The sequence below is a fragment of the Quisquiliibacterium sp. genome (assembly GCF_982640115.1).
Genome location: NZ_CEXFHW010000005.1, coordinates 1 through 52,980 on the forward strand (window position 1 = coordinate 1; position 52,980 = coordinate 52,980).

Consider the following 52,980-nt stretch of genomic DNA (forward strand, 5'->3'; position numbering starts at 1 on the left):
GCCGCGCAGGCGGCCGAACTGGTGTCCTTCACCCGCTACCCGCCGCGCGGCCGACGCGGCGCGGCCTTCGGCATGGCCCATGACGGCTACCGCGCCGGCAGCCCCTTGGAGAAGATGGCCGCCGCCGAGGCCCGCACCCTGGTGGTGGCCATGATCGAGACCGTGGAGGGTCTGGCCGAGGTCGACGCGATCGCCGCGGTGCCGGGGGTGGATGTGCTCTTCCTCGGGCACTTCGATCTCACCAACTTCATGGGCATTCCGGCGGCATTCACCGACCCCCGCTTCGAGCAGGCCCTGGCCGACATCGGCGCCGCGGCACGGCGCCACGGCAAGATCGCCGGCACCATGGCCGGTGACGCCGCCTGGGCGGCCCGGTTGCACGCCCACGGCTTCCGGCTCTTCGCCTGCGGCATCGATGTCCACCTTTACCAGCAGGCGCTGGCCGGCAGCATCCGGGCGGTGCGGGCGCTGGGCTGAAGACCGGGATGGCCTCACCCGCCGGGCCGCGCCAGCCCGCGCCCCTGCCCCGCTCGCGGGCGCCGGCGCTGCTGCTCGCCGGCGGGCTGATCCTGGCCGGGGTGCTGGCGGCACTGGCCGTGGGCCGCTATCCGGTGGCGCCCGCCGACCTGGTGCGGGCGATGTGGGCCGCGCTGGGCGGCGCTCCCGCCGGCCTGGACGACACCACCCGCACGGTGGTGCTCGGCATCCGCGGCCCAAGGATCCTGGCCGCGCTGCTGGTGGGCGCAGCCCTGTCGGCCGCGGGCTGCGCCTTCCAGGCGCTGTTCCGCAACCCGCTGGTCTCGCCCGACATCCTCGGCGCCTCGTCCGGGGCGGCGCTCGGCGCGATGCTGGCCATTCTGCTGGGCATCACCGACGCCGGCCTGCAGCTTGCCGCCTTCGCGGGCGCGCTGGCCGCGGTCACGCTGGTCTACCGGCTTGCCGGCGCCGCCAGGCAGGCCGATCCGCTGCTCGGACTGCTGCTGGTCGGCCTGGTGGTGGGCGCCCTTCTGGGCGCGGCCATCGGCCTGCTCAAGATCCTGGCCGATCCACGCGATCAGCTCCCGGCCATGACCTTCTGGCTGCTGGGCAGTCTGGCCGGCATCGGCTCCGCCGACCTGCCGGCACTGCTGCTCACCCTGCTGCCCGCCGGGGCGCTGCTGATCGCGCTGCGCTGGCGGCTGGATGCCCTCTCCCTGCCTGCCGATGAAGCTGCGGCGCTGGGCGTCCCGGTGGCGCGGCTGCGGCTGATGGTGGTGGCGGCCGCCACCCTGGCCACCGCCGCCAGCGTGGCGGTGGCCGGCATCGTCGGCTGGATCGGACTGGTGGTGCCGCACCTCGCGCGGGGGCTGGCCGGGCCCTCCTTCGCGCGCAGCCTGCCGCTGTCAATGTTCCTCGGCGGCGGCCTGCTGCTGCTGGTCGATACCCTGGCCCGCGGCCTCGGGCCGACCGAGCTGCCGCTGGGCGTGCTCACCGCGCTGATCGGCACCCCCTGCTTCCTGTGGCTGATCCGGCGCGCCGGGCGCTCGGCGCCCTGAGGCCCGGGATCGGACGGACATGCTCAGCGCCAGCCATCTGGTGATCGGCCATGCCGGCGCCGCACTGGGCGCGCCCTGCTCGGTGCGGCTCTCGGCCGGACGGGTCTGCGCCCTGCTCGGCCCCAATGGTGCCGGCAAGACCACCCTGATGCGCACCCTCCTCGGCCTGATCGCCCCGGTGGCCGGCGAGATCCTCATCGAGGGCCGGCCCCTGGCCGGGCTGGACGAGCGTGAACGCGCACGCCGGATGGCCTGGGTGCCGCAGCAGCAGGCCGGTGGCTTCGACTGGCCGGTGCGCGAACTGGTGCTGATGGGGCGCAGCGCCCACGGCGGTCTGCTCGCGGCCCCCAGCGCCCACGATCGCGCCGTGGTGGCGGCCGCGCTCGAGCGCCTGGGCATCGCGGCGCTCGCCGACCGACCGCTCTCGCGCCTGAGCGGCGGCGAGCGCCAGCTCTCGCTGATCGCGCGGGCGCTGGCCCAGCAGGCCCGACTGGTGATGCTCGACGAGCCCACCGCCAGCCTGGACTTCGGCAATCAGGGCCGGGTGATGCGCGAGGTGCGGCGGCTTGCCGATGCCGGCATGGCCGTGCTGTTCAGCACGCATGACCCGAACCTCGCGCTGCGCCACGCTGACGAAGCCTGGCTGCTGCAGGCCGGCCGGGTGTGCGAGCAGGGCGAGGCGGCCACGGTGCTCGATGCGCACCGGCTCTCGGGCCTGTACGGCGTGCCGGTGCGCGAACTGCCGCTGATGGGACCACCGGGGCGCCTCTTCCTCACCGACTGAACCACGCACGAAACGGCTCCGCGCGGATTTCGGCCTGATCCGCCTCGGCAAGTGCGGCACAGGGGCGCATCATGTCGGCCCGAGTCCGACGACACCCGGAGATCCGATGCGCACCCTGGAATTCGGCTGGTTCCTGCCCACCTCGGGCGACACCATCAGCTATGGCCGCAAGGACGGCCACCTGCCGCCCTCGATGGAGGCCTTCGAGCGCATCGCCCGGGCCGCCGAGGATGCCGGCTTCGAATACCTGCTGGTGCCGGTGTCCTCCACCTGCTGGGACGCCTACATCAGTTCGGCGATGGTGCTGGCGCGCACCGAGCGCATCCGCATGCTGGTGGCGGCGCGCCCGGGCTATGTGAACCCGGTGCTGCTCGCCCGCATGGTGGGCGCGATGGAGCAGCTCTCCGGCGGTGGTCGGGTGGCGGTCAACCTGATCGCCGGCCAGAGCGACACCGAGGCCCTGCAGGACGGCATCACCCTCGCCAAGGAGGACCGCTACGCGCACATGGACGAGGATGTGGTCATCATGAAGCGGCTCTGGAGCGATGGCTCGCCCTTCCACTTCGAGGGCCGGTTCACGCAACTGCAGGGCGCGCGCATCGCACCGCGGCCCACCCGCCCGCCGCGCTTCTATCTGGGTGGCGGCTCGCTCGAGGCCTGGGAGGTGTCGGCGAGGCACTCCGATGTGCACCTCTTCTGGGGCGACACCGTCGAGACCATCGCCGCCAACATGGTCACCATCCGCGAGATGGCGGCGCGCCACGGCCGCGCCCACGAGATCGGCTTCGGCATGCGGCTGCAGATCTGCTGCCGCGAGACCGAGGACGAGGCCTGGGCCGCGGCACATGCCCTGCTCGAGGGCGTCACCGAGTCGCAGACCGACTTCATCCGCCGCTACTACGGCAGTTCGGCCGCCAACCGGCGGGTGCAGCAGCTCGCCCAGGAGCACGGCGAGCTGATCGCACCCCACCTCTGGACCGGCATCACCCGGGTGCGCCCGGGCGCGGGCATCGTGGTGGTGGGCAATCCGCAGCAGTGCGCCGACACCCTGCAGCAGTTCATAGACATCGGCTGCCACTCCTTCTGCCTGTCGGGCTATCTGCACGACGAGGAGGCGGCGCGCTTCGCGCGCTGGGTGCGGCCCCTGCTCGCGCAGCGCAATCCCGGCCGCATGCCGCAGCTGGCCGCGGCCTGAGCGCCCGGGAAACCGCCACGCCGCGGCCCGCGCTCAGCCGGCGCGGGCCAGCGCCGCGCGCCGCGGCCGGCCCCAGGTGTAGACCGAGGTGACCGCGTAGTTCCACACCGCGCCCACCAGAATGCCGGCCACCGCGGCCAGCAGCCAACCCTGCTGGCGATCGAACAGGAAGGAGGCCAGCCCCAGGTTGGCCACCGCGCCCACCGAGCAGGCCAGCCCGAAGGAGGCCAGCCCGCCCAGCCAGCGCAGACCGGCCAGACGCCGGTCGCGATAGGTCACCAGGTTGTTGATGCTGAAGTTGAACACCATCGCAACCACCGTGGCCGCGAGCTGCGCCGACAGGAAGTCCACCCCCGCGCCGCGGTGCAGCGCCCCCAGCACCGTCAGATGCACGCCCACGCCCAGCCCGCCGATCAGGCAGAAGGCGATGAAGCGCACCGGCACCAGGTGGCCGATCAGCTTGTCGAGCAGCAGCATGCCGTAGTCCCAGGCCACCTGACCGTCGAGCTTGCTCTGCCCCGCGAGGCGGTCGCGAAAGGTGTAGGGCACCTCGGCAAAGCGCAGCGGCCGCGGGCTCGAGGCGAACAGGTCGACCAGGATCTTGAAGCCCATGCCCGAGAGGCCGCGCACGCAGCCCATGAATGCCTCGCGGGTGATCATGAAGAAGCCGCTCATCGGGTCCTTCAGCGTGGCCGGCACCACCAGCTGGCTCAGCCGGGTGGCGATCCGACTGATCAGCACACGGTGCGGCGCGAAGTCACCGAGCCCGCCGCCGGGCACATGCCGGCTGCCCACCACCACATCCAGCCCGCCCTGGCGCAGGGTGAGCAGCATGCGCGGCAGGATGCGCTCGTCGTGCTGCAGGTCGGCATCCATCACTGCCAGCACCGGCGCACTGCTGGCCAGCATGCCTTCGATGCAGGCCGAGGCCAGGCCGCGGCGGCCGATGCGCTGGATGCAGCGCACCCGCGGATCGGCCCGCCCGATCTGCCGGGCGAGTTCGGCGGTGCCATCGGGCGAGTCGTCATCGACGAACACCAGTTCCCAGGCCACCCCCGGCAGGCAGGCGGCCACCCGGCTGACGAGCTCGGCGATATTGTCGCGCTCGTTGAAGGTGGGGACGATGATCGACAGGTCGGGGCCGCCGCGCTCGGCGGCCGACAGCAGGAGCGAGGGAACAGGCTGCGGGGCATTCATCGGCGGCATCCGCGGGAGTGGCTGACCGCTCGGGTCGGTGAGCCACTGTCCCGCGGCCGCGATGGCCGCCGATTGAGCCGGCGCGCAGCCGGCGCGCCGCGAACGGGCGCGCAGCGCCGCGCATTGAGCCTGCTCCAGCCCGCGGGCGGCGCAGGCCCCGGACGCGCAGGCTCGCGCCTGCGGCGCGCGCGGCCTCAGCGGCCCTTGAAGACCGGCGCCCGCTTCTCGAGGAAGCTGGCCACGCCTTCCTTGTGGTCCTCGGTGCGGGCCAGCCGCCGGATGGTATCGATGGCCCAGCCGCCGATCTCGCGCGGATCACCGAAGGTGGTCTTCTGCAGGCCGCGCTTGAGCGCCTGCACCGCCAGCGGCGGGCTGGCAGCGATGCGCGTGGCCAGGGCACCGGCCGCGGCCATCAGCTCGGCATGCGGCACCACGCTGCCCACCAGGCCGATGCGCTGGGCCTCGGCCGCATCGATGATGTCGCCGGTGAACAGCAGCTCGGCCGCCTTCTCGGGGCCGACCAGCGCCGGCAGCCGGTAGAAGCCCCCCACATCGCAGGACAGGCCGCGACGCACGAACATCTCGGAGAACTTCGCCTGCACCGACGCGATGCGGAAGTCGGCGAACAGCGCGAGCTCGGTGCCCCAGCCGATCGCCGCGCCATTGACCGCGGCGATCACCGGCTTGCCGCACTCCAGCGCGGCGATCGCCGCCGGAGTGGGCGGGTTGTGGACGATGCCCGCGCCGCGATCGGCGATGCCGCCCGAGGGTGCGGCCATGATCTCGGCCACATCGTCACCCGAGCAGAAGGCCGGGTCGGCGCCGGTGACGATCACCACCCGCACCTGCGGGTCGGCATGCGCGTGTCGGAAGGACGACTCCAGCTCGTCGTAGGCCCGCCAGTTGAGCGCGTTGCGCCGCTGGGGCCGGTTCAGGGTGACGGTGAGGATGTGGCCGTCGAGGGTGTAGCCGGTGTGGATGAACTCGGCGGGGGCGATCAGGGTCTTGGGCGACAAGGCGGGCTCCAGGGTCCGGGGATGCGGGTTCATGCGATTGTCGGTGCGCGCGCCCGCGGCGGCGTGGGTGGCACGATCGGTTCGGAACGCGCCGCGCGATGGGCCGTGGCATGCTTGCCCGCCACCTTCTCGCCCCGGAGGCCGCCATGAGCGCCGAGCCCGCCGCCGCACCGCCACGCCTGCAGGTGCTGGCCTACACCGACTACAAGAGCCCTTACGCCTTCGTGGCCAGCGCGCCCACCAGGGCGCTGGCACTGAGCCATCCGGTCGACATCGTCTGGCGGCCCTACACGCTGCGCATCGCCGAGTACCTCGGCTCGGTGGAAGACCGCTCGGCCCACAACTGGCGACGGGTGCGCTACGCCTACATGGACGCCCGCCGGCTCGCCAATCGCCAGGGTCTCATCCTCAAGGGCCCGCGGCGCATCTACCACGGCGAGCTCGCCAGCCTGGGCATGCTCTTCGCGCAGCGCGAGGGCTTCTTCCCGGCCTATCACGACAGCACCTTCGAACGCTTCTGGCGCCACGACCTCGATATCGATGACATGGGCGCCATGCGCGAGCACCTGCGCGCGCTCGGCGGCGACCCCGACGCCTTCGAGCGCTACGCCACCGGCGAAGGCGCGCGCGAGCATCAGGCGCTGATCGCCGACGCCGAAGCCCGCGGCGTGTTCGGGGTGCCCACGCTGATCTTCCAGGACGAGATGTTCTGGGGCGGCGACCGCATCGATCTGCTGCGCCAGGCGATCGAGCAGGCCCTGCTCGCCCGCGCGCCCCGCGGCCCGCGCGGCGGCTGAGAGGCTCGCGGGCGACGCCCACCGGAGCGCCGAGCCCCGAGCCGGGTGTCAGGCTCAGAGCGCGGCGCCGCGCCGGCGGCGCTCAGAGCCAGAGGATGCGCTTGCGGTGCTCGAGATCGGTGAGCAGCGGTTCGGCCGGCCCCTGGTGGAAGACCGCGCCCCGCTCCAGCGCGAACACCCGGTCGGCCAGCGCCAGAACCAGATCGAGGTTGTGCTCGACGATGATGATCGAGACCTCGCTGCGCAACCGGTCGAAGACCGTGAACAGGTCCTGCACCACCGCCGGGGCCAGGCCCTCGAAGGGTTCGTCGAGCAGCAGCAGCTTCACATTGCCCGACAGTGCCCGGGCCACCGCCACCATCTGCTGCTCGCCGCCCGAAAGATAGTCGGCCGGCGTGTCCAGCCGTTCGCGCAACCGCGGAAAATACTCGAGGATCTTCGGCTCGTCCCAGACCACGCCGCCCACCTGCGCATCGCGCCGACGCAGCCGGCCCAGGGCAAGGTTGTCGCGCACCGACATGCCGGCAAAAAGCCCTCGGCCCTGCGGCACATACCCGATGCCCAGCCGCGCGATCTCGGGGGCCGACAGACCCGCGATCTCGGCGCCGTCCAGACGGACGCTGCCGCTGGCCGGCTTGACCAGGCCGATCAGGGTCTTCAGCAGGGTGGACTTGCCGGCGCCGTTGCGCCCGAGCAGGGCGACGATCTCGCCACGACGCACATCGAGCGTGGCGCGGTTCAGGATGTGGCTCTTGCCGTAGAAGGCATCCACCCCTTCGAAGCTGAGCAGCATCTCGCCTTCGGTGGAGGCATTGGCCACCCGGCCCGTGACCGGCGGCGTGCCGGTGCCGGTGTACACCTCCTGCACCCGGCGGTCAGCGCGCGCCTGCTCCGGGGTGCCGGCCATCAGCACCTCGCCCTGGTTCATGACCGTGACCTGCTGCGAGAAGCCGAGCACCCGGTCGATGTCGTGCTCGACGATCAGGACCGGCACGCCCTGGGCCACGGTGGTGATCAGCCGCGACACCCGTTCGCGCTCGGCGGCGGCCAGACCGGCGAGCGGCTCGTCCATGAGCAACACGCGGGGATGGCTGCCCAGCGCGATGCCCAGATCGACCAGCCGCTGCCCGCCGTAGGAGAGCGAGCCGGCCTCGGCCTTCTCGATGCCCAGCAGCCCCAGGAACTCGAGCAGCTGGCGGGTCTGCTCGTTGACCTCGGTGAAGGAGTCGACATCGCGCCAGCCGTTGAAGCGGCCCGGGTGCTGCGCCTGCACCGACAGGCGCAGGTTCTCCTCGATGCTCAGGCCCTTGAAGAGGTTGGTGATCTGGAAGGAGCGCGCCAGACCCATGCGGCAGATGGCATCCGGAGAGCGCCCCTGGATGGCCTGGCCATGCAGGCTGATGCTGCCCTTGTCGGGCGCGAACAGGCCCGAGACCAGGTTGAAGGCCGTGGTCTTGCCGGCGCCATTGGGGCCGATCAGGGCGTGGATCTCGCCGGCGCGCAGGGTGAGGCTGGCTTCGACCACCGCACGGATGCCACCGAACTGCCGGGCCACGCCCGCCACTTCGAGCACCGGCGTGCCGGCCGCGACCTGCTCGCGGCGCAGGAAGGCCGGCAGCGGCAGACCCTCGATGATGCGCCGGCCGCTCATCGCGGCATCTTCGATGGCCTCGGGACGCCAGCGACGGCGCAGCTGCGCCCAGGCGCCGATCAGACCCGAGGGCGAGAACAGGATGAAACCGACGAACAGCAGCCCGAAGTAGAGCAGCCAGTTGGACGTGAAGATCGAGAGGTACTCGCGGAACAGCACATAGAAGAGCGCCCCGATCGCCGGCCCGAGCAGGCTGCGCATGCCGCCGATCACCACCATGGCGAGCAGTTCGCCCGAGAACACCACCGAGGTGACCTCCGCCGAGGTGAAGCGGTGGTGGAAGGCGAGCAGCGCGCCGGCCATGCCGGTGAGCGTGGCCGAGACCACGAAGGCGAGCAGCTTGTAGCGGTTGGTGTCGTAGCCCTGGAAGGTGGCCCGCTGCTCGTTCTCTCGGATGGCCACCAGCGCGTGACCCACCGGCGAGCGCAGCAGCCGGTTGAGCAGGAACACCACCGTCAGGCCGATCGCACTGACCAGCACCAGGAACACCACCGAATCGTCGAGGTTCACCGGGCCGATGGCGGGCCGCACGATGCCCCCCAGACCCGACTCGCCGCCGGTGAGCGCGGTCCAGCGGAACGACACCGTGAAGGTGAGCGCCGACAGCGCGAGCGTGAGCAGCGAGAAGTAGACCCCGCGCCGGCGCAGGATGAGAAAGCCGAAGGCCGTGGCCAGCAGCGCGACGAAACCCACCGCGAACAGCAGCGGCACCACGAAGCTGCCCTTGAACCAGTTCAGCTGGGCCAGCGCGGCCGCATAGGCGCCGATGCCGAACCACGCGCCGTGACCGAAGGAGGTGAGCCCGGTGAAGCCGACCAGCAGGTTCAGGCCCATGGCGGCCATCGCGTAGATGACCAGGTCGGTGGACGAGGTGAGGGTCAGGCCGATGGCCTGCAGCAGGAAGGGCGCGATCAGCAGCGCCGCCGCCGCCTGCAGCAGCGGCCGATGGGAGGATGATGCGTTCATCGCGGTCTCAATCGAAGCGCTCGATGCGCTCGCCCAGCAGCCCGCGCGGGCGGAAGAGCAGCACGAGGATCATCAGCACGTACATGGAGGCCTCGCCGGCCGGCGGGAAGAAGTGGATGGTGATGCCGCGCACCACCCCCACCAGCACGGCGGCGAGCACCACGCCCCAGAAGCTGCCCAGTCCGCCGATCACCACCACCACGAAGGCCGCGGTCATGATCTCGGAGCCCATCGCCGGGTGCACGCCGGCGATGGGCGAGAACAGCACCCCGGCGAGCGCGGCCAGTCCGACGCCGATCACCACGATGCCGGTCATGTAGGGCTGCAGCCGGATGCCCAGGGCCGCCACCATGTCGGGCTTCTGAACGCCGGCGCGCACCACCAGACCGAAGGCGGTGCGGTTGAGCAGCAGCCAGATGGCGGCGAGCACGGCCACCACCACGCCCAGGATGATCAGCCGGTAGCGGGAGTAGAGGAACTCGCCCACGACGATGTTGCCGCGCAGCGCCGGCGGCATCGAGGCGGCCAGCGGCGCGGCCCCCCAGATCATGCGGATGAGCTGCTCGACCACCATCGACAGGCCGAAGGTGAGCAGCAGCCCGACAATGGGATCGGCGGTGTAGAAGCGCCGCAGCAGGTAGCGCTCGAACAGGATGCCCAGGAGGCCGACCAGCACCGGCGAGGCGATCAGCGCGCCGCCGAATCCGGCGAGCTTGGCGATCTCGACCGCGAAATACGCGCCCAGCGCATAGAAGGCGCCGTGGGCGAGATTCACGACGCCGCCCAGGCTGAAGATCATCGACAGGCCGAGCGCGATCAGCAGGTAGTACCCGCCAACCAGCAGCCCGTTGATCACCTGCTCCAGCAGAAAGATGGCAGCCATGGCTTGCACGCGAAGGCGTCCGCCGGCGCGGACGAGACGCAGCCGGCGCACGCGGCGCCGGCTGCTGCGGAATCAGGCGCCCGGACGCTCAGGCCCGGGCCGGCCCGCTCAGGCCATCTTGCAGTCGTTTTCCTCGCGGGTGGGGGCGAGGCTCTCGAGCTTGTTGCTGTCGCCCGGCAGCGGGGCGCTGAGCTGCATGAAGTCCCACTTGTTGGTCGCCCGGCCCTTGGGCTTGGGCGTCATGGTGTACATCTCCTGCATGAGCTGGTGGTCCCAGGCCCGGAAGTAGCCCTTGCGGCCCTTCAGGATGTCGAACTGGGGCTCCTTCTCGAGGTGGGCAATCAGCTTCTCGGCGTCGGTGGACTTGATCTCGTTCATCGACTGCACCAGCAGCTTGAGCGTGAAGTACTCGGCCGCGGCCTGGTCCTCGGGGGGCTTGCCGTGACGGGCAGTGAACGCCTGCACGAAGGCCCGCGCCGAGGGGCTGTTGACATCGGGATGCCAGCGCACCGGCCAGGTGCCGGCGAAGCTGTCGACACCGGCGGCCCAGGCCATGGCCGGCGCCATGTCGAAGCCCACCAGCGGGTACTGCAGACCGAACTCGGCGTACTGCTTGATGAAGTTGGCCACCTGCAGGCCGGCGAGGTTGGACACCACGACATCGGGCCGCGCCTGACGGATCTTGAGCAGGAAGGGGCTGAAGTCGGTGGCATCGGTGGCCACCAGCACATTCTCGACGAGATCGCCCTTGTTGGCGGTGAGGAAGCGCTTGCCCACGCGCAGCAGGTCATGACCGAAGGCGTAGTCGGCGGTGAGGCTGAACCAGCGCTTGCCCGAGACCATGTTGTTGCGCATGAGCGCGGTGGCCACCGCGTTCACGTACATGGTGTTGGCCGCCTCGACATGGAACATGTAGCGGTTGCAGCTCTTGCCGCGGATCTCGTCGGAGTTGCCGCCGGTGTTGACGAAGATCTTGCGGTTGCGGGCCGCCACCTGCGAGATGGCCATGCACGAGGCCGAGGAGATCTCGCCGAAGAGCAGGATGGCGCCGTCGCGCTCGAGCTGGCGCTGCGCCTTGCTGGAGGCGGTGGCCGGATTGACCGAGTCTTCGGAGAGCAGCTCGATCTCGCGTCCGAGCAGGCCGCCCGCCTTGTTGAGTTCCTCGACCGCCATCTTCACGCCGAGCACGGCGTACTCGCCCACCGTGCCCAGGAAGCCGGTCTGGGGCGTGAGGTGGCCGATGCGGATCTTGTCCGACTGGGCGTGGATGATCGCCGGGAAGCCGCCGATGGCGGCGGCGGCGCCGGCGGCCGCACCGGTGGTGATGATCTGGCGGCGGGTGGACGAGGCCTGCCCGGAACTGGCGGGTTGCTGGGGTTTCATTCGGGGTCTCCTGGGGTGGGCGGTGTGCGGGACACGCTCGGTGACGGCGTGTTCTTTTGATCTTTGATCAAGAATGGCATCATGGGAAAAACGCGTCAAGCCAAGCGCACCATCATCGCCGGCCGCTTTCGACGCATCGCGCACACCGCTTCGTTCCGACATGACCAGCCTGTCAGACCCGGCCCGCCCGCTCGCCCATGAATCGATGTCCCAGGGCGTGTACCGGCATCTGCGCGAGCGCCTGATCGCCGGGCAGTTCAGTCCCGGCGAGCGGCTCACGCTCGATGCGGTCGCCCGGGCGCTGGGCACCAGCCACATGCCGGTGCGCGAAGCCATCCGCCGGCTGGCGGCCGAGCGGGCGCTCGAGATCCTGCCCAACCGCGCGGTGCGTGTGCCGCAGATGAGCCGCAGCCGCTTCCAGGAGATGCTCGCCACCCGCACCCTGCTCGAGGGCAGCGCCGTGGCGCAGGCGGCGCGGCGCATGGACGCGGCGGCGCTCGCCGAGGCGCGGCGGCTGAGCAACGCCTTCGGCGCCGAGATCCGGCGCCGAAGGCCCGATATCCCCGAGCTCATCCGCATGAACAAGGCGCTGCACTTCACCATCTACGCGGGCTGCGGCAACCGGGTGCTGCTCGAACTCATCGAGGCGCTGTGGCTGCAGGTGGGGCCGGTGATCAACCTCGACCTGCGCAGCGGCTCGCGGCGCATCGCCGAGGCGCCCTCGGCCATCCACCATGAGCGCCTGGTATGCGCGCTCGAGCAGCGCGACGCGCGGGCCGCGCGCCGCGCCCTCGAAGACGACCTGGCCAGCGCGGCCGAGGTGATCCTCGCCGGTGACGGCCTGGCTGCCGACGCATAATGCCGGCATGATCGCCTTCATCCTTCTCCCTCTGGCCGGCCTCGGCGTGCTGGCCGGCGGCGTGCTGCTGCCCGGCAACGGCTGGGTGCTGCTCGCCTGCGTGCCCGCCCTGCTCGGCGCGGTGCTCGCCTCGGTCCACCATGCCGAGGTCATCGCCCACCGGGTGGGCGAGCCGCTGGGCACCCTGGTGCTCGCGCTGGCGGTCACGGTGATCGAAGCGGCGCTGGTGCTCTCGATCATGCTCGCCGGCGGCGCCAACAGCGCCGCCGTGCCGCGCGACACGGTCTACTCGGCGGTGATGATCATCTGCAACGGGGTCGTGGGGGTGTGCATCCTGGTAGGCGGCATCCGCCATCGCGAACAGAGCTTCCGCATCGAGGGCACCGGCTCGGGCCTGGCCGCGCTGGCGGCGCTCTCGGCGCTGGTGCTGATCATCCCCACCTTCACCACCAGCTCTCCCGGGGCCACCTACACCAATTCCCAGCTGGTCTTCGTCGCCCTGTCGTCACTGGCGCTGTGGGCGATCTTCGTGTTCATCCAGACCGTGCGCCACCGCGACTACTTCCTGCCCACCACCAGCCCCGACGACGAATCCGTGCATGCGCCGCCGCCCACCCTGGGCGCCACCTGGGCCAGTGCCGGCCTGCTGCTGCTGGCGCTGGTCGCCGTGGTGGGCCTGGCCAAGCTGCTCTCGCCCACGCTCGAGCGGATGGTGGCCCGCTGGGAGGCGCCGCAGGCGGTGGTCGGCATCCTCATCGCGATGATCGTGCTGCTGCCCGAGACCTGGGCCGCGCTGCGGGCCGCGCGGGCCGACCGCCTGCAGACCAGCCTGAACCTCGCCATCGGCTCGGCCATGGCCAGCATCGGGCTCACCGTGCCGGTGGTGGCCGCGGCCTCGGTGTGGCTGGGCCTGCCGCTCACCCTGGGCATCGAGAACAAGGACATCGCGCTGCTCACGCTCACCTTCGTGGTGGGCTCCATCACGCTGGCCACCGGCCGTACCAACATGCTGCAGGGCGCGATCCACCTGGTGATCTTCGCGGCCTTCCTGTTCCTCACGCTGGTGCCCTGAGCGCACGGCGCGCGCCATGCAGCCGCCCGACAACCTGCTCAGCCCCGAGGCGGTGACCGACCCCCACGGCTTCCTGCGCCGGCTGCGCGAGCACGACCCGGTGTTCTGGAGCCCGCGCCACAAGGTCTGGATCCTCACCGCGCACGCCGATGTCGGGCGCCTGCTGCTCGACCGCAGCCTGTCCACCGCGCAGGGCATCGGCAGCTTTCGCCAGCGCCTGGGCGCGCAGCATGCCGGTCTGCTGCATCACGCCATGAGCCTGCTCGATGGCTGGATGCTGTTTCGCGACCCACCCGAACACACCCGACTGCGCGATCCGGTGCGCCGCGCCTTCACGCCGGCCATGGTCGAACGCCTGGTGCCGCGCATCGAGCGCCATGTGGACACCCTGCTCGACGAACTGCCCGACCCCTGTGACCTGGTGGCCGACTTCGCCCAGCCGCTCACCGCGATGGTGATCTGTGACCTGCTCGGCGTCCCGCTGTCGGAGCGCGAGTTCCTTCGCCAATGGGCGCGCGATTTCGGCCGGCTGATCTACGGTGCCTCCTCGCGTGACGCGAGCTATCTCGATGCGGTGGCCAGCGCCGGCGACCGCTTCCACGCCCGCTTCAGCGCCTGCCTGGCGCGCAAGCGCGCCGAGCCCGATGACAGCGTGCTCAGCCACCTGCTTGGCGTGTCGCAGGCCGAGCAGTGGACCCAGGCCGAGATCCTGGGCGCCTGCTCCATGCTGCTGTTCGCCGGCCATGACACCACCTCGGCGCTGCTCGCCTCGGGCACGCGCGCGCTGCTGCGGCACCCTGATTCGCTGGCCGCCTTGCGCACCGATGCCGCACGCCTGCCAGCCGCGGTCGAGGAGCTCCTTCGCCACGACGGTCCGTCCAAGACCTTCATCCGGGTGCCTGCCGCGCCGATGCAGATCGGCGGCCACACGGTCGCGGCAGGCCAGCATCTCTGGCTGAGCATCCTGGGGGCCAACCAGGATCCGGCGGTGTTCGAGGCACCCGAGCGGCTGGACATCGCGCGCGACCCCAATCCGCATCTCGCGTTCGGCGCGGGCATCCACTTCTGCCTGGGCTCGGCGCTCGCCCGCGCCGAGGCCCGCGCCGCCTTCGGTGGGCTGCTGGAGCGCTTTGCGCGCCTGCGCTTCGCCGACGACCAGCCCCATCGCTGGAGCCCCACCCTGGTGGATCGCTCGCTGCTGGCGCTGCCGCTGCGGCTGCACTGAGCCACCACACCGGGCGGTCGGGGCGCCAGGACCGCGGGCGCGCCTGCTCAGTCCTCGCTCATCCCCGCGGCGCGGATGACCGCCGCCAACCGTGCGCGCTCGCCGCTCACGAACTCCGCAAAGGTCGCGCGCGTGCCACCCACCGGCTCGATGCCCAGGGGCAACAGCCGATCGGTGACCTCGCGGCTGGTCATGGCGGCGTCGATCGCGGCGGCCATCCGGTCGAGGATGGGCGCGGGCACGCCGGCCGGGGCGTGCACACCGGCCCAGTGGGCGATGCGCAGCTGCGAAAAGCCCTGCTCGATCGCGGTCGGCAGTTCGGGCGCCACCGCCATTCGCCGGGACCAGGTGGTGGCCAGGGCGCGGAACTTGCCGCCCTCCTTCAGATGCGGCAGGGCCACGATGCTTGCCTCCGAGGTGGCGGCCACATGGCCGCCGATCACCGCATTGGCGCCTTCGGCCCCGCTCTTGAAGGGCACCGGCATCAGCCGGGCACCGTGATGGGTGTTGAGCATCTCGGCGACAAAGTGCGGGGTGCTGCCGGTCCCGGCGGTGGCAAACGGCAGGCCGGGGCCCTGGCGGCTTGCCTCGACCAGTTCGGCGAGGCTGCGCCAGGGCGCGCCCCGCGCAACCACCAGCACCGAGGGCGCAAAGCCGATCATCGCCACCGGCACCAGATCGGTGTCGCGATAGGGATTGCTGCGCCGGATGAGCGGGTTGGTGATCACCCCGGCCGCGCTCACCAGGAAGGTGTAGCCATCGGGAGTGCTGCGCGCCACCGCGGCCGCGCCGACATTGCCGCCCGCGCCCGGCCGGTTCTCGATGATCACCGGCTGACGCAGCACCCGCGCCGCGCCCTCGGCGACCGCACGGGCCAGCAGGTCGTTGGCGCCCCCCGGCGCAAACGGCACCACCAGTTTCACCGCACGCTCCGGCCACGCCTGCGCACGCAGCGCGGCGGGCGCGGCCAGCGCGCCAGCGCACAGCGCCAGGAAGGCCCGACGGGGCCCACGAGTGTCGGAAGGGATCATGGTCGGCTCCGGGAACGGAGCACCGATGATCGCATCCGCCGTGCGCAACGCGGCGCGGCGCTACTTCGCGCTCACCGTCACCGGCACCGTGGCCTGCGCGCGCAGACCGGCCGAGTCAACGGCGGTCACGGTGAGCCGGTAGCTGCCGACCACCGGATTGGGCCAGTTCACCAGGATGCTGCTGCCATTGACCGAGAATCGCATGCCCAGCGGCACGCCGCCGATCGAGACATAGATCGCCGTGGCCGTGGCGTCGGTGATGGTGATCGTGCCGGTGAGCGTACGCCCTGACACACCGCTGATCGGCGCGGCGGTGATCACCGGGCCGGCCTGCACGATCTTCACCGTGTAGACGCCCTGGCCGCTCAGGTTGGTTCTGGTGTCACGGGCGGTGACGGTCACGGTGTAGGTGCCCAGCATCGGCGAGGCCCAGCTCACCACGCCCGCGGCGCTGATGCTCATGCCGCCAGGCGCCCCGCTCAGCGTGTAGGTGACCGGATTGCTGCCGGTCACGCTGGCCGCGAAGCTCAGGGGCACGCCCGGTCGGCCGTTGATGCTGGCCGGGTTCACGGTGGGCGGCACCGCCGCGGCGACAGTCACGGTGTACAGACCCTGACCGGTGAGCTGGGTGACGGTATCGCGGGCCGTGACCGTCACCGGATAGCTGCCCGCCACCGGCGTGGCCCAGGTGACCACGCCCGCCGCACTGATGCTCATGCCCGAGGGTGCGCCCGAGAGGGTGTAGCTGACCGGGTTGGCCGCCGAGACCGAGACGGTGAACGACAGGGCGGTGCCGGCGGTGCCGCTGATGCCCGCCGGGGTGACCACCGGCGCCTGTGGCGGCAAGGAGGAGCCGGCCAGAGCGCTGAGCAGCCCGGTGGCTCTGGGCGTGCCCAGGCCGGTGGGCACATCGTAGCCGGCCTTGGCGATGCAGGGTGCGCAGGTTCCGTTGCTGCCGGCAGTGATGTCGGCAAAGGCGCTGGCATACGCACCCGGCACGGCACCGATCTGCCCGTAGAGCACACTGTGCGGCGAGCCGATGGGCAGCCTGCCGGCCTGCGCCCGCACCGCATTGGCGATGGCCATCAGCCCAGCCCACTGCGGCGCCGCGATGCTGGTGCCGCCAGAGCTCATCCAGTTGACGGTGGTGCTGCCGGGCTTGATCACCGCCAGGTACTGACCGGTGGCCGGGTCGGCATTGAAGGCCACATCGGCGACCACGCGGCGCGTGGCCACATTCAGTCCCGGCACCGGCGCGCTCTGGTAGCTCGGCACCGCGGTGTACGCGCTGATGCCGCCGCCCGCGCCCGACCAGGCGGACTCGGTGCGGCTGCCCACGCCCACCGCGGTGAGCGAAGTGCCGCCCACCGCCACCACATTGGGCGACACCGAGGGCCACGCCACGGCGGCCCCGGAGTCGCCGGTGGCCGCCAGGTAGGTCATGCGCGGCGCGGTGAACACCGAATCGACCGAGGCGGTCCAGCTGCCCTCGATCGCACCGAAGCTCATCGAGACCACGCCGGGGCCCATGGCGTTGGCCAGCCGGATCGCGCCGACCAGGCTGCTCACCGAGGCGTTCGGTGCCTCGATCACCACGATGCGCGCCAGCGGCGCGGTGGCATGCGCCCACTGCACATCCAGCGCGATCTCGGTGGCCCAGCCGGCGTCGTAGGCCGGCGCCACGGTGGTCATCGCCCCGGCCGGGGTGCTGTAGACCACCGACAGATCACAGGCTCTGGCCGAGGGGCCGGGCAGGGGCAGACTGGCGTTGACCGCGATCGCGCGCGTGGTACAGGCAGGCAGCCCGAACTTCTGGTTGAAGGCAGCCAGCTCGGCGGCCACATTCGGGTTGTGGTACGCGTTGACGATGTAGATGGTCTGGCCTGCGCCCAGCTGTGCAGCCTGGGTGGCGCTCATCGTGGCCAGCGACGCAGGCAGGGCCGGCATGCCGTATGCCGCGCGGATCTGCGCCGGGGTGTAGGTGGCGATCACACCGCCGCCCGCCATCGGCGTGACATCCTTGGTGGCCACCGCGGGCCCGCTGTCGGCGCCCTTGCGCAGTTCCTCGATGTCCTGCACGGTGAGCCGGGCGGTGTCGGCAGCGCTCTTCAGTGCCGGCAGCCGATAGGTGTTGGGCGGCCTCGTGGCCGAGGCCTCGGCATTCTCGACATCGCTGTCATCCGGCGGCTCGAGCAGGGTCGGCGCGGCATGAAAGAGCGGGATGGCGGACTCCAGCGCCACGGCCTCGGGCAGGTCGGCCCCGCTGACCAGCAGCGTGGTGTCGGCGGTGGCGATCGCCGCCGGTGTCTGATCCGGATCGGGAACGACGCTGGTGCCGCCGGTGGACGGGCTGCCGCCCCCGCCGCCGCCGCAGGCGGCGAGCACCGCGGCGAACGCGAGCGCAGCCCGGCGGGCACGGTGCGGCCACGGTGAGGACAGGGGCGGGATGTTCACGGTGGGCATGGCCTGGTCGCTCCGATGAGGACCCGGGCCACGCATTCGCAGTGGGCGCTGCGGCCCGCCCGAGAGGGAGGATCGCGCGGCTCGCCACCGGCAGCCCCGCTGCCATGCCGCATCTGCGGGTCAGGCCGGTGGCTTTGCGTCCCCGCCTTTCGACGGGTTTGCCCAGGAAGTCGTCTGGTCAGGAATGTCCAGACCCACCGAGGATGCGGGCAAATCCCTCATCGCGTCGTGACTTTCCGCACAGGCTGGCTCAGCCACGCCCGTAGAGCGACACCATCTCGCGCAGCCGCCCGGCATGGCCTTCATGGACCTGAGCCCAGCTGAAGCGCCATGCCCAGCAGCCCTGCGCCTCGCCCGGGGTGTTCATGCGATGCCCGACGCCCAGGCCGAGCACATCCTGCATCGGCACGATGGCGGTGTCGGCCACGCTGGCCAGCGCCAGCCGGATCAGCTCCAGGTGCACATGGACATCGCCGGCGGCATCGTCGGCGGCTCGCCCGAGGTACCGGCGGACATGTCGGCGAACCGGCTCGGCCGCGCCAGCCCACCAGCCCAGGGTGGTGTCGTTGTCGTGGGTGCCGGTGTAGACCACGCTGTCGGGTTCGTGGTTGTGCGGCAGGTAGGCGTTGCCGGCGTCGCCGCCGAAGGCGAACTGCAGGATGCGCATGCCGGGGAGCGCGAATCGGTGACGCAGGGCTACCACGTCGTCGGTGATCACCCCCAGGTCCTCGGCGATCACCGGCAGCGGACCGAGCGCTGCACGGATCGCATCGAAGAGCGCCGCGCCCGGGCCCGGCATCCAGCGGCCGGCCACCGCGGTGGGCGCATCGGCCGGGATCTCCCAGTGCGCGGCAAAGCCGCGGAAGTGGTCGATGCGCACGATGTCGGCCTGCGCGAAGCAGCGGCGCACCCGGGCGATCCACCAGGCATGGCCCTGGGCGGCATGCGCCGGCCAGCGATAGAGCGGGTTGCCCCAGCGCTGACCGGTCTCGCTGAAGAAGTCGGGCGGCACACCGGCCACCACCCGTGGCCAGCCCCGCGCATCGAGATCGAACAGGGACTGGTGGGCCCAGACATCGGCGCTGTGCCAGGCGACGAAGATCGGCATGTCGCCCACCAGGCGCACACCGCGCTGCGCCGCGTAGGCGCGCAGCGCCGCCCACTGCCGGTCGAAGCACCATTGCGTGAAGGCCCAGAAGGCCACCCGATGGTGATGCTCGCGGGCGGCCTCGCGCAGCGCCGACGGCTCGCGCCGGACGAGCGGTGCGGGCCAGTCGGCCCAGGCGAGCATCGGCCGGGCATCGACCAGCGCCATGAACAGGGCGAAGTCATCCAGCCAGTCGGCCTGCTGCCGGCGCCAGGCTGCGAAGGCCTCGCGATCATGGGCGCTGGCCCGAGCCTCGAATCCGGCATGGGCCCGGGCGAGCTGCGCCATGCGCCAGGGCCCGACCACGGTGTGGTCGATCCGGTCATCGCGAAATCCAGACTGCGCCGCAAGTGCGTCCTCGGAGAGCCAGCCATGGCGGCGCAACTCCTCCAGGTCGATCAGCAGCGGGTTGCCGGCAAAGGCCGAGGCGCTCATGTAGGGCGAGTGCCCCGGCCCGATGCAGCCCAGCGGCAGCACCTGCCACAGCCGCTGGCCGGCGCTCACCAGCCAGTCGACGAAGTGATAGGCGGCCGGCCCCAGATCGCCGCTGCCGTGCGGTCCGGGCAGCGAGGTGGGGTGCAGCAGCACGCCGCTGGCGCGCGGCAGCCTCATGGCAGCTCCCGCAGCAGCAGCAGCGCATGACCGGGCACCGTCAGCATCGCCCGCGCCGGTGACTCATCGGCTGGCGCGCCATCGGCCTGGCTGCTGTCGAGCAGGCACTGCCAGCGGCCAGCCGGCAGGCGGAATGGCGCGAGCTCGGCATCACCGTTGACCAGCAGCAGCAGCGCGGCCTGATGGCCGTCGGGGCAGCGGCCGGGCGCGCCGATCAGCGCCGCCAGGCAGCGGCCATCGGGCAGGTGCCAGGCATCGCCGTGCAGCGGCTCGCCCTCGGCGGTGAGCCAGGCGAGATCGGCGCGGCCGCCATGGCCGGCCGTGCCGGTGTACCAGTGGTTGGCCAGCGGCAGATGCGCGCGACGCAGCGCGGCCACGCGGGCGACGAAGGCGATGAGGGTCTGGTCGGCCTGCGACCAGTCGATCCAGGTGGTGGCGTTGTCCTGGCAGTAGGGATTGTTGTTGCCGCCCTGGGTATGGCCGAGCTCGTCGCCGGCGGCCAGCATGGGTGTGCCCTGTGACAGCAGCACCGTGGCCAGCAGCGCACGGCGGGCGCGATCGCGCACCGCCGTCACCTCGGGCGGGGCCGGCTCGCCCTCGAGGCCGAAGTTGCAGCCCAGGTTGTCGACATGGCCGTCGCGGTTGTCCTCGCCATTGGCCTGATTGCGCCGGTGCTGCCAGGTGACGAGGTCGCGCAGCGTGAAGCCGTCGTGTGACACCACATAGTTGACGGAATCGGCGGGCAGCCGATGACGGCGGTGGAACAGGTCCGACGAGGCGCACAGCCGCTGCGCGAACTCACCTCGGGCCACATGACCGCGCAGCCACCAGCGGCGCATGGTGTCGCGAAAGCGGTCGTTCCACTCCAGCCAGCCATGCGGAAAGCCGCCGAGCTGGTAGCCGCCCGGGCCGACATCCCAGGGCTCGGCGATCAGGCGCACACCGGCGAGCACCGGGTCCTGAGCGATGGCGCGAAAGAACGGCGCCTGCGCATCGAAGCCGTGATCGCCACGGGCGAGCACGGTGGCGAGGTCGAAGCGGAAACCATCGACCTGCATCTCGCGCACCCAGTGGCGCAGGCAATCCATGACGAACTGCAGCACCCGCGGCTGGCGCAGGTCGAGCGTGTTGCCGCAGCCGGTGTCGTTGATGTAGCGGCCGGGCTGATCGTGCGGCACGCGGTACCAGGAGCGGTTGTCGAGCCCGCGCCAGCTCAGCGTGGGACCGGTCTCGTCGCCCTCCGCGGTGTGGTTGAAGACCACATCGAGGATCACCTCGATGCCGGCGCCGTGCAGCGCGCGCACCATCGCGCGGAACTCGTCGCGCACCGCGCGCCCGCCCTGCGCGGCGCTGGCGGCCAGGCGCGGATCAGGGCAGAAGAAGCCCAGGGTGTTGTAGCCCCAGTAGTTGACCAGGCCCAGGCGGGTGAGCCGGGCTTCGCTCAGGTGCTGCTGCACCGGCAGCAGGCTCACGGCGGTGACCCCCAGGCGCTGCAGGTGGGCGATCGCCGCCGGATGGGCCAGGCCGGCGAAGGTGCCGCGCAGCGGCTCGGGCACCTCGGGGTGCAGGCGGGTGAAGCCCTTGACATGCAGCTCGTAGAGCAGGAGATCGGCGCTGTCGTGCCAGGGCCTCAGATAGCCGCCGGGCTCGGCCTCGTCGGCCACCACGCGGGCCCGCGGTGCGCGCAGGCCATCGGGCTGCCCGACCAGCTCGCGCGCCCAGGGGTCGAGCAGCAGCTGGTCGGGATCGAAGCAGTGGCCGTCATCAGGACGCTGCGGGCCGTGGGCACGCAGGCCGTAGACCAGCCCCGGGCCCGCGTCCGGCAGATAGCCGTGAAAGACATCGCGGCTGTGCGCGGGCAACCGCTGCCGGCTGAGCTCATGCTCGCCGCTGTCGTCGAACAGGCACAGCTCGATGCGCTGGGCGTGGGCCGAGAACACCGCGACGTTCACGCCGCCGCCGTCCCAGTGCGCGCCCAGCGGCCAGGGCCGGCCCGGCAGCAGGCTCACGGCGCGTGCTCCAGGAACACCACGGCCAGCGGCGGCAGATCCATGGCCAGCGACCAGGCCCGGCCATGCGCGGGCTGCGCCTGCGCGGTGAGTACGCCCCAGGCAGCGCCGACATCGCTGCCGCCGTAGTGGCGGGAATCGGTGTTCAGCCGCTCGCGCCAGACACCGGGCGCCGGCACGCCGAGCCGGTAGCCGTGCCGCACCACCGGCGTGAAGTTGCACACCACCAGCACCGGCGGGCCCTCGCGGGCGCGGCGCAGGAAGGCGATCACCGAGGCCTGCGCGTCGGTGTGGTCGATCCACTCGAAGCCGGCCGGCTCGCAGTCGAGCTCATGCAGCGCGGGCAGCGTCCGGTGCAACCGGTTCAGGTCGCGAACCAGCTGCTGCACCCCGGCATGCGCCGGGTCGGCAAGCAGGCCCCAGTCGAGCTCGGCGTCGTGGTTCCACTCGCGCTCCTGGCCGAACTCGCAGCCCATGAACAGCAGCTTCTTGCCGGGGTGGCCGAACAGGAAGGCGAGGTAGGCGCGAAGATTGGCCAGGCGCTGCCAGCGATCACCCGGCATGCGGCCGAGCAGCGAGCCCTTGCCGTGCACCACCTCGTCATGCGAGATGGGCAGCACGAAGTTCTCGCTGAACGCGTACATCAGTCCGAAGGTGAGCTGGTGGTGGTGGTGCACGCGGTGCACGGGGTTGCGCCCGATGTAGGACAGCGTGTCGTTCATCCAGCCCATGTTCCACTTGTAGTGGAAGCCCAGTCCACCGAGATGCACCGGCCGCGAGACCCCCGGGAAGGCGGTGGACTCCTCGGCGATGGTCACCGCCTGCGGACGCTCGGCGCCGAGCACGGCATTCAGGCGCTTGAGGAAGTCGATCGCCTCGAGGTTCTCGCGGCCGCCCTGGGCATTGGGCAGCCACTCGCCCGGCGGCCGGCTGTAGTCGCGATAGAGCATCGAGGCCACCGCATCCACCCGCAGGCCGTCGGCGCCGAAGCGCTCGAGCCAGTGCAGGGCGTTGCCGATCAGGAAGTTGCGCACCTCGGTGCGGCCAAAGTTGTAGATCAGGGTGTGCCAGTCGCGGTGCACGCCCTCGCGCGGATCGGCATGCTCGTAGAGCCGGGTGCCGTCGAACTCGGCCAGGCCGTGGGCATCGGCCGGAAAGTGCCCGGGCACCCAGTCGAGCAGCACGCCCAGGCCGGCGGCATGGCTGCGGGCGATGAAGCGGCGCAGGCCGTCGGGATCGCCGAAGCGGGCGCTCGGCGCGAACAGGCCGGTGGGCTGATAGCCCCAGGAGCCGTCGAAGGGATGTTCGTTGACCGGCAGCAGCTCCAGGTGGGTGAAGCCCAGGTCGGCGGCATAGGGCACCAGCGTGTCGGCGAGCGCGTCCCAGTCCAGGAAGCCCGCGGGCTGGTCGGCCGGCCGCCGCCACGAGCCGACATGCACCTCGTAGATGCTCATCGGCGCGCCGCGGGCATTGGCCCGGCCTCGCGCCTCGTCGGGCGGCAGCCGCGGCGGCAGCACCGAGACCACGCTGGCGGTGGCCGGGCGCAGCTCGGCGCGCAGCGCGACCGGGTCGGCCTTGTGCGGCAGCACCCGGCCATCGGCGGCGCGGATCTCGTACTTGTAGCGCGCGCCCTCGCCGACATCGGGCAGGAAGATCTCCCACACGCCGCACTCGCGACGCAGCCGCATCGGGTGGCGCCGGCCGTCCCAGTGGTTGAAGTCGCCGACCACGCTCACCCGCGCGGCGTTGGGTGCCCAGACCGCGAAGCGCGTGCCCGGCCGGCCGCCGTGTTCGCAGGGCGCCGCGCCGAGCGCCTCGGCCGGCCGCAGATGCGTGCCCTCGGCAAGCAGCCAGGCATCGAGCTCGCCGAGCACCGGGCCGAAGCGGTAGGGATCGTCGATCAGCGCCGCGGGCGCGCCCGGCCAGTTCACCCGCAGCCGATAGCCGCCAGGCGGCAGCGCGGGCAGGCGGCCCTCGAAGACGCCGTCGGGATGCACGCAGAGCAGATCGGCCAGCGCCGGCGCGCCCGCCGCAGCGACGGCCCATACCGCCTGTGCGCCGGGAAGGAAGGCCCGCAGGCACCAGGCCCCCGCGCCATCCGGATGCGGCCCGAGCACGCCGAAGGGGTCGGCATGCCGGGCCTCGAGGAGGGCAGCGAGGTCTTCGGGGCTCACCGCAGCGGCTCGACCCGCCAGATGCGGCTGGCGTATTCGCGGATGCTGCGGTCCGAGGAGAACGCGCCCATGCCGGCGACATTGGCGATGGCTCGTGCGGTCCAGTCGGCAGGCCGACGGTAGAGCTGGTCGACGCGGGCCTGCGCCTGGAGGTAGTCGGCGAAATCGGCCAGCAGCAGATAGTGGTCGCCCCCCCAGAGCAGGGAATCGACCACGCCGCGGTGACGGCCCGGCTCCTCGGGTGAGAAGGCGCCGCCCGCGATCGCATCGAGCACCTGGCGCAGCGCCGGATTGCCCTCGTAGAGCCGCATCGGCTGGTAGCCCTGGGCGCGCAGCGCCTGGACCTCGGGCGTGCGCAGACCGAAGATGAAGATGTTCTCGTCGCCCACCCGTTCGCGGATCTCGATGTTGGCGCCGTCGTCGGTGCCGATGGTGAGCGCGCCGTTGAGCGCGAGCTTCATGTTGCCGGTGCCCGAGGCCTCGGTGCCCGCGGTGCTGATCTGCTGCGAGAGCTCGGCCCCGGGCATGATCACCTCGGCCAGCGACACGCCATAGTTGGGCAGGAAGGCTACCCGCAGCCGTCCGGCCACCCGCGGATCGGCATTGATCACCGAGGCCGCATCGTGGATCAGGCGGATGATGTTCTTGGCCATCGCGTACGAGGACGCAGCCTTGCCGGCGAAGATCACCGTGCGCGGCACCCAGTCGGCCGCCGGGTTGGCGAGGATGGCCTGGTAGCGGTGGACCACATGCAGCAGGTTGAGCAGCTGGCGCTTGTACTCGTGGATCCGCTTGACCTGCACATCGAAGAGGCTGTCCGGGTCGATCACCACGCCGGCCACGCGGGCCACCCGCTGCGCGAGACGCAGCTTGCAGGCGCGCTTGACCGCGGCGAAGTCCTCGCGGAAGGCGGCGTCACCCGCCAGCTCGCGCAGCTGCGCGAGGCGATCGAGGTCGAGCCGCCAGGCGGGGCTCAGGACGCGGTCGAGCAGCCCGCCCAGGCCAGGGTTGGCCTGGGCCAGCCAGCGCCGCGGCGTGACGCCGTTGGTGACATTGGTGAAGCGCTGCGGCCAGAGCGCGGCGAAGTCGGCGAAGATGGTGCGCACCAGCAGATCGGAGTGCAGGGCCGACACGCCATTGACCTGATGGCTGCCGACGATGCACAGGTGGGCCATGCGCACCCGGCGCTCGCCGGTCTCGTCGATCAGTGACAGCCGGGCCAGGAAGCCGACATCGCCCGGCCGCACGCGGGCGGCCATGTCGAGGAAGGCCTGATTGATGCGGAAGATGATCTCGAGGTGGCGCGGCAGCACATGCTGCACCAGGGATACCGGCCAGGTCTCCAGCGCCTCGGGCATCAGGGTGTGGTTGGTGTAGGAGAAGACCTCGCCGGCGATCGCCCAGGCCGCGTCCCAGTCCATGCCGTGCTCGTCGCAGAGCAGCCGCATCAGTTCGGGCACCGCCACCGCGGGATGGGTGTCGTTCAGGTGGATGGCGACATGGCGATGCAGGTTGGCGAGCGTGCCGTGCTCCTCCAGGTGGCGGGCGATGATGTCCTGCACCGAGGCGGCCACGAAGAAGTACTCCTGGCGCAGCCGCAGCTCGCGGCCGGCCGGGGTGCTGTCATTGGGGTACAGCACCCAGGAGATGTTCTCGTACTCGTTCTTGACCCCGGCGGCGCGGGCATAGTCGCCGGTATTGAAGGCATGCAGGTCGATGTGCTCGGGCGCCACGGCGCGCCACAGCCGCAGCGTGCTGACATGCTCGGTGCCGTGGCCCGGCACCACCATGTCGTAGGCCTTGGCGGCGACCTCGCCGGCCGCGCGCCACACCGGCCGGCCGCCCTGATGCTCGACCCAGCCGCCAAAGCGCACCGGGTAGCTCAGCCCGGCGCGCGGGAACTCCCAGGGCGTGCCGCTGGCCAGCCAGGGGTCGGGGTATTCCACCTGGCAGCCGTTCTGGATCTCCTGGGCGAACATGCCGTACTCGTAGCGGATGCCGTAGCCGAAGGACGGCAGGCCCAGCGTGGCCATCGAGTCGAGGAAGCACGCCGCCAGCCGGCCCAGGCCGCCATTGCCCAGCCCGGCATCGGGCTCATGGCTGGCCACCTCCTCGAGCCGCGCGGCATGCTGCACCAGACCCTCGGCCGCCGGCCCCTGCAGGTCGAGCGCGCCCAGGGCATTGGACAGGGTGCGGCCGATCAGGAACTCCATCGACAGGTAGTACACCCGCCGTGCGCGGCTGTCGCGCTCGCGGGCACGGGTGTTCACCCAGCGGCGCGAGAGCTGCTCGCGGGCCACCTGCGCGGTGGCCAGCATGAGGTCGATGGGGCCCGCCCGGCCGGGTGAAACCCCGACCGTCTTGATGAGGTGATCGTCGATGGCCTCGGCCAGGCCGGGCTGCTGCCGCTCAGTCACAGGTTTCTCCCACGGATGGTGCGTCACGCACCGCCGGCAGCGCGGCGGATCGCCACAATGCGGCAACGCCACATCGAATGCAATTTCCATGCGACCCTGCGTCCGGGGGGTGGTTTTTCTCCCTCAATCCGGCGCTGATTCGCTGAGCGCGCCACTCGGGTAATGGCGGCCGATCGGTGCTTCGCCGCCACCCTGACGCGGCAGTGCAGCATGCGCCGATGCGTCGCCTTTCGGCCTTCCTGGAGAGCGTCCCGTGACACCCAATGAACTGGCCCTGAGCCTGGAGCTGCCCAAGCGGGCCGTGGCCCTGGTGCTGGCCGGCGGCCGCGGCAGCCGGCTGATGAGCCTGACCGACCTGCGCGCCAAGCCCGCGGTGCACTTCGGCGGCAAGTTCCGCATCATCGACTTCGCGCTGTCCAACTGCCTGAACTCGGGGGTGCGGCGCATCGGGGTGCTCACCCAGTACAAGAGCCACAGCCTGATCCGCCACATCCAGCGCGGCTGGGCCTTCCTCAAGAGCGAGATGAACGAGTTCGTCGACCTCATGCCGGCGCAGCAGCGCATCGACGAGGCGAGCTGGTACCGCGGCACGGCCGACGCGGTCTACCAGAACCACGACATCCTGCGCAGTTACGGCGCCGACTACATCGTGGTGCTGGCCGGCGATCACATCTACAAGATGAATTACGCGGTGATGCTGGCCGACCATGTCGCCAAGGGCAGGCCGTGCACGGTGGCCTGCATCGAGGTGCCGCGCCAGGAGGCGCGCGGCTTCGGCGTGATGGCCGTCGACGAGAACCGACGGATCACCGACTTCATCGAGAAGCCCGCCGACCCGCCGCCGATGCCGGGCAAGCCCGACAGTGCGCTGGCGAGCATGGGCATCTACATCTTCAACGCCGACTACCTCTACCGCGAGCTCGAACGCGACATCCGCGACCCGGCCTCCAGCCACGACTTCGGCAAGGACATCATCCCGCACGCGGTGCGCCAGGGCGATGCCAATGCCCACCCCTTCGAGCTGAGCGCGGTCGGCGGCGAGCCGGGTGACAAGCCCTACTGGCGCGATGTCGGCACGGTGGATGCCTACTGGGACGCGAACATCGACCTCACCGCCACCTCGCCGATGCTCGACATGTACGACGCGCGCTGGCCGATCTGGACCTACCAGCCGCAGCTGCCGCCGGCCAAGTTCGTGCACAACCAGGATGACCGCCGCGGCACCGCGATCGAGTCCCTGGTGTCAGGCGGGTGCATCGTGTCGGGTCATGTCGAGCGCTCGGTGCTCTACTCCAATGTCCGGGTGCACTCCTACTCGCGGGTGAACTGGTCGGTGCTGCTGCCCGATGTCTCGGTCGGCCGCGGCGCACGGATCTCGCGGGCGATCATCGACAGCCGCGTCAGCATTCCCGAGGGCCTGGTGATCGGCGAGGACCCGAACCTCGACGCGGTCCGCTTCTACCGCACCCCCACCGGGGTGACGCTGGTCACGCGCGACATGCTGGCCCGCATCAAGGCCTGAGCATGCGGGTCCTCCATGTGGCGGCGGAGATCTTTCCGCTGGTCAAGACCGGCGGCCTGGCCGATGTGGTCGGCGCGCTGCCGCCGGCGCTCGCCGCGCTCGGCGCCGATGTCCGCCTGCTGCTGCCGGGCCTGCCCGCCATCACCGAGTCGGTGCTGCATCCGCGGCTGGTCTGGCAGGGCGGTCCGCTGTTCGGCGCGGCGCGCGTGGCGATCCGCCTGGGCCGCATGCCCTACAGCAAGCTGCCGGTCTACATCGTCGATGCGCCCTGGTTCTATCGCCGGCCGGGCAGCCCGTATCAGTCGCCACAGGGCGTGGAGTGGGCCGACAACCTGCAGCGATTCGCCCTGCTCGGCTGGGCGGGCGCCCATCTCGCCGGCGGCGAGCTCGACCCGGCCTGGATGCCGACGGTGGTGCACACCCACGACTGGCACGCGGCCATGACCTGCGCCTATCTCGCCGCCAACCCGGCAGCCACGGCACGCTCGGTGTTCACGGTGCACAACCTCGCCTACCAGGGCCTGTTCAGCCAGGGCGATTTCGGCCAGCTCGGCCTGCCCTCGGCCTTCCTGCACTCCCACGGCATCGAGTACCACGGCCAGCTCTCGTTCATGAAGGCCGGGCTGAAGTACGCGCGACGCATCACCACCGTGAGTCCCACCTACTCGGCCGAGATCGCCACCCATGAATTCGGCTGCGGTCTGGACGGCGTGATCCGCGGCCGCCGCAGCGATGTCTCGGGCATCCTGAACGGGGTCGACACCGCGATCTGGAATCCGGCCACCGATGCCAGCCTGGTGGCGCCCTACGATGCGCAGGCGCTCGAGGGCAAGGCGCGCTGCAAGGCCGCGCTCCAGGCCCAGATGGGGCTGGCCGCCCAGCCCGACGCGCCGCTGTTCGGCGTGGTCAGCCGGCTGACGTCGCAGAAGGGGCTCGACCTGGTCCTGGCGGCGCTGCCGGCGCTGCTCGCCGGTGGCGCCCAGCTCGCGCTGCAGGGTGCGGGCGACCCGGTGCTCGAGGCCGCCTTCCAGGCCGCGGCCGACGCCCATCCCGGCCGGGTGGCGGTGCGCATCGGCTACGACGAGACCTTTGCGCACCGGCTGATCGCCGGCGCCGATCTGATCATGGTGCCCTCGCGCTTCGAGCCCTGCGGCCTCACCCAGCTCTACGGCCTGCGCTACGGCACGCTGCCGCTGGTGCGGCGGGTGGGCGGGCTGGCCGACACCGTCACCGACGCGAGCGACGAGGCGCTGCGCCGGGGCAGCGCCACCGGCTTCCTGTTCGGCGAGGCCACACCGGCCGCGCTCGAATCGGCGATCGCGCGCGCGCTCGTGCTGTACCGCGAGCCGCCGCGCTGGCGTGCCGTCATGCAGCAGGCCATGGCCCAGGACTTCAGCTGGGCCGGCTCGGCCGCGCGCTACCTCGAGCTCTACCGGGTGATGACCGGCGAGCCGCACTGAGCGGCTCCCGGCCCGGGCAACGATCGGGCCGGGACACCTCGCAGGCCTCAGATCAGGCTGCCGCCGGCGAGCCGGTCCTGACCGAGCATGGCCGCGGTGATCAGGGTCACGCCGCGCTCGGTGACATGGAAGCGAGCGGCATCGGCCCGGGGATCGAGCCCGGCGGTGAAGCCGTCGGGGAGCACGCAGTGCTTGTCGACGATCGCCCGGCGCAGCGTCACGCCGCGACCGATGCTGACATTGGGCAGCACCACCGAGTCCTCCACCAGACTGCCCTCGGCCACCCGAACCTTCGAGAACAGGATCGAGCGGCGCACCGTGGCGCCGCTCACGATGCAGCCGCTGGAGACCAGCGAGTCCAGAGACATGCCGCGCCGGCTGGCCTCGTCGAACACGAACTTGGCCGGCGGCAGCTGGCGCTGCAGGCTCAGGATCGGCCACTGGTCATCGTACAGGTTGAGTTCGGGCACCACCTGGGTGAGGTCGAGGTTGGCCTCCCAGTAGGCATCCACGGTGCCGACATCGCGCCAGTAGGGGCGATCGCCCACCATGTTCACGCAGCTGCGCTCGAAGCGATGGGCGTGCACATGATGGCGCGGCACGATCCAGGGCAGCAGGTCGCGGCCGAAGTCGTGGCTGGAACACGGATCGGCCGCGTCGCGGGCAAGCTCGCGGTACAGGAAGGCCGCATCGAAGACATAGATGCCCATGCTGGCCAGCGCCTGACCGGGCTCGCCGGGAATCGGCTCGGGCCGCTCGGGTTTCTCGGCGAAGGCGCACACCCGGCTGTCGGCATCCACCCGCATCACACCGAAGCCGTTGGCCCGCTCGATCGGCACCCGCAGGCAGGCCACGGTGGCCTTCGCGCCGCTCGCCACATGGTCGGCGAGCAGGGTGTAGTAGTCCATCTTGTACACATGATCGCCGGCGAGCACCAGCACATGCTTCGGCTCGGCCTCGCGCACGATGTCGAGATTCTGGTAGACCGCATTGGCGGTGCCGCTGTACCACTGGTCATCGAGCCGCTGCTGGGCCGGCACCACATCGACGAACTCGCCGAGGTTGGCCTCCAGGAAGCCCCAGCCGCGCTCGACATGGCGGATCAGGCTCTGGGCCTTGTATTGCGTGAGCACGCCGATGCGGCGGATGCCGGAGTTCACGCAGTTCGACAGCGGAAAGTCGATGATCGTGAACTTGCCGGCGAAGGGCACGGCCGGCTTGGCGCGCCAGTCGGTGAGCTGATGCAGACGCGAGCCTCGACCGCCGGCCAGCACCACCGCATAGGTGCGCTGCATCAGGTGGCTGAAGGCGCCCGCCACCGGCAGACCTTCACGGGCACGGTAGCCCCCGCGGCGGCCGGCAGCCGAGGGCTCGGGCGGGTGGCGGTGATGGACCTCGGCCGGCGCGACGCAGCTGCGGGCAACGAAGGCGAGCGGATCGGGGTCGGCCAAGCGACTCTCCTGCGGCCGGCATTGACGGGGACCGTCATGCTGACCGCGCACGCCCCACGCGGCATTGAGGGCGCGCAATCGCGCCGGGCGGGCGCTCAGCCGGCGAGGAAGTCCTCGATGAGCGCAGCCAGCCGCTCGGGCTGGTCGTGGTGGATGTTGTGGCCGGCCTCGGGCACATGCGCGATGCGCAGATCGGCATAGGCACCCATGCGCTCGTCGAACTCCTGGGGCCGCGCCTGCAGGCGCGCCCACAGGCCCGACTGCTCGCCATCGATCCACAGCACCGAGGCGGTGGTCTGGCGCCAGCACTCGAGCTGCTCGGCATAGGGCACCGGCAGCGGATTGATGCGCTTGTGGGCAGGGTCGGCGCGGCGGACCACCCCGCCCTCGGGCGCCTCGCGGCCCCAGTGCTCGACCAGGAAGCGGGCGCGCGCCTCGGTAAGACGCGGGTTCTCGGAGCCCATGCGCAGGGCGAACTCCTCGAAGCTGTCGTAGGGCCGCTGCGCGGTGTCCTCGCCGAGCTGCATCAGCCACTTGGCGATGCGCCGCGGCGCGGGATCCTGGCGGCTGGCCGGGGGGCCGAAGCCGTCGACATTGACGAAGCGGGCCACGCGGTGCGGCGCCACGCCGCTGTAGAGCGCGCCGATGTTCGCACCCATGCTGTGACCCACCAGGCGCACCGGCTCCTCGGGGCTGTGGTGCTCGAGCAGGCCGTGAAGATCACCGAGGTAGTCGGGGTACCAGTAGGTGTGGGCGCCGCTCCAGCCCGACAGCCCGTAGCCGCGCCAGTCGGGGGCGATCACGCGCCAGTCGCGCTGCAGGGCATCGACCGTGAACTGCCACGAGGCGGAGACATCCTGGTTGCCATGCAGCAGGAACAGCCGCGGCGCGCCGGCCGGGCCCCACACACGGCAGTGCAGGCGCACGCCGCGGATCTCGATGAATTCGGACTGGCTGGGTTTCAAGGCGGACGGGCCCGGACACGGGCCATGGGCAGGGGGATGGGCCAGAATAGCAACTCCCGCCAGCCACCGCGGCGGCGCGGCGCATGCTTCGAACCGCGGCCGCCGCGGCCCCCTCCGGAGACCGGCATGCAGACCCTGTACCAGGCCTTCGCGCAGGCCGTCACCGACGCGCCGAACGCGCCTTTCCTCGCACAGCCACCGTCCATGGGCGGACGCGTCTGGCGCTACGCGGAGGTTGCCGCCGAGGTCGACCAGCTGAGCGCGCTCTATGCCCGCCGCGGCTGGGGCGCGGGCCACCGCATTGCGCTGGGCGTGGGCAACGTGCCCGAGCACTTCTTCCACTTTCTCGCGCTCAACCGCCTCGGCGCCTCGATCGTGCCGATGAACCCGGATCACCGCGGCGGCGAGATCCGCTATCAGCTCGGCCACTCCGGCGCCGAGCTGGTGGTGGCCAATGCCGAACGCGGTGCGGCCACCCGCGAGGCCCTGGCCGGCACGGCCGGCCCGCCCATCGTGGCCGGCGATCGGCTGGCCGATGACCTGCCCACGGCGCCGCCAGCGCGCCGCGCGGCGGGCGAGCCCTGGCGCGCCGAGACCGCCATCCTGTACACCTCGGGCACCTCGGGTCTGCCCAAGGGCTGCATCCTGACCAACGAGTATGTGCTCACCGCGAGCGCCTGGTACCGCGACAGCGGCGGGCTGCTCGCGCTGCGCGAAGGGCAGGACCGGGTCTTCAACCCGCTGCCGGTGTTCCACATGAACTGCGGCATCAACACCCTCGGGGCGATGATCCTCACCCGCAACTGCCTGATCATCCCCGACCGATTCCACGCCAGCACCTGGTGGGCCGATGTCGGCGGCTCGGGCGCCACCGGCATCCACTACCTCGGGGTCATGCCGCCGGCCCTGATCAAGCATCCGCCCTCCCCGCACGATCGCGCGCATGCGGTGCGCTGGGGCCTTGGCGCGGGCTGCGATCCCACCCTGCACGCCGAATTCGAGGCGCGCTTCGGACTGCCGCTGATCGAGGTCTGGGGCATGACCGAGACCGGCCGATTCCTCGTCAACCACGAGGAGCCGCGTCAGGTCGACACCCGCGCGTTCGGCCGGATGCGCGCGCCGATCGAGACCCGCGTGGTCGACGACCAGGACCGACCGGTGCCCGCCGGCCAGCCCGGCGAGCTGCTGGTGCGCTGCGCCGGCGACGACCCGCGCCGCGGTTTCTTCAGCGGCTATCTCGACGACCCCGAGGCCACCGAGCGCGCCTGGCGCGGCGGCTGGTTCCACACCGGCGACATCGTCAGCGTCGACGACAGCGGCATGCACTACTTCATCGACCGCCGCAAGGACATGATCCGGCGCTCGGGCGAGAACATCTCGGCGGGCGAGGTGGAGGCCGTGCTGGCCGCCCATCCCCTGGTCCACCGCGTGGCGGTGATGGCGGTGCCCGACGAGATGCGCGACGAGGAGGTGCTGGCGGTGGTGGTGCCCGCGCCTGGCGTGAACGGCGACGCGGCCTGCGCACAGACGCTCACCCGGCACTGCCTGGCGGAGCTTGCCTACTACAAGGCTCCGGCCTGGGTGGTGTTCCGCGACGAGCTGCCGGTGACCTCGACCAACAAGCTGCAGAAGCACCGCATCTTCGGCAAGGACGAAGACCCGCGCGCCTCGGCGATCGATTGCCGGGGCATCAAGAAGCGGCCCGGAGCCTGAGTCAGAGCCGCAGCAGCACCGGGGCGAGCGCATCGCCCTGCGGCAGGATGCGGCCGATCAGCGCGGCCTGCGGGGCACCGCCGGCGCGCAGCGCGCGCAGGCAGTCCTCGGCCCGCGCGGCCGGCACGCTCGCGAGCAGGCCGCCTGCGGTCTGGGGATCGAAGAGCAGCCGGTAACGGGGATGCGCGATCGCGGCCTCGGGGTTGCGTACCGCGCGGCGCAGCCGCAGGTTGGCCGGCTGCAGCGAGCTCAGGATGCCGGCCGCGGCGGTCTGCTCGGCACCGGGCAGCACCGGCAGGGCCTCGAGATCGATCTCGGCATCCACGCCCGAGGGTCGGGTCATCTCCACCAGGTGGCCGAGCAGACCGAAGCCGGTGAGATCGGTGCAGGCGGTGGCGCCGTGCTCGCGCAGGCAGCGCGCCGCCTCGCGGTTGGACACGCACATCGAGGCCAGGGCCGCGTCGATCCAGTCGCCGCGGGCCTGGAGCCGGTCGTGCGCGGCGAACAGCGTGCCGGTACCGATCGGCTTGGTCAGCACCAGGACATCGCCCGGCTGCATGCCGCCCTTGCGCAGCACCGTGGAGAGATCGGCGGCCACCAGACCGTTCACGGCGAAGCCCAGCGCCAGCTCACGCCCCTCGCCGGTATGCCCGCCCACCAGCGCGCAACCGGCCTCGTTGAGCACATCGACCGCGCCGGTCATCATCTGGCGCAGCAGATCCTCGGTCTTGCTCTCGAGGCCGGGCGGCACGGTGACGATCGCGGTGGCGCTCTGCGGCTGACCACCCATCGCCCAGATGTCGCCCAGCGCATGGTTGGCCGCCACCTTGCCGAAGAGCCAGGGGTCATCGATGAAGGCGCGGAAGAAGTCCACGGTGTGCACCATGGCCATGCCGGGTGGCACCGCCACCACCGCGGCATCGTCGGGCGCGTTCAGGCCGATGAGCACATCGGCCCGGTCGAGCGGGCGCAGATCGGCGAGCGCCCGCGACAGCACGGTGGCGCCCACCTTGGCGCCGCAGCCGCCGCAACGCATGGCGATCGCCGACAGCGCCTGCGCGGCCTCGTCCTCGCGCAGCGCCAGGCCCGCCCCCGGCGCCACGGCGGCCGCGGCCCCGCCAGGCGCGGCGCTCATCGGCGGGAACTCGCTGAAGCGGGCCATGAAGCGGCGGTCGATCCAGTCCTTCCAGCGCCACACCCAGTCGCCGCGGAAGCCGATCGCGCCGCGCGAGGCGATGGCATGGCGCTCACCGGTACCGATCAGCGCCAGCCAGCGGCGCTGCGGGCGATAGGGCCGCAGCGGCTCGCCGGCAAGCGAGCGGCGCAGATTGGCTGCCAGAGGCTTGCCCTGGCGCACCGCGAAGACCCCGGCCTTCTCGAGCGGGCGGCCCTCGATCGCCGCGATGTCGCCCGCGGCAAACACCTCGGGGTCGGTGATCGACTGCAGGGTAGGCCCGACCCGCAGGCAGCCGTCCTCGTCCAGGGCGAGGCCGGTGCCGCGCAGCCAGGGCGCGCCGCCGGCCCGGGTGACCCACATGATCTCGTCGGCGGGCAGCTCGCTGCCGTCGGCCAGGCAGAGCACGCCGGCGCGCACGGCGCGCACTTCGGCACGCTCGTGCACCACCACACCGCGCTCGCGCAGCAGGCGCGCAAAGCACTCGCGCACCCAGCGGTTGTGGGTGGGCATGAGCCCGCCGCGGCCGGTGACCAGATGGAAGGTCAACGCGCCAGGATCGCGCCCGAGCCCGCGCAGTTCGGCGCCGAGCCGGTGCTGCATGGCGAGCAGCAGCTCGACCCCGCCCGCGCCGCCGCCCACCACCGCCACGCGCCAGTGGCCTTCGCGGGTGCGAACGCGCTCGAGCAGCGCCTGCCAGCGGGCATCGAAGCGGCCGATCGGCTTGACCGGCACGGTGTGCTCGGTGGCGCCGGGCACCGGGTCGGTCTGCGGCGTGGAGCCGATGTTGACCGAGACCCGGTCGTAGGCCAGCGGCGGCCGGTCGCGGCACAGCACCCGATGGTTGGCGCGATCCAGCCCCACCACCTCGTCGCGCAGGAAGCGCGCGCCGGCGAAGCGGGCCAGTCGGGGCAGGTCGATGTGGACCTCGTCTCGCCGGTACCAGCCGGCGACATGGCCCGGCAGCATGCCGGAGTAGGGCGTGAAGCTGTCCTGGCAGACGAGGGTGAGCCGCACGCCGGGCATGGGCCGCATGGCGAACCGGCGCAGCACGCCGACATGGCTGTGACCCCCGCCCACCAGCACGATGTCGCGCAGGATGGGCTGGTCGGCAGGCTGCATGATCGGGAGGTCCTCGGGAGAAGGCGCCGGCACACGACGCGGCCGGCCTGCGGAGGATAGACCAGAACCGGTACGGCCCCGGCCGATGGCGGATCCACGCCAGGCGGGCCCTGCCTATACTCGACCGATGAACGCAACCGATCCGGGCCAACCCGCCGCGCGCCAGTTCGCGCCGGTGCTGCGCGGCATGGCCTGGATGGCCGTCGGCGGCCTCACCCTGTGCACCATGAACGGGGTGATGCGCATCCTCACCCAGCAGCTCGACCCGCTGCAGTCGCAGTTCCTGCGCTATGTGTTCGGGCTGGCGGTGATGCTGCCCATGGTCCTGCGCGACGGGATCGCCGCCTACCGGCCCAACAACCCGCGCGGCCTGTGGTGGCGCGGCGCAGTCCACACCGCAGGCCTGGGCCTGTTCTTCCTGGCCCTGCCGCATCTGCCGCTCGCCGATGTCACGGCCATGCAGTTCACCAGCCCGATCTTCGTGCTGGTCGGCGCGGCCCTGGTGCTGCGCGAGAAGGTGAGCGCCGCACGCTGGCTGGCCGCCGGCGTGGGGCTGGCCGGCGTGCTGATCGTGCTCGGCCCGCACCTCACCGGAGCCGGTTCGGGCTGGTGGAGCCTGGTGATGCTGGCGGCCTCGCCGCTCTTTGCCGCCTCGTTCCTCATCAACAAGGCGCTCACCCGGCACGACTCGCCGAGCGTGATCGTGTTCTGGCAGAACGTGGCGGTGATGCTGCTCACGCTGCCCTTCGCCCTGCCCGGCTGGCGCGATCCCACCGGCCTGCAGTGGGCGCTGTTCCTGCTGTGCGGGCTGCTGGGCACCGTGGCGCACCTGTGCATGACCCGGGCCTTCAGCCTGGGCGACATCTCGGCGCTGCAGCCGATCCGCTTCCTCGACCTGATCTGGGCGGCGTTGCTCGGCCTCGCGCTGTTCGGCGACACGCCTTCGCCCACCGCGCTGCTCGGCGGTGCGGTGATCGTGGCCGCCACCTTCTGGATCGCGCGCCGGGAATCGGCGCGCGGCTGAGCGCCGGGGCTCAGAGCAGCGAAGCCACCCGCGCCAGCCCCTCGTCGGCCACTGGCAGGGGCTGCACCAGCGCCAGCCGGATGAATTCGCGGCCGCTGTTGCTGCCATCGGGCGCGGGCTGCGTGAGGTACTCGCCGGGCAGCACCTTCAGGGCCCGCTCGGCCCACAGCCGCCGGGTGAGCGCGGCGCCGTCAGGCACCCGCAGCCACACGAAGAAGCCACAGGGCGGACGCCGGTAACCGGCGTAGCCGGCGAAATGGCGATCGGCCAGGTCAAAGCGCGCGGCCAGGCGCTCGCGCATCTGCACCACATGGGCGTCGTCGGACCAGAGCGCGGCGGCCGCGGCCTGCAGCGGCGCCGGCGTGCAGGCCGTGCCGTTGAGGCGGACCTTGTTCAGCGCGGCCACCACGCGGGCATCACCGGCGACGAAACCCGAGCGCATGCCCGCCGCGCTCGAACGCTTGGACAGGGAATGCAGCACCAGCACGTTGTCGAGCCAGCCGGCCGAGCCATCGGCCTGGGCCAGCACCTCAAGGGCCCCCACCGGCGGATGCCCGTCGTGCAGTTCGGCATAGCACTCGTCGAACACCACCAGGAAGCCGTGGCGGCGCGCCAGCGCGACCGCCTGGCGCATGCGCTCGGGCGCCAGAACCTGGCCCTCGGGGTTGGAGGGCGAGCAGAGGTAGAGGATGCCGGTGCGGGCCAGGGTGGCCTCGTCGATCGCGTCGAGGTCGATCTCGAAGCGCGGAAATCCGCTCTGCGGCAGGTAGACCGGGGTGGCGCCCGCCATGATCGCGGCCGCGCGGTAGGTCTGATAAAAGGGATTGGGCATCAGCGCCACCGGCTGCGCGCGCGCCTGACCGATCGCCACCGAGGCCGCCAGGAAGAGCGCCTCGCGGGTGCTGGCCACCGAGGACAGCTCCCGGTCGGGCCGCACGCGGCCGCGCGCGCCGGGGTAGCGGCGATCGAGGTAGCCGGCCACCGCCGCCAGGAAGGCCGGCGTGCCCAGCGAGGGCGGATAGCGGTTCCAGTCGTGGGCATTGGCGGCCACGGTCTGCGCGAGCAGCGCCGGCGGCTCGTCCTGCGGCTCGCCCACGTGCATGAGGATGGGCGCGAGCCCTGGCGCGGGCTGCAGATCGGCGATCAGCGCATCGAGGCGGCGGAACGGCGACTCGAACTGGTCGATGCGTTCATTCAGGTGCAGGGTCATGCGGGGATCCTGGGAGCGGGTCAGCACCGGTGCGCGGGCTGATCGGGACCGGATTGAGAAAACACAGGGCGGCCGGCCAGGGCCACGGCGATGATCGCACGGCCTGTTGCCTGCGAGGTGAGTCCATGATCCCGAAAGCCCCGCGGCGGGCGGCGCTGGCCGCCGCGCTGCTGCTGTTGGCCGGCGCGCCGATGGCCGCGCCGGCGCAGCCGGCCGCCGATCGCGGCGCGCTGCTCTACGACACCCACTGCATCGGCTGTCACGGCACGCAGGCGCACTGGCGGGATCGCCGGCTGGTCACCGACTGGCCGAGCCTGAACGCGCAGGTGCGCCGCTGGCAGGAGACGCAGCGGCTGGACTGGACGCCGGCCGACATCGCCGCCGTGGCCGGCTACCTGAACCAGCGCTTCTACCGCTTCAAGCCGGTGGGCGATGCCGGGCCCGCAGCCAGCGCCTGCTCCGCCACGCGATCGGCCAGCGGCTGCCAGACCGAGGGCGGCAGGTCGTGACCCATGCCCTCGATCTCCTGCAGCCGCGCCCCGGGGATGGACGAGGCCAGCGCGCGGCCGTGGGCGGGCGGCAGCAGCGGATCGGCCAGGCCACGCACCACCGTGACCGGCAGGCGCAGCCCTGAGAGCGCCGGCGTGCGGTCGCCACCGGCCATGATCGCGGCGAGCTGCCGGGCCGTGCCCTCGGGTCGCCAGGCGCGACCGGCGGCCGCCCCGATACGCTGACGCAGGCCTTCGGCATCGCGCGCGGTCTCGGCACTGCCCAGCAGGGTGAGCAGACCGGCCAGATGCGCGACCAGCGCCGGCAGATCGCGGGGGTCGGGCCGGTGCGCGCCGGCGGCATCGGCCGGCAGGCGACGCACGGCGGGCGGGCGGGCAAGCATCGCGGCACGCACCCTGCCGCTCGGCCCGGGCAGGCCGCGCGCACCCGGCGTGGACATCACCAGCGTGAGGCCGCGCACGCGCTGCGGCACACGCAGCGCGGCCACCTGGGCGATCATGCCGCCCATCGAGGCACCCACCAGGTGCGCCGCGGGCAGGCCCAGCGCATCGAGCACGCCGACCGCATCATCGGCCATGTCCTGCAGGGTGTAGGGCGAACGCACCGGCAGGCGCAGCGAGTGGCGCAGGCCCAGCCAGGCGAGGTTGGGCAGGCCATGGGCCGCGAAGTCGGCCGACAGGCCGGCATCGCGGTTGTCGATGCGGATCACCCGCAGGCCCTGGCGCACCAGCATCGCCACGAAGGGCTCGGGCCAGGCCACCAGCTGCATGCCCAGCCCCATCAGCAGCAGCACTGGCGTACCGCCGGGCGGGCCCTGGTCGTCGACCTCGATCGGGATGCCGTTGGCGATCAGGCGCATGGCGACCGTCGGCTCAGATGAAGCGCACCGGCTGCTCTGCCGGCAGGGTACGGGCGCGCAGCTGGCCGCAGCCGCCGTCCACGCTCTGGCCGGCCGACTGGCGCAGCTTGGTCAGCACGCCGCGCCGGTGCAGGGCGAGGGCCATGGCCTGGGCACGGGCGGGGTCGGGCCGCTGCCAGGGCAGGCCTTCGACCGCGTTCCAGGGAATGAGGTTCATCACCGCGTACTGGCCGGCGAGCAGCGCGGCGATCGCCTCGACCTCGTCGTCGCCGTCGTTCACGCCGGCGAGCAGCGTCCACTGGTACTGCACCGGGTAGCCGGTGAGCCGGCCGTAGGCCTGGGCGAGCGAGACCAGCTCGACCGGATCAATCACTGGCGCACGGGGCAGCAGCCGGGCACGCAGCTCGGCCCGGGTGGTGTGCAGCGAGAGCGCCAGCGCCGGCCGCACCGGCCCCTGGGGCAGGCGCTCGAAGGCCCGGCGATCGCCCACCGTGGAGAAGACCAGGTTCTTGTGGCCGATGCCGCCGTCGGTGCCGAGCAGGGCGATCGCCTCGAGCACCGCGTCGAGGTTGTGGGCCGGCTCGCCCATGCCCATGAACACCACCTTGCGCACCGGCCGCAGCGCGCGCGCCAGGGCCACCTGGGCCACGATCTCGGCGCTGCCGAGCTGGCGCAGCAGGCCTTCGCGGCCGGTCTGGCAGAACACGCAGCCCACCGCGCAGCCCACCTGGGTGGACACGCACAGGCCACCACGCGGCAGCAGCACGCTCTCGACGGTCTGGCCGTCGGCCAGCGCCACCAGCAGGCGCTCGGAACCATCCTCGGCCGGATGACGCGACACCAGCCGCGCCAGCGCGGCCAGGTCTTCGCGCAGTGCCGGCAGGGCCTCGCGCATGGCCAGCGGCAGCCACTGCGCCGGACGGCGCGGACCATGATCGGGCGGCAGGGCCTGCGACCAGCCCTGCAGCGCCCAGCGCTGGTGGGCTGCATTCGCGCCACAGGCGCGCAGGCGGTCACGGATCGACTCGATTCGCATGGCCGGGCCGATTATAGTGAGCGGCGGGCACGCCCCCTGCATGCCCTTCCCGGCCCCTCAACCCGCCCCCAGGAAAGCCTCGCCATGCGTCGCCTCTCACGGATTCTCCTTGCCGCGCTGCTCGTCACCAGCCTGTCAGGCTGCGGCCTGCTGGCCGCGCCCTGCCGGGTCGCCTCGGCGGTGATCAAGATCGTCCCGGTGGTCGGCCATGCAGCCGCGCTGCCCACCGACGCCTGCGCCGCCGCCCTCGATCCCTGAGTCGGCGTGACGGCGCTGACGAACCAGGCCTGAACCGGCCGCCGCGCCCGTGTCGATCCTGCACCGGCTGCCCGGGCTGCTGATGCTCGCCGGGCTGCTGGCGGTTGGCGGCTCGCTGCACATGCGCGACCGTCTGCCCGAACCCGCCAGGCTGCTGCCCGAGATCCACGCCGAGCCCCTCCAGGAGGCCGAGCAGCGCCAGCCCTTCCGCCACCGGGTGGGCGAGATCGAGTACACCGTGAAGCCCCTGTTCCGCTACCGGCTCAGCGGCCTGGTGGTCAGCCGCCACGATGCCGGCGTGTGGTGGGACATCGTCCATCGCAAGGACTGGCGTGACCACCTCAATGTGGTCGACCTGTGCGTGATCTGGGGCCCCAATGCCCGCACCGGCGCCTATCAGGGCCTGCGCTTCTGGAGCGAGATCTTCACCTGCAACGCCGCCACCGACTCGGGCGAGGCCTGGGAACGCTTCGACCCGAACGCGCTCTCGAACAACCATCTGCTGGCGAGCGACCCGCGGCTGGTGCGCTTGCTGCGCTCGGTGCGTCCGGGCGATCAGGTCCGGGTGGAGGGCTACCTGGCCGAGTACTCGCATCAGCACGGCCGTTCCTTCCGGCGCGGCACCTCCACGGTGCGCACCGACCGCGGCGATGGCGCCTGCGAGACCATCTGGGTCACCGAGGCCCAGGTGCTGCGCACGGCCAACCGCGGCTGGCGCCTGCTCATGCCGATCGGCCTGGGCGCGATCGCGCTCTCGGTGCTGCTCTGGTGGTTCGTGCCGCTGCCGCGACTGAGCGACTGAGCGACTGAGCGGCTCAGGCGCCATCGACGCGTCCCTCGGAACGCCGCCGGTTTCACCCTTCGCACTCTTTGCGGCCCCGGCGCGCCCCTATGGCAGACTGGCCCTGATCACAACCCGGAATTTCATCCTAGGAGACAGGGCATGAGCTGGCAGCCGGAGCTGGACGAACTCGAGCGCCGCAAGGCGTTCGCCCGCGAGATGGGCGGCGCCGACAAGGTCAAGCGGCAGCACGATGGCGGCCGGCTCACGGTTCGCGAACGCATCGACGGCATGCTCGACACCGGCAGCTTCATCGAGGTCGGCTCCATCTCCGGCATCGGCGAGTACGACGAGAAGGGCGCGCTGCGACACCTCACGCCGGCCAACTGCGTGTTCGGCCGCGGCAAGGTCGACGGCCGACCGGTGGTGATCGTGGGCGACGACTTCACGGTGCGCGGCGGCTCGGCCGACGCCTCGATCAGCGCCAAGCCGCTGATGGCCGAGGAGATGGCCGCCGAGTTCCGCATGCCCATCATCCGCATCATCGAGGGCTCGGGCGGCGGCGGCTCGGTGAAGACCATCGAGACCAAGGGCGCCTCCAACCTGCCCGGCGGGGTCGGCGGCACGCGCGGCTTCTACCACATGACCGCCAACCTCGCGCAGGTGCCGGTGGTGGGTCTGGGCCTGGGCTCGGTGGCCGGGCTGGGCGCGGCGCGGCTCGCCTCCAGCCACTTCTCGATCATGACCCGCGATTCGGCCATGTTCGTGGCCGGCCCGCCGCTGGTGGCCCGTCTGGGCCAGCCGCTCAGCAAGCAGGAGCTCGGCGGCGCCGAGCTGCAGGCGCGCGCCGGCGGCATCGACAACATCGCCGAGACCGAGCAGGAGGCCTTCGAGCAGGCCCGCCGCTTCCTGTCCTACCTGCCCTCGTCGGTGCACGGCCTGCCGCCGATCACCGACTGCAGCGACGACCCCGAGCGTGCCGACGACTGGCTGCTCTCGGCCATTCCGCGCAACCGGCGGCAGATCTACAAGATGCGGCCGATCATCGAGTCGGTGGTCGACAAGGGCTCGTTCTTCGAGATGGGCCGGCAGTTCGGCCGCTCGATCATCGCCGGCCTGGCGCGGCTGGGCGGCCACCCGGTGATGCTGCTGGCCAGCGACCCCTACCACTACGGCGGGAGCTGGAATGCCGAGACCTGCCAGAAGGTGGTGCGCTTCGTCGACCTCGCCGAGACCTTCCACCTGCCGGTGGTCTACCTCATGGACTGCCCGGGCTTCCTGATCGGCCTCGATGCCGAGAAGACCGCCACCATTCGCCACGGCGTGCGCGCCATGGCTGCCATGAACCAGACCACCGTGCCCTGGTGCACGATGATCGTGCGCAACGCCTTCGGGGTGGCCGGCGCTGCCCACCAGCCCGGCGCGCGCCTGTCGCTGCGCTACGGCTGGCTCTCGGCCTACTGGGGCTCGCTGCCCCTGGAAGGCGGCATCGAGGCGGCCTACCGTGCCGACATCGAGGCCGCGCCCGACCCCAAGGCCAAGCTCGCCGAGATCGAGGAGCGGCTGAACGCGCTGCGCTCGCCCTTCCGCTCGGCCGAGAAGTTCTGGGTCGAGGAGATCATCGACCCGCGCAAGACCCGGTCGCTGCTGTGCGAGTTCGCGCGGCTGGCCGAGCCGGCACGCGTGCCCGGCCGCAACGGCAATGCCATGCGGCCCTGAGTCCCGTCACCGTTCCCCGAGTCCGCACCACCACCGAACCCTTCAGGAGCAAGCACCATGGCCCATGATCTCGTCATCCGAGGCGGCAGTCTGGTCGACGGCACCGGCAGCGAAGCCGTGCCCGGCGACATCGGCATCGACAACGGCGTCATCACCGCGATCGGCAAGGTCGACGGCAAGGGCCGTCGCGAAATCGATGCCGATGGCATGACCGTCACGCCCGGCTTCATCGACATCCACACCCACCTTGACGCCCAGATCGGCTGGGACCCCGACTGCACGCCGGTGAGCTGGCATGGCGTGACCACCGCGCTGCTGGGCAACTGCGGCGTGACCTTCGCGCCCTGCAAGCCCACCGACCGTGAGCTGCTCGCCGGCATGATGGAGACCGTCGAGGACATTCCGCGCAACGCCATCCTCACCGGCCTGCCCTGGAGCTGGGAAGACTACGGCGGCTACCTCGACGCGGTCGAGAAGATCCGCCCCGGCATCAACATCGCCGGCCTGGTCGGGCACAGCGCCGTGCGCTTCTATGTCATGGGCGAGCGCGCGGTCGAGGAGCAGGCCACGCCGGAAGAACTGCAGCGCATGGCCGAGGTGGTGGGCCGCTCGATCGACGCCGGCGCGGCCGGCTTCTCGATCAACCGCTTCGCGATGCACACCCTGCCCGATGGCCGCGCGATCCCGGGCACCTTCGCCGACGAGAGCGAGATCATCGCCATCTCGCGCGAGGTGGCGCGCCGCAACGGCCTGGTGCAGGCGGTGGGCGCCGAGCTCAGCCTGCTGCAGAACATCTCCGACGCCGCCCGCGCGCGCGTGCTGTGCAGCTACGGCGCCGGCCGCGGCGACCTCGCCGGCGCCACCGAGCGGCGCAACGCCCTCGAGGCGATCTGCGAGGGCCGCGACATCACCGCCATCACCCAGGTGCGCAGCTCCGGGATGATCTACGGCCTTCAGGCGGCGCTGCCGGTGCGCGGCCCCACCTGGGGCCGGGTGCAGAAGCTGCCCACGCTGGCCGAGCGGGTGGCGGCGCTGCGCGATCCCGAGACCTTCGCGGCCATGGTCGAGGAGGGCAAGGCCGGTGGCTTCAAGGCCAACCTCGGCACGCCGGTGGAAGACATGTACTACATGGGCGACGCCGACACGCCGGCCTACGCGGCCGACGCCTCGATGAGCGTGGTCAACATGGCGCGCGAGCGCGGCGAGCACTGGACCGAGACCTTCCTGCGTCTGTCCCGCGACAGCCACGGCAAGGCGCTGTTCACCCTGCGCATGTTCAACCCCAACCTCACCGGCCTGGAGCACATGTTCCGCAGCCGCCACTGCTTCCCCAGCCTGGGCGATGCCGGCGCGCATGTCTCGCAGGTGATGGACGCCGGCTGGGCCACCTTCATGCTGTCGTACTGGGTGCGCGAGCGCGGCTTCTTCAGCATGGGCGAGGCGGTCGAGCGCATGACCTCGCGGCCCGCACGGGTGCTCGGCCTGAGCGACCGCGGCGTGCTCGCGGTCGGCAAGCGCGCCGACATCAATGTGTTCGACGCGGCGCGGGTGGCCGAGCGCCATCCCGAGATCGTCAACGATCTGCCCGGCGGGGCGCGCCGCTTCAACCAGCGCGCGGTGGGCTACCGGGCCACGATCGTCAACGGCGAGGTCAATGTGCTGAACGACGAGCACACCGGCGCGCGTGCCGGCCGCGTGCTGCGGCACGGCCGCTGAGCGTCGTCAGCGGGGCCGGCCGCCGCGCCGGCTCAGGCAGCGAGCGGCTCCTCGCCCTTGATGGTGGTGCGGTGCATCTCGCGGCGGTGGCCGTGGTAGTCGTTGACCGCCATGTGCTGCACCGCGCGATTGTCCCAGATGGTGAGCATGCCGGGACGCCAGACCACCCGGATGATGAACTCCGGGCGGATGGAGTGCTCGTGCAGGTAATCGAGCAGCCCGGCGCTCTCGGCCTCGGTCATGTCCTCGAGGCGGATGGTGTAGCCCCGGTTGGCGAACAGCGCGGTGCGGCCGGTCTCGCCGTGGCGCCGGGCGATGGGATGGGCACGCTCGGCGAGCGCCTCCTCGCCGGTGCGGATCTTCATCGATCGCAGGATGCCCTGGCGGAACACGCTCTGCGGGCCGTAGGGGCGACGCGCGCTGTGCATGCCGCGCAGACCCGAGAGCATGCGCTGCATGCCGGCCGAGAGCGACTCCCAGGCCAGGTACTGGTTGGCGAACAGCGTGTCGCCGCCCACCGGCGGCAGTTCGCGCGCATGCAGCAGCGTGAAGCTCGGCGGGGTGTCCTGGAAGCTCCAGTCGCTGTGCCAGTTGCCGCCGAAGTTGAAGCGGGTGGTCTCGTCGGCCTCCTTGACCACCGCGATCACGTTCGGGTGCGTCTCGGAGCCCTCGACGAAGGGCTCGATGCCGAAGGGCCCGAGGCGGGCGCTGAACGCAGCCAGCGCCGAGTCGTCGAGCGGCTGGTCGGGGATGGTGACCACCAGGTTCTCGAGCATCGCGCGACGGATCTCCGCCATGGTCTCGTCATCGACGCCAGCGGCAAGGTTGACGCCGGTGATCTCGCCACCGCCGGCGCCGCACATCTGCCTGACCTGGATTCGACGATAGCTCATGGGGTTCTCCTGAAGGTGCGGTGAGCGTCGATGCTAACGACGAATGCCGCCGCGGGAACGGGTGCCGGTGCCGAAGCGGAACGCTGCGCCGCGCGGCGCAGCGGCTGCTGCCCCGCCCGCCGTGGACGGCCGCGGGCGCATGCCGCATCCTTGCGCCCTTCCCTCCCTTCACCGGCGCCGCCCCCGCGACGCACCCTGTCAGCGAGATCCGCCATGAGCCAGCCCCCGCCCACCACCGCCATCTGCCATGCCACGCCCGAGGCGATCTTCGTGCGCGGCGCCAACCTGGTCGACGAGCTCATCGGGCAGGTGAGCTTCACCGAGATGATCCTGTTCCAGATGCTCGGGCAGCGGCCCACGCGGACCCAGACCGTGCTGCTCGACGCCGTGCTGGTGACGCTGATGGAGCACGGCCTCACGCCGAGCGCGATCGCCACGCGGCTGATCTACGACTCGGCGCCCGAGGCGCTGCAATCGGCGGTGGCTGCCGGCGTGCTGGGCGTGGGCAGCACCTTCATCGGCACCATGGAGGGCTGCTCGGCCCTGATCGCCGAGATGCTGGAGGCCCCCGAGGGCGTGCCCACGCGGGCTGCCGCCATCGCCGACCGGCTGCGCGCCGAGCGCAAGCCGGCGCATGGCTTTGGCCACCCGCACCACAAGCCCGACGACCCGCGCTCACCGCGACTGTTCGAGGTGGCCCTGCGCGAAGGCGTGCCGGGCCGGCACATCGCCGCGCTGCAGACCCTCTCGCGCGAGATCGACCGCGCCTTCGGCCGGCACCTCACCATCAACGCCACCGGCGCGATCGCGGCGGTGCTGGGCGAGATCGGCATCCCGCAACCGGTGATGCGCGGCATCGCGGTGATCAGCCGCGCCGCCGGGCTGGTGGGCCACATCTGGGAGGAGCGCCAGCGTCCCAGCGCGCGCTGGATCTGGAACACCGTGGAGCACGGCATCGCCTACGACGGAGACGCGGCATGAGCGCGACCGCCCGCCTCACGCGACGCCGTCAGCTGCTCGCCGCCACCGCGGCGGCCGCGTTCGCGCCGCTGACCGCGCCGGCGCGCGCCCAGACCTTCCCGAGCCGCGGCGTGAAGATCATCGTGCCGCAGACCCCGGGCGGCGCCTCCGACACGCTGGCGCGCATCGTCGGCCAGCGTCTGGCCGAGCTCTGGAAGCAGCCGGTGGTGGTCGAGAACCGGCCCGGTGCCGGCGGCAACATCGGCATGGAAGCGGTGGCGCGTTCACCGGCCGACGGCCACACCCTGCTGATGAGCTATGTGGGCACCCATGCCATCAACGGCGCGCTCTACCGCAACCTGCCCTTCGATCCGGAGCGTGACTTCGCCGCGGTGGCCACCATCGCCACGGTGCCGTTCGTGATGGCGGTCAACGCGAAGACGGGGCCGCGCAGCGTGGCCGACTTCACCGCACAGGCCCGCGCCCGCCGCCTGACCTTCGGCTCGGCCGGCAACGGCTCGGTCAACCATCTTCTGGGCGAGATGTTCAACGCCGCCGCAGGCGTTCGGGTCGACCATGTGCCCTACCGCGGCGCGGCGCCGGCGCTCAACGACCTGATCGGCGGCCAGATCGATGTGGTGTTCACCAGCCTGCCCTCGGTGGCCGGCTTCATCGCCAACGGCACGATCCGGCCGCTGGCGGTCACCAGCCCGAAGCGCTCACCGGCTTTCCGCGACATCCCCACCATCGCCGAGTCGGGCATCGCGGGCTTCGAGGTCACGCCCTGGTTCGGGCTGTTCGCGCCCGCCGGCACGCCCGCGGCGGTGGTGAGGCAGATCAATGCCGATGTCGCCGAGGCGGTGCGCACGCCCGAGGTGGCCGAGAAGGTGGCCAAGGCCGGCGCCGATGCCTTCCTGATCCCGCCCGAGGAATTCGCCGGGCTGCTGCGCGCCGACATCGCGAAGTGGGCAAAGGTGGTGCGCGACGCAGGCGCCAAGCTGGACTGAGTCAGCGGCACCCCCCGGGGGGTCGCCGCCTGCTGGCCGTCGGCGAGCATGAACTCCTGGGCGGCGGCCGCGGCGGCAAGCCGCTGGTCGCAGGTGGCAAGGACAGGCAGCAGCGCCCGATCGAGCACCCCTGGCGAGCGTTCGACCAGATTCACCCGCGCGGTCAACTCGCGCGCCTGCCGGGCGTGGCTGGCGCCAGCGCCGCGTTTCAGACCTCGCGCATCCCGCGCAGCCGGGCCGCCACCAGCGCCTGCATGCGGCGCAGGTAGCGGTCGGACAGGCCGTGGGCCTCGGCCATCTCCCAGGTGTTGAGCAGGTACTCCGCCGCCGACCCCGCGTAGCCGCAGGCGCGGGCCATGTAGTCGGCCACCTGCTCGTCGGGCAGACGCCCGGCATAGCGCAAGCCCTCGCGGCGCACCACGAAGGCCAGCGCGGTCACCGGTCCGGCGGGCGTGGCCGCGCGCACCCAGCGGGCGTGGTACCCGCGGCCGATCATCTCGCGCTGCCAGAGGCGCTCGAGCAGGCTGGCCACGCCACGCGCCGGCAACCGCAGCACCATGCCCTGGCAGCAGCCACCACGGTCGAGGCCGAGCATGAGGTTGGGCCGTTCGCGGGTGGCACGGTGCCGCCACTGCCACAGGCAGAAGCGACGATGCCAGCCGTGCAGCATGGCAAGCCGCTTCTCGACCACCGGCACCTCGGGCTTCCACATCAGCGAGCCGTAGGCGAAGACCCACACCGGGCCACCGGCCGGCCGCGAGCGCTGGCAGGCCCGCAGCGACTCGGCAAGCTCCTGCGGCGTGGCCAGTTCCACCGCCTCGCCCTGGTCATCGACCGGACCGGGATGCACCGCCTGCACCAGCTCGCGGGTGAGGCGGGTCATGGCGCGCTCCGCCAGGCCGCGCGCAGCAGTTCATGGAAGTGCCACACGCCCTGCTCCTGCGCCGGGTTCAGTCGCCCGGGCGGCCACGAGCCGCTGGCCATGCCGCGCTGGACCGCAGCGCAGATGGCCGCGTCCTCGGCCTGCACGGTGTCGCTGAAGGCGAGGTCGGCCGCCACGCGCTGCGGGTCGGCCTGACCGGGCAGGTAGGCGTAATCGAAGACCACCGTGCAGCGGCCCGGACCGTCGGGCAGCACCCGGTTGGTCTGCAGTCGGCCGGGCAGCAGGTTGATCATGGTGTTGGGATAGATGAACCAGTAGAGCGCCTCGCCCGAGCCGTAAAGCGCATCGGCACTGTCGAGCGGGCTGGCCTGCAGGCTGTGCCAGCGCGACAGCGTGGTGGCGTAGGCCTGGGCATCGAGCAGGCCGCTCAGCCCAGGGTGGACGCAGCGCACATGGTAGCCCTCGAGGTAGTTGTCGACATAGAGCTTCCAGTCGCAGTCCACCCGATAGACCACCCGGCGCTCGGGACGCATCGCGGCCAGCGACACGCCGCCCAGCCGCGCATCGATGCCCTCGACCACCTCGGCGAATGCCGGCGCAGCCGCATCAAGGCAGACGAAGACCAGACCCTGCCAGCAGGCCAGCCGGGCTTGCGGCAGGCAGATCTCGCGCGGATCGAAGCCCGGCACACGGGCCATGCCGGGGGCGCCGAGCAGACGGCCATCGAGGGCATAGGTCCAGCCATGGTAGCGGCAGCTCAGGCGCTCAAGACCGCTGCCGGCGCAGGCTGCCAGCGGCCCGGCGCGATGGCGGCAGACATTGTGGAGCGCGCGCAGCACGCCCTCGCGGTCACGCACCAGCACCAGGGGCACACCGGCGACCTCGGCCAGGGTGTGGTCGCCCGGGCAGGCGAGCTCGGACTCGCGGGCCGCCAGTTGCCAGCCGCGGGCCAGCACCGCAACGCGATCACGCTCACCGGCCTGCGGATCGGTGTAGCAGCGGGCCGGCAGGGCACAGGCCTGCGCGAGCGGCTGGGGCGCAAGCCAGTCGGGCGTGGCCGGCGGCGGGGCGGGCGTCACTGCGCAGCCGCCCCGGCACCGGTCATGGCCTGAGCTTCGCGGCGCAGCAGCGCTGCCTTGCGGGCCAGGCCCCAGCGGTAGCCGGCCAGCGAGCCGTCGCTGCGCACCACCCGGTGACAGGGCACCCAGACCGCCAGCGGGTTGGCCGCGCAGGCGCTGGCCACCGCCCGCACCGCCAGTGGCAGACCCAGACCCTGCGCCAGGCGGGTGTAGGTGGTGGGCGCGCCGGGCGGCAGCGCGAGCAGCGCCTGCCAGACCCGCTGCCGGAAGGCACTGCCGGGCGTGTCCCGAGGCAGGTCGGCGAGCAGGGCCTGTGCGCTGGCCGGCTGCTCGAGCGCGGCGGTCACCCGCGCGAGCAGCGCCCGGTCAGTGGCATCGTCGGCGATCTGGAGCGCCGCGGACGGCCAGCGCCCGCGCAGCTCGTCGAGCAGTTCCTCGTGGCCATCGGCCAGCGCGATGGCCCTCACGCCGGCACGGCTGGAGGCGACCAGCACCCTGCCCAGCGAGCACTCGCCGAGCACGCAGCGAAGGCGCAGGGCCGGCAGCAAGGGCGCGGCTCAGGCCTCCACCCGGGCGAGCGCCTGGGCGAAGTCCGCCTGGAGGTCGTCGTAATCTTCGATGCCCACCGACAGCCGGATCAGCGATTCGGCGATGCCCATCTTGGCGCGCTGCGCCGCTCCCATCTCGAAGAAGATGGTGTGGGACACCGGGATCGACAGGGTGCGGGTGTCGCCGAGGTGGCTGGACTTGATCACCACCTGCAGCGCGTCGAGAAAATCGAAGCAGTCGATGCCCTGGCGCAGCTCGAAGGAGAGCAGCCCGCCGAAGCGGCGGAACAGCGCCGCCGCCCGCGCGTGCTGGGGGTGTCCCGGCAGACCGGGGTAGGCCACGCGGGCCACGCCGGGCTGCGCCTGCAGCCAGGTGGCCAGGCGCATGGCATTGTCGCAGGCACGGTCCATGCGCAGCGCAAGGGTCTCGGCACCCACCGCCAGCCGGTGCGCGTGCTCGGCCGAGAGCGTGGCGCCGAAGTCGCGCAGGCCCTTCTTGCGGATCTGCTGCAGGCCCCAGTTGGCGGGGTTGCCCTTGCGATAGGGCGCGGCGATGTTCGGGTACACGGACCAGTCGAACAGACCGGTGTCGGACACCGAGCCGCCCAGGGCGTTGCCGTGCCCGCCGATCCACTTGGTGAGCGAGTTGACCGAGAGCGAGGCCTTGACGCTGCGCGGCAGGAACAGCCAGGGCGAGGTCATGGTGTTGTCGACCACGTAGAGCACGCCGCGCTGCGCGCAGAGCTCGCCGATGCCGGCGAGGTCGGCCACCTGGGTGGCCGGGTTCGCGATGGTCTCGACGAACACCAGGCGGGTGTTCGGCTGCAGGGCCTGCTCGACCGCATCGGCATCGGTGGCATCGACGAGGCTCACCGCCACCCCGATCGCCGATAGCGTCTGCAGCAGGCTGTTGGTGTTGCCGAACAGGTACTGGCTGGAGACCACATGGTCGCCCGCGCGCAGCAGCGCGACCATCATGGAACCGATGGCGGCCATGCCGGTGGAGAAGCACACCGTGCCCTGGGCCTGCTCCATGAGCGAGACCTTGGCCTCGAGAGCCGAGGTGGTGGGGTTGCCCTGCCGGCCGTAGACATGGCCGGCCTTCTCGCCCTGGAAGACGGCGGCCAGGTCGCGCGATGCGGCGTAGCCGAAGGCGACCGCGGCGTGCATCGGCTTGTGGACCGAGCCATGCTCGATCGGCGACTGCCGATCGGCATGCAGCACGGTGGTGGTCAATCCCCTGGTCAAGGCGAGCGCTCCGGTGGCAAAACCCGCAATGGAACCACAAGCGGACGCAGCCGTCACCTGTCGGGCGGGCGCCCGGGCGCTGCCGGCGTGCCAGGCTGTGCCGCGCAGGCGCGACGCCAGCCGGCCACCGGCGCGATCAGTCGATCTTCACGCCGAGCGCCTCGGTCATGCGGATCCAGAGCGGACTCTCCTCGCGCCACTTGCGCTGCATGTCGGCGGCCGTGGTCGGCTTGGCATCGATGGCGAATGCCTCCCGCAGCGCCAGGCCCTTGGGCGTGTCGCCGGCCTCCACACAGAGATCGCCGAGGCGCTTGACGATCTCGGGCGGCGTGGCCGCGGGCGCGAGCATGACCAGCCCGCCATCGAGCCGGAAGATCGGCGCGTCGTAGCCCATGGAGATCATGGAGCGGATGTTGGGCAGCTTGGGATTGCGCTCGGCGCCGATCGAGGCCAGGACCTTGACGGTGCCACGCGCCAGGTGCGGCGCCATGGCCACATAGCTGCCCACCCCCACCTGGACCACGCCACCGGCGACATCCAGCCACATCGGACCCTCGCCCTTGTACTGCACCACATTGATGTTCAGCCCATGCTTGGCGTTGAACTCGGTGGCGACCATGTGCGGCACCGAACCCACGTTGTAGCTGGCCATGGCGACCGGACGGGTCCTGGCGTAGTCGAGCAGCTCGCGCACCGAATTCACCGGCAGCGATGTCGGCACCGCGATCAGCAGCGGTCCGACCGGCAGGCCCGACACGGAGATGAAGTCCCTGTCGGCATCGAAGGGCAGCTTTCGGTAGAGAGCCCGGCTGCCCCATACCGACGTGAAGGTGGTGACGCCGATGGTGTGGCCGTCGGCCGGCGAGCGGGCGAGCGCCTCGAGGGCAATGAAGCCGCTCGCACCCGGGCGGTTCTCGACCACCACCGGCACCCCGAGCTTCTGGCCCATGTGATCACCGATCATGCGGGCATAGGGGTCGCTGGTGCCGCCGGGCGGAAAGCCCACCAGGATGCGGACCGGCTTGCTGGGCCAGGCCTGCGCCCGGGCCGCGGGCAGACCCGCGGCGGCAAGGCCGGACACGGTGGCGGCGCGAAGCAGGCGGCGCCGGGAAAGATCGCGAGTCATGCGTGGCTCCTGAGTGTTCCGGGCTGCGAAGGCCGGGCTGCGAATGCGTCATGATCATGGCATGCATGCCGGAGCCCGGACACCGCGCCGCGCACTTTCCGGCACCGGCAGACCCACTGGCGCGAGGGCCGGCGTATCCCGGTTCGGTGCGCCTGGGCTACCCTTTCGATGCCGCCGCCCCCGGAGCCTCGCCATGTCCGACAGCACCCTGCGCATCACGCCCTTCTCCACCGCCCTGGGCGCCGAGATCGATGGCGTCGACCTCACCGGGCCGCTCACCGATGACGCCTTCGCGCGCAT

Annotated in this window: 42 protein-coding genes and 1 riboswitch; of the genes, 19 read left to right on the forward strand and 23 right to left on the reverse strand. The window is 71.7% G+C overall.

The features are described 5' to 3' along the window. From AC2H6A_RS01130 to AC2H6A_RS01145, 4 genes are all read left to right on the forward strand, one after another. Positions 1 to 477 (forward strand): aldolase/citrate lyase family protein (locus AC2H6A_RS01130; RefSeq protein ID WP_484271286.1); only part of this gene is annotated, 477 nt, incomplete at its 5' end. 8 nt (positions 478 to 485) lie between these two features. Then, complete coding sequence (locus AC2H6A_RS01135; RefSeq protein ID WP_484271287.1) at positions 486 to 1,535, forward strand: FecCD family ABC transporter permease; 1,050 nt, start codon at positions 486 to 488, stop codon at positions 1,533 to 1,535. A gap of 19 nt (positions 1,536 to 1,554) precedes the next feature. Further along, complete coding sequence (locus AC2H6A_RS01140) at positions 1,555 to 2,319, forward strand: ABC transporter ATP-binding protein (protein ID WP_484271288.1); 765 nt, start codon at positions 1,555 to 1,557, stop codon at positions 2,317 to 2,319. 106 nt (positions 2,320 to 2,425) lie between these two features. After that, entirely contained in the window at positions 2,426 to 3,514 is a 1,089-nt protein-coding gene (locus AC2H6A_RS01145) for an LLM class flavin-dependent oxidoreductase (protein WP_484271289.1), read from the forward strand. Between the two features lie 33 nt (positions 3,515 to 3,547). Here AC2H6A_RS01145 and AC2H6A_RS01150 read toward each other — a convergent pair whose 3' ends face one another. Both AC2H6A_RS01150 and AC2H6A_RS01155 read right to left on the reverse strand, forming a co-directional pair. Beyond that, positions 3,548 to 4,711 carry a glycosyltransferase gene (locus AC2H6A_RS01150; RefSeq protein ID WP_484271290.1) on the reverse strand — a complete coding sequence of 388 codons (1,164 nt, stop codon included), beginning with the start codon at positions 4,709 to 4,711 and terminating at the stop codon, positions 3,548 to 3,550. 194 nt (positions 4,712 to 4,905) lie between these two features. Further along, a complete protein-coding gene (locus AC2H6A_RS01155) occupies positions 4,906 to 5,760 on the reverse strand; it encodes an enoyl-CoA hydratase/isomerase family protein (protein WP_484271291.1) in 855 nt (284 codons plus the stop codon). 113 nt (positions 5,761 to 5,873) lie between these two features. On the opposite strand from AC2H6A_RS01155, the gene AC2H6A_RS01160 reads away from it, so the two are divergent. Next, positions 5,874 to 6,524, forward strand: coding sequence for a DsbA family protein (locus tag AC2H6A_RS01160; protein ID WP_484271292.1), 651 nt, complete (start codon positions 5,874 to 5,876; stop codon positions 6,522 to 6,524). An 82-nt stretch (positions 6,525 to 6,606) separates the two neighbouring features. Here the strand turns inward: AC2H6A_RS01160 and AC2H6A_RS01165 are convergent, their stop codons facing one another. The 3 genes from AC2H6A_RS01165 to AC2H6A_RS01175 all read right to left on the reverse strand — a co-directional run bounded on the left by AC2H6A_RS01165 (position 6,607) and on the right by AC2H6A_RS01175 (position 11,407). Further along, positions 6,607 to 9,141 (reverse strand): branched-chain amino acid ABC transporter ATP-binding protein/permease, encoded by a 2,535-nt coding sequence (locus AC2H6A_RS01165; RefSeq protein ID WP_484271293.1) that lies wholly within the window; start codon positions 9,139 to 9,141, stop codon positions 6,607 to 6,609. A gap of 7 nt (positions 9,142 to 9,148) precedes the next feature. Then, positions 9,149 to 10,024 (reverse strand): branched-chain amino acid ABC transporter permease, encoded by an 876-nt coding sequence (locus AC2H6A_RS01170; protein WP_484271294.1) that lies wholly within the window; start codon positions 10,022 to 10,024, stop codon positions 9,149 to 9,151. 108 nt (positions 10,025 to 10,132) lie between these two features. Further along, positions 10,133 to 11,407: an ABC transporter substrate-binding protein gene (locus AC2H6A_RS01175; protein ID WP_484271295.1), complete on the reverse strand. Its 1,275-nt coding sequence runs from the start codon at positions 11,405 to 11,407 to the stop codon at positions 10,133 to 10,135. Positions 11,408 to 11,567: 160 nt separating this feature from the next. Here AC2H6A_RS01175 and AC2H6A_RS01180 point away from each other — a divergent pair, with 160 nt between their 5' ends. The 3 genes from AC2H6A_RS01180 to AC2H6A_RS01190 are packed head-to-tail and all read left to right on the forward strand — an operon-like array spanning position 11,568 to position 14,563. Then, on the forward strand, positions 11,568 to 12,266 hold the full coding sequence (locus AC2H6A_RS01180) for a GntR family transcriptional regulator (protein ID WP_484271296.1): 699 nt from the start codon (positions 11,568 to 11,570) through the stop codon (positions 12,264 to 12,266). Between the two features lie 7 nt (positions 12,267 to 12,273). Continuing rightward, the gene (locus AC2H6A_RS01185; protein WP_484271297.1) at positions 12,274 to 13,338 is read left to right on the forward strand and encodes a calcium:cation antiporter; all 1,065 of its coding nucleotides are present in this window, start codon (positions 12,274 to 12,276) and stop codon (positions 13,336 to 13,338) included. A 16-nt stretch (positions 13,339 to 13,354) separates the two neighbouring features. Continuing rightward, positions 13,355 to 14,563 (forward strand): cytochrome P450, encoded by a 1,209-nt coding sequence (locus tag AC2H6A_RS01190; RefSeq protein WP_484271298.1) that lies wholly within the window; start codon positions 13,355 to 13,357, stop codon positions 14,561 to 14,563. Positions 14,564 to 14,610: 47 nt separating this feature from the next. Here the strand turns inward: AC2H6A_RS01190 and AC2H6A_RS01195 are convergent, their stop codons facing one another. The 6 genes from AC2H6A_RS01195 to AC2H6A_RS01220 form a co-directional block, all read right to left on the reverse strand. Then, positions 14,611 to 15,594: a tripartite tricarboxylate transporter substrate binding protein gene (locus tag AC2H6A_RS01195; protein WP_484271299.1), complete on the reverse strand. Its 984-nt coding sequence runs from the start codon at positions 15,592 to 15,594 to the stop codon at positions 14,611 to 14,613. Between the two features lie 60 nt (positions 15,595 to 15,654). Beyond that, positions 15,655 to 18,057 carry a S53 family peptidase gene (locus AC2H6A_RS01200; protein WP_484271300.1) on the reverse strand — a complete coding sequence of 801 codons (2,403 nt, stop codon included), beginning with the start codon at positions 18,055 to 18,057 and terminating at the stop codon, positions 15,655 to 15,657. A gap of 86 nt (positions 18,058 to 18,143) precedes the next feature. Beyond that, positions 18,144 to 18,230: riboswitch (cyclic di-GMP riboswitch) on the reverse strand. A gap of 77 nt (positions 18,231 to 18,307) precedes the next feature. Next, positions 18,308 to 19,816, reverse strand: a complete 1,509-nt coding sequence (gene malQ, locus AC2H6A_RS01205; protein WP_484271301.1) for a 4-alpha-glucanotransferase — start codon at positions 19,814 to 19,816, stop codon at positions 18,308 to 18,310. Next, entirely contained in the window at positions 19,813 to 21,825 is a 2,013-nt protein-coding gene (glgX, locus tag AC2H6A_RS01210; protein WP_484271302.1) for a glycogen debranching protein GlgX, read from the reverse strand. Before glgX ends, malQ begins: the two co-directional genes overlap by 4 nt. Further along, positions 21,822 to 23,999 (reverse strand): 1,4-alpha-glucan branching protein GlgB, encoded by a 2,178-nt coding sequence (gene glgB, locus AC2H6A_RS01215; RefSeq protein ID WP_484271303.1) that lies wholly within the window; start codon positions 23,997 to 23,999, stop codon positions 21,822 to 21,824. Before glgB ends, glgX begins: the two co-directional genes overlap by 4 nt. Then, on the reverse strand, positions 23,996 to 26,416 hold the full coding sequence (locus AC2H6A_RS01220; RefSeq protein ID WP_484271304.1) for a glycogen/starch/alpha-glucan phosphorylase: 2,421 nt from the start codon (positions 26,414 to 26,416) through the stop codon (positions 23,996 to 23,998). Before AC2H6A_RS01220 ends, glgB begins: the two co-directional genes overlap by 4 nt. A 253-nt stretch (positions 26,417 to 26,669) precedes the next feature. On the opposite strand from AC2H6A_RS01220, the gene glgC (AC2H6A_RS01225) reads away from it, so the two are divergent. Continuing rightward, the gene (gene glgC, locus AC2H6A_RS01225; protein WP_484271305.1) at positions 26,670 to 27,938 is read left to right on the forward strand and encodes a glucose-1-phosphate adenylyltransferase; all 1,269 of its coding nucleotides are present in this window, start codon (positions 26,670 to 26,672) and stop codon (positions 27,936 to 27,938) included. A 2-nt stretch (positions 27,939 to 27,940) separates the two neighbouring features. Then, on the forward strand, positions 27,941 to 29,398 hold the full coding sequence (glgA, locus tag AC2H6A_RS01230) for a glycogen synthase GlgA (protein ID WP_484271306.1): 1,458 nt from the start codon (positions 27,941 to 27,943) through the stop codon (positions 29,396 to 29,398). 47 nt (positions 29,399 to 29,445) lie between these two features. Here glgA and glgC (AC2H6A_RS01235) read toward each other — a convergent pair whose 3' ends face one another. Beyond that, positions 29,446 to 30,849 carry a glucose-1-phosphate adenylyltransferase gene (gene glgC, locus AC2H6A_RS01235; protein WP_484271307.1) on the reverse strand — a complete coding sequence of 468 codons (1,404 nt, stop codon included), beginning with the start codon at positions 30,847 to 30,849 and terminating at the stop codon, positions 29,446 to 29,448. A 95-nt stretch (positions 30,850 to 30,944) separates the two neighbouring features. Further along, entirely contained in the window at positions 30,945 to 31,814 is an 870-nt protein-coding gene (locus AC2H6A_RS01240) for an alpha/beta fold hydrolase (RefSeq protein ID WP_484271308.1), read from the reverse strand. Positions 31,815 to 31,940: 126 nt separating this feature from the next. Between AC2H6A_RS01240 and AC2H6A_RS01245 the strand changes: the two genes are divergently transcribed. Then, positions 31,941 to 33,527 (forward strand): AMP-binding protein, encoded by a 1,587-nt coding sequence (locus AC2H6A_RS01245; protein ID WP_484271309.1) that lies wholly within the window; start codon positions 31,941 to 31,943, stop codon positions 33,525 to 33,527. Between the two features lies 1 nt (position 33,528). Here AC2H6A_RS01245 and selD read toward each other — a convergent pair whose 3' ends face one another. Continuing rightward, positions 33,529 to 35,823: a selenide, water dikinase SelD gene (gene selD / locus AC2H6A_RS01250; RefSeq protein WP_484271310.1), complete on the reverse strand. Its 2,295-nt coding sequence runs from the start codon at positions 35,821 to 35,823 to the stop codon at positions 33,529 to 33,531. A 127-nt stretch (positions 35,824 to 35,950) separates the two neighbouring features. Between selD and AC2H6A_RS01255 the strand changes: the two genes are divergently transcribed. Further along, positions 35,951 to 36,847: a DMT family transporter gene (locus AC2H6A_RS01255; RefSeq protein ID WP_484271311.1), complete on the forward strand. Its 897-nt coding sequence runs from the start codon at positions 35,951 to 35,953 to the stop codon at positions 36,845 to 36,847. 10 nt (positions 36,848 to 36,857) lie between these two features. Here the strand turns inward: AC2H6A_RS01255 and AC2H6A_RS01260 are convergent, their stop codons facing one another. Then, positions 36,858 to 38,057: an aminotransferase class I/II-fold pyridoxal phosphate-dependent enzyme gene (locus tag AC2H6A_RS01260; protein ID WP_484271312.1), complete on the reverse strand. Its 1,200-nt coding sequence runs from the start codon at positions 38,055 to 38,057 to the stop codon at positions 36,858 to 36,860. 125 nt (positions 38,058 to 38,182) lie between these two features. Between AC2H6A_RS01260 and AC2H6A_RS01265 the strand changes: the two genes are divergently transcribed. Next, complete coding sequence (locus tag AC2H6A_RS01265; protein WP_484271313.1) at positions 38,183 to 38,566, forward strand: cytochrome C; 384 nt, start codon at positions 38,183 to 38,185, stop codon at positions 38,564 to 38,566. On the opposite strand, the gene AC2H6A_RS01270 is transcribed toward AC2H6A_RS01265, so the two are convergent. Further along, entirely contained in the window at positions 38,467 to 39,426 is a 960-nt protein-coding gene (locus AC2H6A_RS01270) for an alpha/beta fold hydrolase (protein WP_484271314.1), read from the reverse strand. The genes AC2H6A_RS01265 and AC2H6A_RS01270 overlap by 100 nt on opposite strands. Positions 39,427 to 39,439: 13 nt before the next feature. After that, a complete protein-coding gene (locus AC2H6A_RS01275; protein ID WP_484271315.1) occupies positions 39,440 to 40,462 on the reverse strand; it encodes an RNA methyltransferase in 1,023 nt (340 codons plus the stop codon). A gap of 84 nt (positions 40,463 to 40,546) precedes the next feature. Here AC2H6A_RS01275 and AC2H6A_RS01280 point away from each other — a divergent pair, with 84 nt between their 5' ends. The 4 genes from AC2H6A_RS01280 to AC2H6A_RS01295 all read left to right on the forward strand — a co-directional run bounded on the left by AC2H6A_RS01280 (position 40,547) and on the right by AC2H6A_RS01295 (position 44,936). Further along, entirely contained in the window at positions 40,547 to 40,720 is a 174-nt protein-coding gene (locus tag AC2H6A_RS01280; RefSeq protein WP_484271316.1) for a DUF6726 family protein, read from the forward strand. A gap of 49 nt (positions 40,721 to 40,769) precedes the next feature. Further along, positions 40,770 to 41,522, forward strand: a complete 753-nt coding sequence (locus AC2H6A_RS01285; protein ID WP_484271317.1) for a hypothetical protein — start codon at positions 40,770 to 40,772, stop codon at positions 41,520 to 41,522. A 141-nt stretch (positions 41,523 to 41,663) separates the two neighbouring features. Next, positions 41,664 to 43,220: an acyl-CoA carboxylase subunit beta gene (locus tag AC2H6A_RS01290; protein ID WP_484271318.1), complete on the forward strand. Its 1,557-nt coding sequence runs from the start codon at positions 41,664 to 41,666 to the stop codon at positions 43,218 to 43,220. A 57-nt stretch (positions 43,221 to 43,277) separates the two neighbouring features. Continuing rightward, complete coding sequence (locus AC2H6A_RS01295; RefSeq protein ID WP_484271319.1) at positions 43,278 to 44,936, forward strand: N-acyl-D-amino-acid deacylase family protein; 1,659 nt, start codon at positions 43,278 to 43,280, stop codon at positions 44,934 to 44,936. A 32-nt stretch (positions 44,937 to 44,968) separates the two neighbouring features. Here the strand turns inward: AC2H6A_RS01295 and AC2H6A_RS01300 are convergent, their stop codons facing one another. Next, positions 44,969 to 45,829, reverse strand: coding sequence for a TauD/TfdA dioxygenase family protein (locus AC2H6A_RS01300; protein ID WP_484271320.1), 861 nt, complete (start codon positions 45,827 to 45,829; stop codon positions 44,969 to 44,971). Positions 45,830 to 46,042: 213 nt separating this feature from the next. Between AC2H6A_RS01300 and AC2H6A_RS01305 the strand changes: the two genes are divergently transcribed. Beyond that, on the forward strand, positions 46,043 to 46,810 hold the full coding sequence (locus AC2H6A_RS01305; RefSeq protein WP_484271321.1) for a citryl-CoA lyase: 768 nt from the start codon (positions 46,043 to 46,045) through the stop codon (positions 46,808 to 46,810). Further along, positions 46,807 to 47,796 (forward strand): Bug family tripartite tricarboxylate transporter substrate binding protein, encoded by a 990-nt coding sequence (locus AC2H6A_RS01310; RefSeq protein ID WP_484271322.1) that lies wholly within the window; start codon positions 46,807 to 46,809, stop codon positions 47,794 to 47,796. The genes AC2H6A_RS01305 and AC2H6A_RS01310 overlap by 4 nt, the downstream gene beginning before the upstream one ends. 208 nt (positions 47,797 to 48,004) lie before the next feature. Here the strand turns inward: AC2H6A_RS01310 and AC2H6A_RS01315 are convergent, their stop codons facing one another. The 5 genes from AC2H6A_RS01315 to AC2H6A_RS01335 form a co-directional block, all read right to left on the reverse strand. Continuing rightward, on the reverse strand, positions 48,005 to 48,679 hold the full coding sequence (locus AC2H6A_RS01315) for a gamma-glutamylcyclotransferase (RefSeq protein WP_484271323.1): 675 nt from the start codon (positions 48,677 to 48,679) through the stop codon (positions 48,005 to 48,007). Continuing rightward, positions 48,676 to 49,758, reverse strand: coding sequence for an aromatic ring-hydroxylating oxygenase subunit alpha (locus AC2H6A_RS01320; protein ID WP_484271324.1), 1,083 nt, complete (start codon positions 49,756 to 49,758; stop codon positions 48,676 to 48,678). Before AC2H6A_RS01320 ends, AC2H6A_RS01315 begins: the two co-directional genes overlap by 4 nt. Further along, on the reverse strand, positions 49,755 to 50,306 hold the full coding sequence (locus AC2H6A_RS01325) for a methylated-DNA--[protein]-cysteine S-methyltransferase (protein ID WP_484271325.1): 552 nt from the start codon (positions 50,304 to 50,306) through the stop codon (positions 49,755 to 49,757). Before AC2H6A_RS01325 ends, AC2H6A_RS01320 begins: the two co-directional genes overlap by 4 nt. A 9-nt stretch (positions 50,307 to 50,315) precedes the next feature. Continuing rightward, a complete protein-coding gene (locus AC2H6A_RS01330; protein WP_484271326.1) occupies positions 50,316 to 51,554 on the reverse strand; it encodes a cystathionine gamma-synthase family protein in 1,239 nt (412 codons plus the stop codon). Positions 51,555 to 51,690: 136 nt separating this feature from the next. Continuing rightward, on the reverse strand, positions 51,691 to 52,680 hold the full coding sequence (locus AC2H6A_RS01335) for a Bug family tripartite tricarboxylate transporter substrate binding protein (protein WP_484271327.1): 990 nt from the start codon (positions 52,678 to 52,680) through the stop codon (positions 51,691 to 51,693). Positions 52,681 to 52,980 lie beyond the last annotated feature (300 nt).

Coding starts and splice junctions, on each gene's coding strand:
- AC2H6A_RS01135 (WP_484271287.1), top strand. CDS start 486: ATGGCCTCACCCGCCGGGCCGCGCCAGCCCGCGCCCCTGCCCCGCTCG.
- AC2H6A_RS01140 (WP_484271288.1), top strand. CDS start 1,555: ATGCTCAGCGCCAGCCATCTGGTGATCGGCCATGCCGGCGCCGCACTG.
- AC2H6A_RS01145 (WP_484271289.1), top strand. CDS start 2,426: ATGCGCACCCTGGAATTCGGCTGGTTCCTGCCCACCTCGGGCGACACC.
- AC2H6A_RS01150 (WP_484271290.1), bottom strand. CDS start 4,711: ATGAATGCCCCGCAGCCTGTTCCCTCGCTCCTGCTGTCGGCCGCCGAG.
- AC2H6A_RS01155 (WP_484271291.1), bottom strand. CDS start 5,760: ATGAACCCGCATCCCCGGACCCTGGAGCCCGCCTTGTCGCCCAAGACC.
- AC2H6A_RS01160 (WP_484271292.1), top strand. CDS start 5,874: ATGAGCGCCGAGCCCGCCGCCGCACCGCCACGCCTGCAGGTGCTGGCC.
- AC2H6A_RS01165 (WP_484271293.1), bottom strand. CDS start 9,141: ATGAACGCATCATCCTCCCATCGGCCGCTGCTGCAGGCGGCGGCGGCG.
- AC2H6A_RS01170 (WP_484271294.1), bottom strand. CDS start 10,024: ATGGCTGCCATCTTTCTGCTGGAGCAGGTGATCAACGGGCTGCTGGTT.
- AC2H6A_RS01175 (WP_484271295.1), bottom strand. CDS start 11,407: ATGAAACCCCAGCAACCCGCCAGTTCCGGGCAGGCCTCGTCCACCCGC.
- AC2H6A_RS01180 (WP_484271296.1), top strand. CDS start 11,568: ATGACCAGCCTGTCAGACCCGGCCCGCCCGCTCGCCCATGAATCGATG.
- AC2H6A_RS01185 (WP_484271297.1), top strand. CDS start 12,274: ATGATCGCCTTCATCCTTCTCCCTCTGGCCGGCCTCGGCGTGCTGGCC.
- AC2H6A_RS01190 (WP_484271298.1), top strand. CDS start 13,355: ATGCAGCCGCCCGACAACCTGCTCAGCCCCGAGGCGGTGACCGACCCC.
- AC2H6A_RS01195 (WP_484271299.1), bottom strand. CDS start 15,594: ATGATCCCTTCCGACACTCGTGGGCCCCGTCGGGCCTTCCTGGCGCTG.
- AC2H6A_RS01200 (WP_484271300.1), bottom strand. CDS start 18,057: ATGCCCACCGTGAACATCCCGCCCCTGTCCTCACCGTGGCCGCACCGT.
- malQ (WP_484271301.1), bottom strand. CDS start 19,816: ATGAGGCTGCCGCGCGCCAGCGGCGTGCTGCTGCACCCCACCTCGCTG.
- glgA (WP_484271306.1), top strand. CDS start 27,941: ATGCGGGTCCTCCATGTGGCGGCGGAGATCTTTCCGCTGGTCAAGACC.
- AC2H6A_RS01245 (WP_484271309.1), top strand. CDS start 31,941: ATGCAGACCCTGTACCAGGCCTTCGCGCAGGCCGTCACCGACGCGCCG.
- selD (WP_484271310.1), bottom strand. CDS start 35,823: ATGCAGCCTGCCGACCAGCCCATCCTGCGCGACATCGTGCTGGTGGGC.
- AC2H6A_RS01255 (WP_484271311.1), top strand. CDS start 35,951: ATGAACGCAACCGATCCGGGCCAACCCGCCGCGCGCCAGTTCGCGCCG.
- AC2H6A_RS01260 (WP_484271312.1), bottom strand. CDS start 38,057: ATGACCCTGCACCTGAATGAACGCATCGACCAGTTCGAGTCGCCGTTC.
- AC2H6A_RS01265 (WP_484271313.1), top strand. CDS start 38,183: ATGATCCCGAAAGCCCCGCGGCGGGCGGCGCTGGCCGCCGCGCTGCTG.
- AC2H6A_RS01270 (WP_484271314.1), bottom strand. CDS start 39,426: ATGCGCCTGATCGCCAACGGCATCCCGATCGAGGTCGACGACCAGGGC.
- AC2H6A_RS01275 (WP_484271315.1), bottom strand. CDS start 40,462: ATGCGAATCGAGTCGATCCGTGACCGCCTGCGCGCCTGTGGCGCGAAT.
- AC2H6A_RS01280 (WP_484271316.1), top strand. CDS start 40,547: ATGCGTCGCCTCTCACGGATTCTCCTTGCCGCGCTGCTCGTCACCAGC.
- AC2H6A_RS01290 (WP_484271318.1), top strand. CDS start 41,664: ATGAGCTGGCAGCCGGAGCTGGACGAACTCGAGCGCCGCAAGGCGTTC.
- AC2H6A_RS01295 (WP_484271319.1), top strand. CDS start 43,278: ATGGCCCATGATCTCGTCATCCGAGGCGGCAGTCTGGTCGACGGCACC.
- AC2H6A_RS01300 (WP_484271320.1), bottom strand. CDS start 45,829: ATGAGCTATCGTCGAATCCAGGTCAGGCAGATGTGCGGCGCCGGCGGT.
- AC2H6A_RS01305 (WP_484271321.1), top strand. CDS start 46,043: ATGAGCCAGCCCCCGCCCACCACCGCCATCTGCCATGCCACGCCCGAG.
- AC2H6A_RS01310 (WP_484271322.1), top strand. CDS start 46,807: ATGAGCGCGACCGCCCGCCTCACGCGACGCCGTCAGCTGCTCGCCGCC.
- AC2H6A_RS01315 (WP_484271323.1), bottom strand. CDS start 48,679: ATGACCCGCCTCACCCGCGAGCTGGTGCAGGCGGTGCATCCCGGTCCG.
- AC2H6A_RS01335 (WP_484271327.1), bottom strand. CDS start 52,680: ATGACTCGCGATCTTTCCCGGCGCCGCCTGCTTCGCGCCGCCACCGTG.